General features: G+C 70.0%; 42 protein-coding genes and 6 pseudogenes (2 of these 48 cut by a window edge). 26 read left to right on the top strand and 22 right to left on the bottom strand.

Translation table 11 applies throughout. The features are described 5' to 3' along the window. The 3 genes and pseudogenes from ACFYO0_RS05865 to ACFYO0_RS05855 all read right to left on the bottom strand — a co-directional run. Positions 1 to 1,775, bottom strand: partial view of an alpha/beta fold hydrolase gene (locus ACFYO0_RS05865; RefSeq protein WP_388671280.1) — the 5' portion only. It extends 1,042 nt beyond the left edge of the window; only the first 1,775 of its 2,817 coding nucleotides appear in the window; its start codon is at positions 1,773 to 1,775; its stop codon lies beyond the left edge, outside the window. 283 nt (positions 1,776 to 2,058) lie between these two features. Then, positions 2,059 to 3,993, bottom strand: a complete 1,935-nt coding sequence (iolD, locus tag ACFYO0_RS05860) for a 3D-(3,5/4)-trihydroxycyclohexane-1,2-dione acylhydrolase (decyclizing) (RefSeq protein ID WP_388671277.1) — start codon at positions 3,991 to 3,993, stop codon at positions 2,059 to 2,061. Then, positions 3,990 to 4,450: pseudogene (locus ACFYO0_RS05855) on the bottom strand (5-deoxy-glucuronate isomerase); the annotation flags it as partial. The pseudogene ACFYO0_RS05855 and the gene iolD, both read right to left, overlap by 4 nt. A gap of 373 nt (positions 4,451 to 4,823) precedes the next feature. Between ACFYO0_RS05855 and ACFYO0_RS05850 the strand changes: the two are divergent. The 3 genes from ACFYO0_RS05850 to ACFYO0_RS05840 all read left to right on the top strand — a co-directional run bounded on the left by ACFYO0_RS05850 (position 4,824) and on the right by ACFYO0_RS05840 (position 7,904). Continuing rightward, on the top strand, positions 4,824 to 5,024 hold the full coding sequence (locus ACFYO0_RS05850) for a helix-turn-helix transcriptional regulator (RefSeq protein ID WP_388671274.1): 201 nt from the start codon (positions 4,824 to 4,826) through the stop codon (positions 5,022 to 5,024). A 375-nt stretch (positions 5,025 to 5,399) separates the two neighbouring features. Then, the gene (locus tag ACFYO0_RS05845; protein ID WP_388671271.1) at positions 5,400 to 5,624 is read left to right on the top strand and encodes a heavy-metal-associated domain-containing protein; all 225 of its coding nucleotides are present in this window, start codon (positions 5,400 to 5,402) and stop codon (positions 5,622 to 5,624) included. Between the two features lie 21 nt (positions 5,625 to 5,645). Further along, entirely contained in the window at positions 5,646 to 7,904 is a 2,259-nt protein-coding gene (locus ACFYO0_RS05840) for a heavy metal translocating P-type ATPase (RefSeq protein WP_388671268.1), read from the top strand. A 541-nt stretch (positions 7,905 to 8,445) separates the two neighbouring features. Here ACFYO0_RS05840 and ACFYO0_RS05835 read toward each other — a convergent pair. Both ACFYO0_RS05835 and ACFYO0_RS05830 read right to left on the bottom strand, forming a co-directional pair. After that, the gene (locus ACFYO0_RS05835; RefSeq protein WP_388671265.1) at positions 8,446 to 9,735 is read right to left on the bottom strand and encodes a citrate synthase; all 1,290 of its coding nucleotides are present in this window, start codon (positions 9,733 to 9,735) and stop codon (positions 8,446 to 8,448) included. A 209-nt stretch (positions 9,736 to 9,944) separates the two neighbouring features. Next, entirely contained in the window at positions 9,945 to 12,215 is a 2,271-nt protein-coding gene (locus ACFYO0_RS05830; RefSeq protein ID WP_388671262.1) for an ATP-dependent RecD-like DNA helicase, read from the bottom strand. Between the two features lie 229 nt (positions 12,216 to 12,444). On the opposite strand from ACFYO0_RS05830, the gene ACFYO0_RS05825 reads away from it, so the two are divergent. From ACFYO0_RS05825 to rbsD, 3 genes and pseudogenes are all read left to right on the top strand, one after another. Then, a complete protein-coding gene (locus ACFYO0_RS05825; protein WP_388671259.1) occupies positions 12,445 to 12,588 on the top strand; it encodes a hypothetical protein in 144 nt (47 codons plus the stop codon). 100 nt (positions 12,589 to 12,688) lie between these two features. Beyond that, a complete protein-coding gene (locus ACFYO0_RS05820) occupies positions 12,689 to 13,705 on the top strand; it encodes a ribokinase (RefSeq protein ID WP_388671256.1) in 1,017 nt (338 codons plus the stop codon). Further along, positions 13,702 to 14,093 (top strand): annotated as a pseudogene (gene rbsD / locus ACFYO0_RS05815) (D-ribose pyranase). The gene ACFYO0_RS05820 and the pseudogene rbsD overlap by 4 nt, the downstream one beginning before the upstream one ends. 200 nt (positions 14,094 to 14,293) lie before the next feature. Here the strand turns inward: rbsD and ACFYO0_RS05810 are convergent. Then, complete coding sequence (locus ACFYO0_RS05810) at positions 14,294 to 15,487, bottom strand: serine hydrolase domain-containing protein (RefSeq protein ID WP_388671253.1); 1,194 nt, start codon at positions 15,485 to 15,487, stop codon at positions 14,294 to 14,296. A gap of 124 nt (positions 15,488 to 15,611) precedes the next feature. On the opposite strand from ACFYO0_RS05810, the gene ACFYO0_RS05805 reads away from it, so the two are divergent. Further along, positions 15,612 to 16,067 (top strand): hypothetical protein, encoded by a 456-nt coding sequence (locus tag ACFYO0_RS05805; protein WP_388671250.1) that lies wholly within the window; start codon positions 15,612 to 15,614, stop codon positions 16,065 to 16,067. A gap of 45 nt (positions 16,068 to 16,112) precedes the next feature. Here ACFYO0_RS05805 and ACFYO0_RS05800 read toward each other — a convergent pair whose 3' ends face one another. The 6 genes from ACFYO0_RS05800 to ACFYO0_RS05775 all read right to left on the bottom strand — a co-directional run bounded on the left by ACFYO0_RS05800 (position 16,113) and on the right by ACFYO0_RS05775 (position 23,181). Beyond that, positions 16,113 to 17,789 (bottom strand): IS200/IS605 family accessory protein TnpB-related protein, encoded by a 1,677-nt coding sequence (locus ACFYO0_RS05800; protein WP_388672724.1) that lies wholly within the window; start codon positions 17,787 to 17,789, stop codon positions 16,113 to 16,115. A gap of 133 nt (positions 17,790 to 17,922) precedes the next feature. Then, on the bottom strand, positions 17,923 to 18,756 hold the full coding sequence (locus ACFYO0_RS05795; RefSeq protein ID WP_388671247.1) for an MBL fold metallo-hydrolase: 834 nt from the start codon (positions 18,754 to 18,756) through the stop codon (positions 17,923 to 17,925). A gap of 170 nt (positions 18,757 to 18,926) precedes the next feature. Further along, positions 18,927 to 19,919 carry a phosphotransferase family protein gene (locus ACFYO0_RS05790; protein WP_388671244.1) on the bottom strand — a complete coding sequence of 331 codons (993 nt, stop codon included), beginning with the start codon at positions 19,917 to 19,919 and terminating at the stop codon, positions 18,927 to 18,929. Between the two features lie 105 nt (positions 19,920 to 20,024). Further along, on the bottom strand, positions 20,025 to 20,822 hold the full coding sequence (locus tag ACFYO0_RS05785; protein ID WP_388672722.1) for a sugar phosphate isomerase/epimerase family protein: 798 nt from the start codon (positions 20,820 to 20,822) through the stop codon (positions 20,025 to 20,027). 59 nt (positions 20,823 to 20,881) lie between these two features. Beyond that, a complete protein-coding gene (locus tag ACFYO0_RS05780; protein WP_388671241.1) occupies positions 20,882 to 22,033 on the bottom strand; it encodes a dihydrodipicolinate synthase family protein in 1,152 nt (383 codons plus the stop codon). After that, positions 22,030 to 23,181: a Gfo/Idh/MocA family protein gene (locus ACFYO0_RS05775; protein WP_388671238.1), complete on the bottom strand. Its 1,152-nt coding sequence runs from the start codon at positions 23,179 to 23,181 to the stop codon at positions 22,030 to 22,032. Before ACFYO0_RS05775 ends, ACFYO0_RS05780 begins: the two co-directional genes overlap by 4 nt. 179 nt (positions 23,182 to 23,360) lie before the next feature. On the opposite strand from ACFYO0_RS05775, the gene ACFYO0_RS05770 reads away from it, so the two are divergent. The 7 genes from ACFYO0_RS05770 (at position 23,361) to ACFYO0_RS05740 (ending at position 32,130) form a co-directional block, all read left to right on the top strand. Beyond that, a complete protein-coding gene (locus ACFYO0_RS05770; RefSeq protein WP_388671235.1) occupies positions 23,361 to 24,410 on the top strand; it encodes a LacI family DNA-binding transcriptional regulator in 1,050 nt (349 codons plus the stop codon). A 227-nt stretch (positions 24,411 to 24,637) separates the two neighbouring features. Beyond that, positions 24,638 to 25,642 carry a GNAT family N-acetyltransferase gene (locus ACFYO0_RS05765; RefSeq protein ID WP_388671232.1) on the top strand — a complete coding sequence of 335 codons (1,005 nt, stop codon included), beginning with the start codon at positions 24,638 to 24,640 and terminating at the stop codon, positions 25,640 to 25,642. Between the two features lie 40 nt (positions 25,643 to 25,682). After that, positions 25,683 to 26,483: a sugar phosphate isomerase/epimerase family protein gene (locus ACFYO0_RS05760; protein ID WP_388671229.1), complete on the top strand. Its 801-nt coding sequence runs from the start codon at positions 25,683 to 25,685 to the stop codon at positions 26,481 to 26,483. A 202-nt stretch (positions 26,484 to 26,685) separates the two neighbouring features. Beyond that, positions 26,686 to 28,287, top strand: a complete 1,602-nt coding sequence (locus ACFYO0_RS05755) for a flavin monoamine oxidase family protein (RefSeq protein ID WP_388671226.1) — start codon at positions 26,686 to 26,688, stop codon at positions 28,285 to 28,287. Continuing rightward, the gene (locus tag ACFYO0_RS05750) at positions 28,284 to 28,931 is read left to right on the top strand and encodes a Rid family hydrolase (RefSeq protein WP_388671223.1); all 648 of its coding nucleotides are present in this window, start codon (positions 28,284 to 28,286) and stop codon (positions 28,929 to 28,931) included. The genes ACFYO0_RS05755 and ACFYO0_RS05750 overlap by 4 nt, the downstream gene beginning before the upstream one ends. Before the next feature lie 551 nt (positions 28,932 to 29,482). Then, positions 29,483 to 31,300: a glycoside hydrolase family 3 protein gene (locus ACFYO0_RS05745; protein WP_388671220.1), complete on the top strand. Its 1,818-nt coding sequence runs from the start codon at positions 29,483 to 29,485 to the stop codon at positions 31,298 to 31,300. A gap of 194 nt (positions 31,301 to 31,494) precedes the next feature. Next, the gene (locus ACFYO0_RS05740) at positions 31,495 to 32,130 is read left to right on the top strand and encodes a hypothetical protein (RefSeq protein WP_388671217.1); all 636 of its coding nucleotides are present in this window, start codon (positions 31,495 to 31,497) and stop codon (positions 32,128 to 32,130) included. 51 nt (positions 32,131 to 32,181) lie between these two features. Here ACFYO0_RS05740 and ACFYO0_RS05735 read toward each other — a convergent pair whose 3' ends face one another. The 4 genes and pseudogenes from ACFYO0_RS05735 to ACFYO0_RS05720 all read right to left on the bottom strand — a co-directional run. After that, positions 32,182 to 33,636, bottom strand: coding sequence for a S28 family serine protease (locus ACFYO0_RS05735; RefSeq protein WP_388671214.1), 1,455 nt, complete (start codon positions 33,634 to 33,636; stop codon positions 32,182 to 32,184). A gap of 208 nt (positions 33,637 to 33,844) precedes the next feature. After that, the gene (locus ACFYO0_RS05730) at positions 33,845 to 34,237 is read right to left on the bottom strand and encodes a hypothetical protein (RefSeq protein ID WP_388671211.1); all 393 of its coding nucleotides are present in this window, start codon (positions 34,235 to 34,237) and stop codon (positions 33,845 to 33,847) included. Positions 34,238 to 34,337: 100 nt separating this feature from the next. Next, complete coding sequence (locus ACFYO0_RS05725) at positions 34,338 to 38,060, bottom strand: ABC transporter ATP-binding protein (RefSeq protein ID WP_388671208.1); 3,723 nt, start codon at positions 38,058 to 38,060, stop codon at positions 34,338 to 34,340. A 241-nt stretch (positions 38,061 to 38,301) separates the two neighbouring features. Beyond that, positions 38,302 to 38,514: pseudogene (locus tag ACFYO0_RS05720) on the bottom strand (RNA-guided endonuclease TnpB family protein); the annotation flags it as partial. A 133-nt stretch (positions 38,515 to 38,647) separates the two neighbouring features. Between ACFYO0_RS05720 and ACFYO0_RS05715 the strand changes: the two are divergent. Further along, positions 38,648 to 38,854 (top strand): annotated as a pseudogene (locus ACFYO0_RS05715) (transposase); the annotation flags it as partial. A gap of 33 nt (positions 38,855 to 38,887) precedes the next feature. Here the strand turns inward: ACFYO0_RS05715 and ACFYO0_RS05710 are convergent. Further along, positions 38,888 to 39,979: an esterase-like activity of phytase family protein gene (locus tag ACFYO0_RS05710; protein ID WP_388671205.1), complete on the bottom strand. Its 1,092-nt coding sequence runs from the start codon at positions 39,977 to 39,979 to the stop codon at positions 38,888 to 38,890. 142 nt (positions 39,980 to 40,121) lie between these two features. Here ACFYO0_RS05710 and ACFYO0_RS05705 point away from each other — a divergent pair, with 142 nt between their 5' ends. Together ACFYO0_RS05705 and ACFYO0_RS05700 are read left to right on the top strand one after the other, a co-directional pair. Further along, complete coding sequence (locus ACFYO0_RS05705) at positions 40,122 to 40,730, top strand: hypothetical protein (protein ID WP_388671202.1); 609 nt, start codon at positions 40,122 to 40,124, stop codon at positions 40,728 to 40,730. Between the two features lie 76 nt (positions 40,731 to 40,806). Beyond that, positions 40,807 to 41,885: pseudogene (locus tag ACFYO0_RS05700) on the top strand (phosphotransferase family protein). Here the strand turns inward: ACFYO0_RS05700 and ACFYO0_RS05695 are convergent. Next, the gene (locus tag ACFYO0_RS05695) at positions 41,824 to 42,681 is read right to left on the bottom strand and encodes a serine hydrolase (protein ID WP_388671199.1); all 858 of its coding nucleotides are present in this window, start codon (positions 42,679 to 42,681) and stop codon (positions 41,824 to 41,826) included. The pseudogene ACFYO0_RS05700 and the gene ACFYO0_RS05695 overlap by 62 nt on opposite strands. A gap of 202 nt (positions 42,682 to 42,883) precedes the next feature. Between ACFYO0_RS05695 and ACFYO0_RS05690 the strand changes: the two are divergent. The 3 genes and pseudogenes from ACFYO0_RS05690 to ACFYO0_RS05680 form a co-directional block, all read left to right on the top strand. Beyond that, positions 42,884 to 42,964, top strand: a pseudogene (locus tag ACFYO0_RS05690) (sigma factor); the annotation flags it as partial. Between the two features lie 445 nt (positions 42,965 to 43,409). Continuing rightward, the gene (locus tag ACFYO0_RS05685) at positions 43,410 to 44,237 is read left to right on the top strand and encodes an endonuclease I family protein (RefSeq protein ID WP_388671196.1); all 828 of its coding nucleotides are present in this window, start codon (positions 43,410 to 43,412) and stop codon (positions 44,235 to 44,237) included. A gap of 199 nt (positions 44,238 to 44,436) precedes the next feature. Then, positions 44,437 to 45,930: an FG-GAP-like repeat-containing protein gene (locus ACFYO0_RS05680; RefSeq protein WP_388671193.1), complete on the top strand. Its 1,494-nt coding sequence runs from the start codon at positions 44,437 to 44,439 to the stop codon at positions 45,928 to 45,930. 52 nt (positions 45,931 to 45,982) lie between these two features. On the opposite strand, the gene ACFYO0_RS05675 is transcribed toward ACFYO0_RS05680, so the two are convergent. Further along, entirely contained in the window at positions 45,983 to 47,464 is a 1,482-nt protein-coding gene (locus tag ACFYO0_RS05675; protein WP_388671190.1) for a PucR family transcriptional regulator ligand-binding domain-containing protein, read from the bottom strand. Between the two features lie 122 nt (positions 47,465 to 47,586). Here ACFYO0_RS05675 and ACFYO0_RS05670 point away from each other — a divergent pair, with 122 nt between their 5' ends. The 5 genes from ACFYO0_RS05670 (at position 47,587) to ACFYO0_RS05650 (ending at position 54,409) form a co-directional block, all read left to right on the top strand. Continuing rightward, the gene (locus ACFYO0_RS05670) at positions 47,587 to 49,047 is read left to right on the top strand and encodes a sodium:solute symporter (protein ID WP_388671187.1); all 1,461 of its coding nucleotides are present in this window, start codon (positions 47,587 to 47,589) and stop codon (positions 49,045 to 49,047) included. A gap of 54 nt (positions 49,048 to 49,101) precedes the next feature. Then, positions 49,102 to 50,094 (top strand): agmatinase, encoded by a 993-nt coding sequence (gene speB, locus ACFYO0_RS05665; protein ID WP_388671184.1) that lies wholly within the window; start codon positions 49,102 to 49,104, stop codon positions 50,092 to 50,094. Beyond that, positions 50,091 to 51,803 carry a thiamine pyrophosphate-binding protein gene (locus ACFYO0_RS05660; protein WP_388671181.1) on the top strand — a complete coding sequence of 571 codons (1,713 nt, stop codon included), beginning with the start codon at positions 50,091 to 50,093 and terminating at the stop codon, positions 51,801 to 51,803. The genes speB and ACFYO0_RS05660 overlap by 4 nt, the downstream gene beginning before the upstream one ends. A gap of 313 nt (positions 51,804 to 52,116) precedes the next feature. Continuing rightward, positions 52,117 to 53,490 carry a phytase gene (locus tag ACFYO0_RS05655; protein WP_388671178.1) on the top strand — a complete coding sequence of 458 codons (1,374 nt, stop codon included), beginning with the start codon at positions 52,117 to 52,119 and terminating at the stop codon, positions 53,488 to 53,490. Between the two features lie 121 nt (positions 53,491 to 53,611). Beyond that, on the top strand, positions 53,612 to 54,409 hold the full coding sequence (locus ACFYO0_RS05650) for a phosphatase (protein WP_388671175.1): 798 nt from the start codon (positions 53,612 to 53,614) through the stop codon (positions 54,407 to 54,409). Positions 54,410 to 54,435: 26 nt separating this feature from the next. On the opposite strand, the gene ACFYO0_RS05645 is transcribed toward ACFYO0_RS05650, so the two are convergent. From ACFYO0_RS05645 to ACFYO0_RS05635, 3 genes are all read right to left on the bottom strand, one after another. Further along, complete coding sequence (locus tag ACFYO0_RS05645; protein WP_388671172.1) at positions 54,436 to 55,344, bottom strand: acyl-CoA thioesterase; 909 nt, start codon at positions 55,342 to 55,344, stop codon at positions 54,436 to 54,438. A 35-nt stretch (positions 55,345 to 55,379) separates the two neighbouring features. Then, positions 55,380 to 56,537, bottom strand: coding sequence for an acyl-CoA dehydrogenase family protein (locus ACFYO0_RS05640; protein ID WP_388671169.1), 1,158 nt, complete (start codon positions 56,535 to 56,537; stop codon positions 55,380 to 55,382). 177 nt (positions 56,538 to 56,714) lie between these two features. Continuing rightward, a complete protein-coding gene (locus ACFYO0_RS05635) occupies positions 56,715 to 57,317 on the bottom strand; it encodes a TetR/AcrR family transcriptional regulator (RefSeq protein WP_388671166.1) in 603 nt (200 codons plus the stop codon). A gap of 85 nt (positions 57,318 to 57,402) precedes the next feature. Here ACFYO0_RS05635 and ACFYO0_RS05630 point away from each other — a divergent pair, with 85 nt between their 5' ends. Next, positions 57,403 to 57,671, top strand: the beginning of a protein-coding gene (locus tag ACFYO0_RS05630) for a carboxyl transferase domain-containing protein (protein WP_388671163.1). The gene runs 1,348 nt beyond the window's last position; 269 of the gene's 1,617 nt are visible here — the first part of the coding sequence; the start codon lies at positions 57,403 to 57,405; the stop codon falls past the right edge of the window.

Below are 57,671 nucleotides of genomic sequence, written 5' to 3'. Positions count from 1 at the left end.
TTGCTCAAGTCCGTGATCTGGAGCGGGACATCGGCCAGTTCCGGGTCGGGGGCGGGTGCGGCGATGGGACGGCGGGCCGTCAGCAGCAGGGCAAGCGCCGTGAGCGCGCCGGCCAGCGGGAGCCACCACACCCATGCGGGCAGCGGTGCCGTCGCCTCCGAGTCGCCGAGTGGCATCGGCACCCTCAGGCCGCCGTCTCCCGCCATGGAGACCGTGTAGGTCGCCGGAGCCGTCGGTGAGGCGTAGCCGAGGTCCGTCGAGGCGAGGACCAGGCGCAGCCGGTGGCCGTCGTCCACCTCGTAGTCGATCGCCGGCAGAGTGAGCCGTACGTCCTTGCCGGCCTTCGCGTCCTGCACCCTGACCGGCTCGACCAGCTGGGCGGGCAGTACCTGCTGCGCGCCGCCGTCCGGTCCGACGTCGTACACCTTCGCGAAGAGCACGGCGTCCTCGCTGGTCGACTTCACATGGACCGTCGCCGTCGGCGAGCCGGTGATCTGGAGGTCCTCCACGAAGGGCTCGGAGTCGAATGCGGCGAACTGGCCCGGGAAGTCGAGGGACACACCGATCCCGAGCGAGGAGAGCTGGGAGAGGCCGCCGGCGCCGCCGAGGCCGGGCAGGGCGGAGACGGCGGGCGGGTTGGCGCCCGCCGGGTTCTCGAAGCTCTGCTCACGCCCGGACAGTGCGATCGGACGCGTCTTGCTCGTCAGGCCGGGATAGCTGTCCGAGGTCACGCTGGTCAGCCGTGTGGTGCCCTCCTGTGAATCGACGCCGCCGCTGCGCGTGACCTGGAACGCGGGGCCGGTGTCCACCCCCGGCTCGTCCTTCAGATAGCGGTCGAACCAGTCGCCCACGCGCGAGGACACCCGGGCCGCCTCCATGTCGCCGCCGTCGTGACCGCCCGAGATCCAGTCGACGTCCACGGGCGCGCCGTTGGCCCGGATCGCCTTGGCCATCGCGTCGGCCTGGCCGAGCGGGAACAGGGAGTCGGTCTGACCCTGGGTGATGAGCGTCGGCACGTTGATCTCGTCGCCGACGGCGGACGGGGAGCGGGCTTCCAGCAGCTCCCGCGCCTCGGCGTCCGGCTCGCCGGACTCCGCGACCCGCTGGTACATCTCGCACAGCGTGGCCTCGAAGTGGTCGCAACCGCCGCCGGTGTTCATGAAGATCCCGGCCCACAGCTTCTTGAAGACGCCGTTCGGGAACAGCGCGTCCGCGAGGTTCCAGTACGTGATCGCCGGGGCGATCGCGTCCACCCGCTGGTCGTGACCGGCCGCGAGCAGCGAGACCGCGCCGCCGTACGAGGCGCCGGTGGCGCCGACGCGCGGGTCGCCGTCCCGGTCCAGCTCGACCTCGGGGCGCTCGGCCAGCCAGTCGATCAGCTTGGAGACGTCGGCGACCTCGCCCTCGGGGTCGTTCAGGCCGATCTTGCCCGTGGACTCGCCCATTCCGCGTGCCGACCAGGTCAGCACCGCATACCCGTCGCGCGCCAGGTCCTCCGCCTGGGACCGTACGTCGTCCTTGCTGCCGCCGAAGCCGTGCGTGAGGAGGACGGCGGGGCGGCGGCCGGAGCCCGAAGTGAAGTACGAGGTGTCGATCTTCACCCCGCTGCCCATGTCCATGACTCTGTCGGCTCGGTCCACAGGTGCGGCCTCGTCCGAGGCGACGGCCGTCCACGTACCGGCGCCGGCGAGCACGACCACGGCGGCCGCGGCGGCGATCAGCCGACGCGGCCTCCGAAGCACGGCCCCGCGCAGTCGGGGCAGTCGAAGATCCATGCGTCAACGGTAAGGGCCGCCACCGACGGCGAAGGCCGCCCAAAGCCCGAATCACATGTCAATCCCCGGGATTACGGGTCCCGCCTCTCATACTGCGGGCGCGGTATCCCAACCGGTCGGAACCACGAATTCCAGCACCAACCGCGGTCCGGACGCGGCTCCTGCATCCGGCACTGCGGCCCCGCCTTTAGGTTCCTGTCAAGTTCATGAGAATTCGCGGTGGACCCGTAAAGCATGGGAGCCGTCCACGATGTGGACGGCTCCCATGGGGATCGGACACGGCTCACAGATGGCGGCGGCGAGTGGCCGCGTGCCGGTCGTACACCTCGCGTGCCTTGACCGCCGACGAGCGGGTCGCGGTCTCAGCCACGGGCACGTCCCACCAGGCCTGCGCCGGGGGCGCGCCCGTGACCGTGTCCGCCGTCTCGGTCTCCACGTGGACACATATGGGTGTGTCGGCGGCCCGCGCCTCGGCGAGAGCGGCCCGCAGATCGCGTACGGTCTTCGCGCGCAGCACTCGCATGCCCAGGCTGGCCGCGTTGGCGGCGAGGTCGACGGGCAGCGGGCGCCCCGTGAACGTGCCGTCCTCGGACCGGTGGCGGTAGGCGGTGGCGAACCGTTCGGCGCCCACGGTCTCGGAGAGGCCGCCGATGGAGGCGTATCCGTGGTTCTGCAGGATCACGATCTTGATCGCGACGCCTTCCTGGACGGCGGAGACGATCTCCGTCGGCATCATCAGATACGTGCCGTCGCCGACCAGCGCCCATACGGGACGGTCCGGCGCCGCCATGCGCACGCCGATCGACGCCGGGATCTCGTAGCCCATGCAGGAGTAGCCGTACTCGACGTGGTACTGGTCCCTCGACCGCGTCCGCCACAGCTTGTGCAGATCACCGGGGAGCGAGCCGGCCGCGTTGATCAGGATGTCGTCCCCGGTGACCAGCTCGTCGAGCAGACCGAGGACCTGCGGCTGGGTGGGCCGGGTGTCCGGCTCGTCCGCCTCATAGGCCGCGTCGACCCGGTGCTCCCAGCGCTCCTTGTCGTCCGTGTAATCGGTGACGTACGCGGGTTCGGCACGGTGGCCGTGCATCGCGAGCGACTCGGTGAGAGCCTCCAGCCCCGTGCGGGCGTCCGCGATCAGCGGCTGGCCGGACAGCTTGTGGCCGTCGAAGGGCGCGATGTTGAGGTTCAGGAAGCGGACGCCCTGGGCGGAGAAGAGGGTGCCGGATGCGGTGGTGAAGTCGGTGTAGCGGGTGCCGACGCCGATCACCAGGTCGGCGGTGCGGGCCAGTTCGCAGGCGGTCGCGGTGCCGGTGTGCCCGATGCCGCCGACGTCCGCCGGGTGGTCCCAGGCCAGCGAGCCCTTGCCCGCCTGGGTCGAAGCGACCGGGATGCGGGTGGTGTCGGCGAACTCCTTCAGCGCGTCCTCGGCCTCACTGTGGTGCACTCCGCCGCCCGCGACGACCAAGGGGCGCCGGGCGTTACGTACGGCCCTGACGGCGGCGGCAAGTTCCTCCGGGTCCGCGCCCGGACGGCGGACCGCCCAGACGCGCTCGGCGAAGAACTCCTCCGGCCAGTCGTACGCCTCGGCCTGCACGTCCTGCGGCAGCGCGAGCGTGACGGCGCCCGTCTCGACCGGGTCGGTGAGCACGCGCATCGCCTGGAGGGCGGCCGGGATGAGGGCTTCGGGACGCATGACGCGGTCGAAGTACTTCGACACCGGGCGCAGACAGTCGTTCACCGACACATCGCCGGCGTACGGGACCTCGAGCTGCTGGAGGACCGGGTCGGCGGGGCGGGTCGCGAAGATGTCGCCGGGCAGAAGCAGTACGGGGAGATGGTTGATCGTGGCGAGGGCGGCGCCCGTGACGAGGTTGGTGGCGCCCGGGCCGATGGATGTCGTGACGGCGTGGGTGCTCAGGCGGTGCGACTGACGTGCGTAGCCGACCGCCGCGTGCACCATGGCCTGTTCATTGCGGCCCTGGTGGAACGGCATGACGGGAGGTCCGGGGGGCGTCCCCCCGGAAGGCACAGTGGCGTACTCGAGAAGCGCCTGCCCCAGCCCGGCGACGTTGCCGTGCCCGAAGATGCCCCAGGTGGCGCTGATCAGCCGGCGGCGCACCCCGTCCCGTTCCGTGTACTGGGCGGCCAGGAACCGCACCAGTGCCTGCGCGACCGTCAGCCTTGTCGTCGCCGTTGACGTCTTCGGCTCTGTCATCGGAAGCCCTCTGTGCTTTCTACGTGTCCCGGGTGGAAGCAGATCCGCCCCGCCTGTCCTCACCCGGGCCGGCCGTCACGTTCAAGTAGTACCTCGCGTGACCGGGCTGGGCGATGGACGGGCCGTGCAATCCGTCGAGTACGAGGAAGGCCCCGCCGGCATCGCCGGTGCGGAACCCGTGAGGACATCGGAACCGCCCTCACGCGAGGGAAATACGCGCCGGCAGCGGAATCCGTTCGCTCGTGGGTCGGACGGGAACCTCCGGCGCGGGGCCGTAGCGGGCGGGGAGTCGGCGCTCGCACTTCGCTCCTGCCAGGGCGAAGCGGCCTCCCACGCCGGAGGCGATCTGCACCCGGGCGTCGAAAGGGGCGTACGCGAAGTCCGTCACTCCGCTGAACGCGCCCTTCCTGCCCGGGAGTTCAAGTGGTGTGGCCTCTGCTGGGGCGGTACGGGTGCCGTTGTCCACCGGACCGCCCCGCCTTCGGCGCGTCCTCGCTACTGGACTCCGGCGCACCGGATTCCAGGGCATCGGACACCGCGGACTCGTCCATCGGGTTCCCTTCGCTTCGCTTCGGCTGCTCCCAGGTCTAGCGGCGCTGCGTGATGCCTGTCAATTGGTTGTCCGGACATTCGGACTAGGTCTCAGTTGCTGCGGCGCGTCACCTGTGTCACAGATACCGCCGTTCTGTCACACGTGTCCCGGTCTCGCGGGGCTTGCGTCACACCCGCGCGACAGGCACAGGCCCGCGGTCACGCAATGTCGTTGGACGGTCACAGCAAGGTGATCGCCAGCGCAGTGCCTTCGCGGCGCGCGCGGAGAGGTGCTACTGATGACCGACCGCAGACTCTGGTCGTACAAGGACATCGCGGCGCACATTCAGGTGCAGCCGGACACCGTGCGGTCCTATCGCAAGCACGGGATGCTTCCGCCGCCGGACCATGTGGAGTCCGGCAAGCCGTATTGGTATGCGGACACCATCCGGGCGTGGGTGGCCTCCCGACCGGGGAACAAGAGGCGGCGGGCCGATTGACCCCCGGGCTTCCTCACCCCCGCCGCCCCTAGCCGCCCCACCCCTGGGGCTGCGCCCCGGGACCCCGCCAGGGGGTGGGAGGTGACAGTCGCGTCGCGGCTGCGGGTGCGTCGTGGCTGGTCGCCCAGTTCCCCGCACCCCTGAAAGCAAAGCCTGCGCCGCCCCGACGAAAGCCTGTACACCCCGCCTGCGGCGGGCTGACGCACCGGCCCGCGGCCCCGACCCACGCACGGACCCCAGGGGCGCGGGGCTGCGACAATTGCGGCTCCGCCGCGGGGGGCGAGCAGCCACCCACAAACCCGCACTTGGGAGGAATACCCCCTAGGGGTACAGTGGGGAGTGAACGGACCACCTGAGCCCCAGAGGAGCAACGACATGACCGCACAGACCGTTACCGCCACCTACCAGGTGACCGGAATGAGCTGCGCCCACTGCGAAGGCTCCGTCTCCAGCGAGATCTCCGAGATTCCCGGTGTCAGCTCGGTGAAGGCCGTCGCCTCGACCGGTGAGGTCACCGTCCTCTCCGCCGCCCCGCTCGACGAGGACGCCGTACGTGCCGCGACCGACGAGGCCGGGTTCGAACTCGCCGGCAAGGTCTGACCACACCGACGGACGCCCGACATGAGCAGCACGGCAACACCCCCCGCCACGCACGAGAACGCCGAGGTCGAGCTCACCATCGGCGGCATGACCTGCGCCTCCTGCGCGGCCCGCGTCGAGAAGAAGCTCAACCGCATGGACGGCGTCACCGCCACGGTGAACTTCGCGACGGAGCGCGCGAAGGTCTCGTACGAAGACGGCATACGCGTCGCCGACCTGATCGCCACCGTGGAGAAGACCGGCTACACGGCCGAGGAGCCGGCGCCGCCGGAGCCGGAGCCCGAGACAGAGGCACCCCGCGAAGACCCCGAACTCGCCTCCCTGCGCGAGCGCCTGACCGTCTCCGCCGTGCTCGCCCTCCCCGTGGTCCTTCTTTCCATGATCCCGGCCCTCCAGTTCGACAACTGGCAGTGGCTGTCCCTCACGCTCGCCGCGCCTGTCGTCGTATGGGGCGGACTGCCGTTCCACCGGGCGACGTTCACGAACGCCCGGCACGGCGCGGCCACCATGGACACGCTCGTCTCCGTCGGCACGCTGGCCGCCTTCGGCTGGTCCGTGTGGGCGCTGTTCTGGGGCCACGCGGGGATGCCGGGCATGCGGCACGGCTTCGACTTCACGGTGTCGCGTGCGGACGCCTCGTCGACGATCTACCTCGAAGTGGCCGCGGGAGTCGTCACGTTCATCCTCCTCGGCCGCTATCTGGAGGCCCGCTCCAAGCGGAGCGCGGGCGCCGCCCTGAGGGCCCTCATGGAGCTGGGCGCCAGGGACGTCTCCGTACTGCGGGAGGGGCTTGAGGTACGCGTCCCCGTCGCCGATCTCAAGGTCGGTGACCGCTTCGTCGTACGGCCCGGCGAGAAGGTCGCCACCGACGGCACCGTCGTCGAGGGCACCTCGGCGGTCGACGCGTCGATGCTGACCGGCGAGTCGGTGCCGGTGGACGTGGCCGTTGGCGACTCCGTGACGGGCGCGACCGTGAACGCCGGCGGCAGGCTCGTCGTCGAGGCGACCCGCATCGGCGCGGACACACAGCTGGCGCGGATGGCGAAGCTCGTCGAGGACGCGCAGAACGGGAAGGCCGAGGCGCAGCGTCTTGCCGACCGGATCTCCGCCGTCTTCGTCCCCGCCGTCCTGCTGATCGCCGTCGCAACCTTCGGCGTCTGGCTCGGCATGACGGACGAGCTGACCGCCGCCTTCACAGCCGCCGTCGCGGTGCTGATCATCGCCTGCCCGTGCGCGCTCGGCCTCGCGACCCCCACCGCCCTCATGGTCGGCACCGGCCGCGGCGCCCAGCTCGGCATCCTCATCAAGGGCCCCGAGGTCCTGGAGTCCACGCGCCGCGTCGACACGGTCGTCCTGGACAAGACCGGCACGGTCACCACCGGCCGTATGACCCTCCAGGAGGTGTACGCCGCTGCCGGCGCCGACGAGAAGCAGGTACTGCGGCTCGCCGGCGCCCTGGAGCACGCCTCCGAGCACCCGATCGCACGCGCCGTCGCGACGGGCGCGGAGGAAGGCACGGGAACCCTCCCGGCGGTGGCCGACTTCGAGAACGTCGCCGGGCTCGGCGTGCGCGGGACGGTCGAAGGGCACGAGGTGCTGGTCGGGCGGGCGCGGCTGCTCGACGAGGCCGGTGTCGCGCTGCCGGAGGAGCTGGCCGCGCTGAAGAAGCGGGCCGAGGCGGACGGGCGTACCGCCGTGGCCGTCGCCTGGGACGGGGTGGCACGCGGTGTCCTGACCGTCGCCGACGCGGTCAAGGAGACCAGCGCCGAGGCGGTCCGCGAGCTGCGTGCCCTGGGGCTGACACCCGTGCTGCTGACCGGGGACAACCGGACCGTCGCCGAGTCCGTGGCGCGCCGCGTCGGCATCGACGACGCGTTCGTCTTCGCCGAGGTGCTGCCGCAGGACAAGGTCGAGGTGATCAGGCGGCTCCAGACCGAGGGCCGGGCCGTCGCGATGGTCGGCGACGGCGTCAACGACGCGGCCGCGCTCGCCATCGCCGATCTGGGGCTTGCCATGGGCACGGGGACTGACGCGGCGATCGAGGCGGGCGATCTGACGCTCGTACGCGGGGATCTGCGGGTGGCCGCGGACGCGATCCGGCTGTCGCGGAAGACCCTTGCCACGATCAAGGGCAATCTCGTCTGGGCCTTCGGCTACAACGTGGCAGCGCTGCCGCTGGCTGCGGCGGGGCTGCTGAATCCGATGATCGCGGGCGCCGCGATGGCGTTCTCCTCGGTGTTCGTGGTGACGAACAGTCTCCGACTCCGGGCATTTCGGTGATGTCGAAGTAAGAACCCCTCTGGAGTCCGACGCGAGCCTCACATAAGCTCTTCACAAGGCTCGCGCATCTTCCTTACTCTTGGGCTCCGATAGCGATATCGGGTCGCTTGTGCATCTTCAGGACATATGCAAGAGACGCAGATCACAGTGATGTGAACGTAACCCTCGAAGGAGTTCGTGAGTCTAAGTTGGCGATGTCAGAAGCGTCTTGGGGGGCGTGACTGACATCTGGGGATGTCTTGGGGGACGTTCCCGGAGCTGCGTTGCCGGGACACGTACACGGGGAGCTTGAGCGGCCCTCCCGTACGGGTCCCGGCAGACCGCACTCGCTGCAGTACAGGCAGTACAGATGGTTCAGCAGCACACGTGGTACATCGAGTTCTGCTCGTTTAGATCACAGCGATTCAGGCGCTGTCCTCAGGCGCCCGGCCGGATCCCGTGGGGGGAATCCGAACCGGGACAAGGAAGGCGCCCCGACTCCGGCCCGTGGGGGGACCGGCAGCGGGGCGCCTTCCGTTTTGCTACGTACTGCGTACAGGCGTCAGCGAGACTCGACCGGGACGAAGTCCCGCAGAACCTCGCCCGTGTAGATCTGGCGCGGGCGGCCGATACGGGAACCCGGCTCCTTGATCATCTCGTGCCACTGAGCGATCCAGCCGGGCAGACGGCCGAGCGCGAACAGGACCGTGAACATCTCGGTCGGGAAGCCCATGGCGCGGTAGATCAGACCGGTGTAGAAGTCCACGTTCGGGTAGAGGTTGCGCGAGACGAAGTAGTCGTCGGAGAGCGCGTGCTCCTCCAGCTTGAGCGCGATGTCCAGCAGCTCGTCGGACTTGCCGAGAGCCGAGAGGACGTCGTGCGCGGCGGCCTTGATGATCTTGGCGCGGGGGTCGAAGGACTTGTACACCCGGTGGCCGAAGCCCATGAGGCGGACGCCGTCCTCCTTGTTCTTCACCTTGCGGATGAAGGAGTCGACGTCACCGCCGGAGGACTGGATGCGCTCCAGCATCTCCAGCACGGACTGGTTGGCGCCGCCGTGCAGCGGACCCCAGAGCGCGGAGATGCCGGCGGAGATCGAGGCGAACATGTTCGCCTGCGAGGAGCCGACCAGGCGGACCGTGGACGTCGAACAGTTCTGCTCGTGGTCCGCGTGCAGGATCAGCAGCTTGTCGAGCGCGGAGACGACGACCGGGTCCAGGTCGTACTCCTGCGCCGGGACCGAGAAGGTCATACGCAGGAAGTTCTCGACGTAACCGAGATCGTTGCGCGGGTAGACGAAGGGGTGCCCGATCGACTTCTTGTACGCGTACGCCGCGATCGTCGGAAGCTTGGCGAGCAGGCGGATCGTGGAGAGGTTGCGCTGCGTCTCGTCGAACGGATTGTGGCTGTCCTGGTAGAAGGTGGACAGCGCGGAGACCACCGAGGACAGCATCGCCATCGGGTGGGCGTCGCGCGGGAAGCCACGGTAGAAGTTCTTGACGTCCTCATGCAGCAGGGTGTGCTGCGTGATGTCGCCCTTGAAGGTGGCGAGCTCGTCGACCGTGGGCAGTTCGCCGTTGATCAGCAGGTAGGCCACCTCGAGGAAGGTGGAGCGCTCTGCCAGCTGCTCGATCGGGTAACCGCGGTACCGGAGGATGCCCTGCTCACCGTCGAGATAGGTGATGGCGGATTTATAGGCGGCGGTGTTGCCGTAACCACTGTCCAGCGTGACCAGACCGGTCTGAGCACGGAGCTTCCCGATGTCGAAGCCCTTGTCACCGACGGTGCTGTCTATCACCGGGTAGGTGTACTCGCCGTCGCCGTACCGCAGTACTACAGAGTTGTCGCTCACGTCATCCCTCACCGACGTTGTGCCTCTTCTTCGAGGTGCCCTGACTGCTTCTACCATCCCCCATTTGGCGCAGGAGAGTGCACTCGGGGTCGACCATGGGGCCTATTGGCGGCACTCAGTGCCGTCACCCTGCTCATCCTGCCCCCCTTCGCCCTGCTTCCGGAAGTGCTCTGTGACCCTCGCGACTCATTTGATCGATCAAATCTCGCTCACGGGTCGAGAGGCCGGGGTGAGAGCCGGAAATCCAGGGCCGTACATCGCCGTCCCGCCGACACCGTGCGCACCGCCTGGCCTATCGCCTTGCGTGAACCGACCAGCACCACAAGCTTCTTGGCGCGGGTGACCGCCGTGTAGAGCAGGTTGCGCTGGAGCATCATCCAGGCACTGGTTGTCACCGGGATCACCACCGCCGGGTACTCACTGCCCTGGGAGCGGTGGATCGTCACCGCGTACGCGTGCGCCAGCTCGTCGAGCTCGTCGAATTCGTACGGCACCTCCTCGTCCTCGTCGGTCAGCACCGTCAGCCGCTGGTCGTCCAGGTTGAGGGAGGTGACCACGCCGACCGTGCCGTTGAAGACACCGTTCGTGCCCTTCTCGTAATTGTTGCGAATCTGCGTGACCTTGTCGCCGACGCGGAAGACCCGGCCTCCGAAGCGCTTCTCGGCGAGGTCGGGCCGGGCGGGTGTGATCGCCTGCTGGAGCAGTCCGTTGAGCGTGCCGGCGCCCGCCGGGCCGCGGTGCATGGGGGCGAGGACCTGGACGTCGCGGCGCGGATCGAGGCCGAACTTCGCTGGGATGCGGCGGGCCGCCACGTCCACCGTGAGCCGGCCCGCCTCCTCCGTGTCGTCCTCGACGAAGAGGAAGAAGTCCTTCAGGTCCTGGGTGACCGGCTGCTTGCCCGCGTTGATCCGGTGGGCGTTCGTCACCACCCCCGACTGCTGGGCCTGCCGGAAGACACGGGTGAGGCGGACGGCCGGGACCGGGCTGCCGTCGGCGAGCAGGTCGCGCAGGACCTCGCCGGCGCCGACGCTCGGCAGCTGGTCGACGTCGCCCACGAGGAGCAGATGCGCCCCCGGAGGCACCGCCTTCACCAGCTTGTTGGCCAGCAGGAGGTCGAGCATCGATGCCTCGTCCACGACCACCAGGTCGGCGTCCAGCGGGCGGTCCTTGTCGTACGCCGCGTCCCCGCCGGGCTTGAGCTCCAGGAGCCGGTGCACGGTCGAGGCGTCCGCGCCCGTGAGCTCGGCCAACCGCTTGGCGGCCCGGCCCGTGGGCGCGGCCAGCACGACCTTGGCCTTCTTGGCGCGGGCCAGCTCCACGATCGAACGGACCGTGAAGGACTTGCCGCAACCGGGGCCTCCGGTGAGCACGGCGACCTTCTCGGTGAGCGCGAGACGGACGGCATCCTCCTGCTCGGGGGCCAGCTCCGCTCCCGTACGGTCCTTGAGCCAGGCCAGGGCCTTGTCCCAGGCCACGTTCCGGAAAGACGGCATCCGGTCCCCATCGGTGCGCAGGAGACGCAACAGCTGGGCGGACAGGGAGAGCTCGGCCCGGTGGAAGGGGACCAGGTAGACGGCCGTCACGGGGTCGCCGCCGTCGTGGCCGGGGACCTTTTCCCTTACGACTCCGGGGTCGCCGTCGTCCTCCTGGGGCGCCGCCAGTTCCCCGAGGCACTCGATGACAAGGCCGGTGTCCACCTGGAGCAGCTTCACCGCGTCCGCGATCAACTGCTCCTCCGGGAGGAAGCAGTGGCCCTGATCGGTGGACTGCGACAGGGCGTACTGGAGACCGGCCTTGACGCGCTCCGGGCTGTCGTGCGGGATGCCCACGGACTGGGCGATCTTGTCGGCGGTGAGGAAGCCGATGCCCCAGACGTCGGACGCGAGCCGGTACGGCTGGTTCTTGACCACCGAGATCGAGGCGTCGCCGTACTTCTTGTAGATGCGGACCGCGATCGACGTCGACACCTCGACGGTCTGGAGGAAGAGCATGACCTCCTTGATCGCCTTCTGCTCCTCCCAGGCGTCAGCGATCTTCTTGGTCCGCTTGGGGCCGAGGCCGGGGACCTCGATGAGGCGCTTCGGCTCCTCCTCGATGATCTGGAGGGTGTCGAGCCCGAAGTGCTGGGTGATGCGGTCCGCGAAGACCGGACCGATGCCCTTGACCAGGCCGGAGCCCAGATAGCGGCGGATGCCCTGGACGGTGGCCGGCAGCACCGTCGTGTAGTTCTCCACGGTGAACTGCTTGCCGTACTGGGGATGGGACCCCCAGCGCCCCTCCATCCGCAGGGACTCCCCCACCTGGGCACCGAGCAGCGCTCCCACGACCGTCAGCAGATCGCCGCCGCCCCGGCCGGTGTCCACCCGGGCGACCGTGTAGCCGTTCTCCTCGTTGGCGTACGTGATCCGCTCCAGCACGCCCTCGAGAACCGCCAGGTTCCGCGCCCCGGTGCCCGCCTGGTTCCCCGCCAGATTCGACATGATCCGACGCTACCGCCCGCCGCTGACAGTACGGAAAGGCCTGTGGACAACCACTACCGAGCCAGCGCATCCGACTCCCGGCTCATAGGGAACCTTTCAGCAGGTGGCTGCGTATCCACCCCACCATCATCCGAATGAGTGATCCATCTTCGAATTCGTGCGCACCATGATCGGACTTCCGCACCGTCGTCGGCGGGCCAACTGGATTCAAGGACAAGGGGGAGGCCTGATGTCCAGGAAGCGAAACCGCCACAGCAAGACGAAGAAGGCGAAGCAGGAAGTGATGCAGACCGGTGAAGTCGGCCGAGGGATGAAGCTCCGGCTGTACCTCACGCGTGAAGAGCAGCAGGAGCCTGTGAAGGTGGTCACCTGAGCGTGGCCGAATTCGGCGACTGACGTAGGCGGCCGGACGGGCTCTTCTCAGGGCTACTCAGCGTCTTGCCGTATCAACCGGCTTGTACAGGGAGAAGTTCATGTACGACTACGACCTCCTGATCGTAGGGTCGGCCAATGCCGACCTGGTGATCGGCGTCGAGCGGCGCCCCGGTGCCGGGGAGACGGTGCTCGGCTCCGACCTGGCCGTCCACCCGGGCGGCAAGGGCGCCAACCAGGCGGTCGCCGCCGCCCGCCTCGGGGCGCGTACGGCGCTGCTGGCCCGGGTCGGCGACGACGCGCACGGCCGTCTGCTGCTCGACTCGCAGCGGGACGCCGGCGTCGAGACGGCCAGCGTTCTCGTGGGCGGGGCGCCCACCGGGGTCGCGCTGATCACGGTGGACCCGTCCGGCGACAACAGCATCGTGGTGTCGCCGGGCGCGAACGCACGCCTGACGCCCGCGAACGTACGAGCCGCCGCTGCCCTCCTCACAGCCTCCCGGGTGGTGTCCGCCCAGCTGGAGATCCCGCTGGAGACGGTCGTGGAGGTGGTACGGAGCCTGGGGCCAGGCACCCGCTTCGTACTCAACCCGTCGCCGCCGCGGGAACTGCCGGAGGAGGTGCTCGCGGCCTGCGATCCGCTGATCGTGAACGAGCACGAGGCGCGGGTCGTGCTGGGTGCTGATGCGGGCTCGACGCCCGCGCAGTGGGCCGAGGCGCTCCTCGCCCTCGGCCCGCGTTCGGTGGTCGTCACCCTCGGCGAGGACGGCGCGCTGGTCGCGGACGCCACCGGCACGACTCACGTCCCCTCCGTGAAGGTCCACGCCGTGGACACGACGGGTGCGGGCGACGCCTTCACGGCGGCCCTGGCCTGGCGACTGGGGCTCGGGGAGTCCCTGGCGGAAGCCGCGAGGTATGCGACGCGTGTCGGTGCCCTGGCGGTCACCAGGGAGGGCGCCCAGGCTTCGTTCCCCACCGCGTCGGAGGTAGCCGCCCTGTGCTGTGCCATCCCGGGGGACGCGGCATCCGACAGCGGCTCCGGCGCGGGCCGGACCCCCGGCCGGAAAGGCGGGTCGGGTACCGCGCCCGGAGCGTCCCCGCGAGGCGAGTCGCAGTGAAGAGAGCTGGAATCCTGAACCGTCATCTGGCGGGGCCCTGGCCGAGTTGGGCCACGGCGACGGCGTACTGATCTGCGACGCCGGCATGCCCATCCCGGCCGGTCCCCGCGTCGTGGACCTGGCCTTCCGCGCCGGCGTCCCGTCCTTCGCGGAGGTCCTGGAGGGCCTGCGGGACGAACTGGTCGTGGAGGGCGCCACGGCGGCAAAGGAAATACGGGAAGCGAACAAGGAGGCGTCCGCCCTGCTGACCGACCGCTTCCCGGCCGCCCTGACCCATGTCTCGCACGACGAACTCAAGGTCCTGTCTGCGGACGCGCGCCTGATCGTACGGACCGGCGAGGCCCGCCCGTACGCCAACGTGCTGCTGCACTGCGGAGTCTTCTTCTGAGAAGCACCCGGGCCCGGAAGGCTTCGAGGGGCCCGGTCCGTCGACCAGGCCCCTCGCTCTACCCCTCCCCCAACATCAGAACCCCCGCGGATCCCCCCAGATCCCCCCTCCAGAAGCTCTGATGCCAAGTACGACCCGCAGGGTGGGCGGAGGGTTGCACGGCCTCCGAAGATTTTTTGCGGGACCTCAATGGCGAGACCTCAGTGGCCCTCCGCCCGTACGCGGTCGGCGATGCCCAGCGTCAGCTTCTCCGCCCTGTCCTGGAGGTCCCACTTCCCGTCCTGGTAGGCGTGGTTGCTCACCCAGAACACCAGAACGCCGTCGCGCGGCCAGCACGCGAGATAGGCCAGGGACCAGTCGTTGCCGCCGTTGTGCCAGGCGAGCGGGCCTTCGGGGGTGCCGGTGGCGACCCAGCCGTATCCGTAGTACGACGGGCCGGGCCCGAGCAGCTCGCCGGAATCGGGGATCCGCACGTGGGGCGCGAACAGCCTCTGCCTGGCCCGCGCCGGAAGGATCTCGTCACCCGAGAGGGCGCGGTGCCAGCGGAACATGTCGCCCGAGGTGGAGAGCATGCCGCCGTTGCCGCGCAGGTTCCAGTACGGCCCGTCGGCGGCCCAGGGATGGTCGATGGGCCTGCCCTTGCTCCGCCCCTCGCTGTCGTACTCCACCGCGACCAGGTTCCGCGGCCACCGGGGCAGCACGTATCCGGTCCGGTGCATTCCGGCCGGTGCGAACAGGTGACGGGCCAGGAACGGCTCGTAGCCCTCCCCGGACGCCTCCTCGATGATCGCGGCGAGCAGGCTGTATCCGGTGTTGGAGTAGTGGAACTCCGCGCCCGGGACGGACCGCAGCTTCGACGCCAGGGCCTGCCGCACCGACTCGTCGCGCGAGACGCGTTCGTAGTCGTCGCCGAGCCCTTCGACCAGGCCCGATGTGTGCGTGAGCAGGTGCTCGATCGTGATGCCGCGCTTGTCCCCGGGCACCGGCCGCCCCAGGTACCGGCCGATCGGATCACTCACCCGCAGCCGCCCCATCACCTCCAGCTTCAGGATCGCGGCCGCGGTGAACTGCTTGGTGATCGACATGACGTCGTACACGGTGCGGCAGCTCGCGGGGGTACCGGAGGCGCGGTCCGCCGTCCCGAACCCTCCGCAGTACGCGAGTTCGCCGCCGCGTGCGGCGATCACGGTGCCGCCGGACCCGGCGGGCAAGGTGCGGCGGAGGAAGCCGGCGACCGACTCCCCGTCGCGCGCCGTCGGGGACGCGGCGCCGGACGGTGCCGCGCGCCCGGCGGCCGGCCGTTCGGCACATCCGCCCAGCATCACCAGAACCGCGAGGACCGTGGCGCCGACGCCCGTACGGCGACAGTGAGGCAGACGCAGACCCTTGCCCATATGACCTCCAACGTCAGGAATCTGCGCCGAGGTTGACCGCCGCTCTCGCCGTTCCTCAAGCTGTCAGGGTGTTCGAGCTTGTGCGAACTCGTGTACGTCCAGCTCAACAGGGGGGACCACCACCATGACCACAGCACCGCCCACACCGCCGGACACCGACCCGGCCGCCTTCATGGCGGCGCTACGACGCCTCAAGGCATGGTCGGGCCTGAGCTACCGCCAACTGGAACGCCGCGCGACGGAGGCGGGCCACACGCTGCCCTACTCCACGGCGGCGACCATGCTCGGCAGGGAACGGCTGCCCCGCGAGGAGCTGGTCGTCGCGTTCGTCACGGCCTGCGGACTGTGGGACGACGAGGCGGAGGCGTGGGCGGACGCGCGCACCACCATCGCCTGCGGGCACCTGAACGCCCCACCGGCGCGCAACGGCGGGACCAAGCGCTCGTGGCGGCCACGCTGGGCGTTCGTCGGTGCGGCGGCGCTCGTCACGGCACTGCTCGGCGGGGCGGTGGCTTCGGGTGCCTTCACCGACGACCAGGAGCAGGAGACGCGGGAGACGCAGACGTCTCTCGGCCTGTAGTCACGTGCCCGATGGCCGTGGCTGTTCCGGCGGGACCGACCGTTCCTAAGGACTGAGGGGGAGTGCGTCCTGGTGCCAGGACTGCTGCTCAGCCGCGTGTCCCGAACGGTGTTGGGCACGCTGGTCGCCCGCGTTCGCTCCGCGTCCGGGCGGCACGCATCTGGTGCGTGGTCCGGGGATGCGGGGGCGGGCTTCCTCACGCCTTCGGGTGTCCGGTCGGGCCTGGACGGTCCGATGCCCCACACGATCGCTCTGGTCGGGTGGGGGCGGTGTCGTCCGTCGCCGGATCGGGTGCCCCAGGGCGCGCCTTCCGATTGCCACGGCGGCAGCGTCGTGGCGAGTGGTCTTGCGGTTTGTGCTGGTGAGGGGCTGCTGCCAGTGCTGAGTGCCCCACTTCGAGGTGTAGGCCGGGTCGACCGCGACGACAGCGATGTTCTGCTCGGCGGCCATGGAGACCAGCCGGGCCTTGAGTTTTGCGGTGGGGAAGCGGGAGATGAGGCGACGGAAACGCTTGTTGCGGCCGTGCTTTTCCCGGGACGTGCCGTCGGTGAAGTCGAGGTCCTCCAGCGCGATCGCCGCGGCCCCGCAGTGCCGGGTGTAGTGCAGCAGCCTTGTCAGGGCGTGCCGAATCTGCGCGTCGCGGTGCGCGGCTGTGCCGGACAGGTCATAGAAGAAGCGTTGGGGCTCGCCCACCGGGTTGCCGTGCACATCCAGCCGCCAGGCGGCGAGGTGGTCGTCGTTCATGTCCACCCCCACCACACCCGAGGCGAGCGCCGCCTTGAGCGGCAGCACCGGGGTGGCGGCGCGCTGCCAGGCGGCCGTCACGTACCAGCGGCCGCGCAGTACATCGTGGTGGATGCGGTAGGCCACCGCCCGGTTCGCCGTGATCCGGTCGCGCCACTCCTCGCCCCGGTGTTTGAACTCCACGGTGGCGTCCAGCACATAGCGGCCGTGCGGGGCATTGGCCAGATGCCCGAGCGCGGCCGGGAGTTTGATGGAGACCTGCCCGGTGTCGGTGATACGGATGGTCTCGTTGCCGCAGCGTTTGCCGGACTCCCCGTCCGCGGCCAGGAACATCCGCGCCGCCCGCCACCGCTGCCGCCACCCCGGCTCGTCCAGCCCCGCTGCGTCGAGGTGGTGGCGCAGGTGGGTGAGGCGCTTGCCGCCGCGCACCACGTGCACCTTTCCCGCGGCCCAGTCCGCCTCCAGCGCCGCCAGCCGGTCGCACAGAGCGTGCAGTCGACGGGACTTGGCATGCCACTCCAACCGGGAGGCATAGCCGCGTACCAGCCCCTCCCGATTGTTGGCCTTGGCCCCGAGCGGGCGGGCCAGTCGCGCTTCGATCGACGCGATCTGCCCGCGCAGCCACGCCATGTCAGCGGCCTGCCCGCGCCGAGCCAGCGCCCACTGATCGTGCGTGGCCTTGGTGATACTTCCCGCCCACCGAGCCGACGAGGCCCCGGTCAACTCCCGCTTGCGCACCGCCCACCCGGCCGCATCGTGATCCAGTCCCTGCCGGGAGCGGGCCGCCAGATCACTGGCAGCCAGCGAACCGAGGTACACCCCCACCTCGGCCAGCACCACCGCGCCCGCCTCGGACAACCGCAGCCGGGCCCGGATCGCCACCCCAGACGGGCCGGGCGCCACGAACGATGCCGCCACCTTGCGCAGCCCGCCCACCCCGTCACCCCCGCCCGGCACCCCGAAGATCCCCGCCGCCACGCTCAACGAACACCACCCGCAAAGGTCACGCATTCGACGCAGAAAAGCCCGTTCCTATCCCGGCCGTTCGTGGGGGTGCCGCACCCGGGACGCTGATGCTCACTCATACACGCCAGAACTCACCCGTACTCAGTCAAGACGCAGCAGTTCCCAACCCCTCGGCGGCCGCCATCCACTGGTCCAGGTCGGCCTGCGTGAACTCCGGCCATGCGGGAATCTCGGGAAGCCGGCGGAGAAGGTCGTACGCCTCCGCGATCTGCGGGCCGCGAAGCACCGGTGAATGGCAGCCGGCGACAACCTCGGCGTCCAGCCGCTGGAAGCCGTTCACCACCGCCCGGAACTTCTGGCCGTCGAGCAGCGCGACCCAGGGCGAGACCAGGCGTCCGCCGAAGAACTGGCCGTCGCGAAATTCATCGGCGGACAGGTCGGCGATTTCGGGGACTGGAGTGGGCACGTTCGTCGCGAAGGTGTCCACCGCCCACAGGACATTGGTCTTCGGGTCGAAGAGGGCGCGGGTTGTGGGGTTGTCGTACAACGGCGGTCGCTTGGCCACCAGCGTTCGGTCACCCACATCCACCGTATCGCCGTCGATCATGAAGCGGCACCGGTTGATGGGCGTCTCCCACTCCTCGGCCATGCGCCCGATCGAGAACCACGTCGTCAGCAGTGTCGCGTTCGGGCATTCAGCGAGAACCGCCAGAAGGTTGCCGGCGTGGTCACGGTCGTCGTGAGTGAGGAAGATCCACCGAACGTCCAGCGGATCCACCACGGACCACGCGGCCTCCAGCCACTGGGACCGCACCGCCGGTGCCCCGGTGTCCACAAGCACCGGTTCGGATCCCCGGATCACCATCGAATTCATCGGGAAGTGGCCGACCGGCGGGGCTTCCAGCGCCCACGGGATGACGAACGTCTCCTCGGCGATCCGGTACGGCTGCAGAAGGCTGAAAGTTTCCATGGTCGTCATCGCTGCTCTCCCTAGAACGGAGTCCGGCCGCAGCGCCCGTCATTCCAGTCCAGCCCCAGGGCGGACTCTCGTCAAACGCAGACAAACGCGACAAAATTCTGTGCTGGTCACCGTCGACGTCGTCGCCGGGGTGCCGCCCGTCGGCCGCACCGTCCCTTCTGGGGGTCCGTTCAGTAACGGTCGAACAAAGCCTGGACGTAATCCTCCAGCCGGCTGGTCAGCACGGTGGGAGTCAGATCGGTTCGGTTCAGTTCGCGCCAAGGGACAGCCACCTTCTCGGCATCCGGAGCGAAGGCCAAGGCGTCCAGCAGTCGCCAGTAGAGGTGGGCGGCGGGGTCCTCCGACAGCGTCCCTCCCGCGGCGACGTAGCGGTCGGCGAAGCGCATGCCCGCAGGCACGCCGTGCAGCAGCGCCAGTGCCGTGGAGCAGTGGGCCACGTCCAGATCGGCCGGCCCCCAAGAGGTCTCCACCCAGTCGACGACGCCGCTGATCCGCAGATCATCGCCGCCGCCGTTGCCGCTGCCCGTGAAGAGGACGTTGCCGGGATGGAAGTCCCGGTGCAGAAAGCAGGCCCGGAACTCCGGCGGCTCGCGACGGATGACGTCCACGGCCCGTTGCCACAGCTCGGGCCGCTCGGTGTCCCCGGGCGGGCGCACACGCTCGGGAGAGGTCCACGCCTGATAGGACCGGGGCCGTTCCTCCGCGGTCACCGGCAGCCGGTGGATACGCAGCAACTGACGGGCCAGCAGCTCGGAACGCCGGTCCGCCCCCTCCTCACCCAGGCGCACGGCCCCCGGCAGCAGGGACATCAGCAAGGAGGGGTGATCGCAGTGCTGCGCCGTCGCGTCCACGGCCACCAGCGTGGCCGCGGGCACGTCCGTATTGCCGAGCAGACGCAGAACGTCCGCCTCGCGGCTCAGCAGCCCCTCCGCGTGCCGCGCGAAGAAGGGCTTGACGAAGGACCGCAGAACCAGCGAACGCCGACCGCCCGGCCCGCAAACGTCCAGGCGCCGCATCTCCGAAGTCCACCCGCCACGCAACGGCACCACACCATCGATGCGCTCTACCGCTGACAGCTCCTTCTCCACCCAGGCCCGCGTCGAACCCCAGCCCCGGCCGTCAGGCTCCGCACCGATGCGATCGACCCCCTCGCCCGCAACCATGGAGGCAGGTTATCCACCGCAAGGAGCAGCCATCGGCAGTGGACGTCACGTGGGGCGCCCCTTCCCTCGCAGGGCGCCCCAAGCACGTCAGTCCACGCACACCCCTTACGTGGCGTGCTCCACGAACCGTGCCGCCGTCTCCGCCAGCACCTCGCGACCGTCCCTTGCCCACAGGCCGGTGTTGAAGAGCTCGACCTCGATGGGGCCGGTGTAGCCCGCCTCCTCGACGTAGCCCTTCCACTCGCGCATGTCGATCGCGCCGTCGCCGATCTGACCGCGGCCGGTGAGGACGCCCTCCGGGAGCGGGGTCGTCCAGTCGGCCAGCTGGAAGGTGTGGATACGGCCGGTGGCGCCCGCTCGGGCGATCTGGGCGGGGGCCTGGTCGTCCCACCAGATGTGGTACGTGTCGACCGTCACGCCGACCTGGTTCGCCGGGAAGCGTTCCGCCAGGTCGAGGGCCTGGGTGAGGGTCGACACCACGCAGCGGTCCGAGGCGTACATCGGGTGCAACGGCTCGATGGCCAGCCGTACGCCACGCTCCTGGGCGTACGGGCCCAGTGCGGCCAGCGCGTCGGCGATGCGCTCCCTCGCCCCGTGCAGGTCCTTCGAGCCGGGCGGGAGGCCGCCCGAGACCAGGACCAGGGTGTCCGTGCCGAGGGTGGCCGCCTCGTCGATGGCCGCCCTGTTGTCGTCCAGCGCCTTCGCCCGCTCGCCCGGTTCGATCGCCGTGAAGAAGCCGCCCCGGCAGAGGGTCGTGACCGTCAGGCCCGCGTCACGGATGAGCTTGGCCGTGGCCTCCACGCCGTACGACTGAACCGGCTCTCGCCACAGGCCCACGCCCGATACGCCCAACTCCAGGCAGGCGTCGACCAGTTCGGGCAACGACAGCTGTTTCACCGTCATCTGGTTGATCGAGAAACGGGAAAGGCTCTCAGCCGTCACTGGTGCACTCACGGATTCGCTCACTGTTCCACTCCGTACAGCGACAGCAGGTTCTTCATCCGCGCCGCAGCCTGCGCCGGGTCCGGGAACAGGCCCAGCCCGTCGGCCAGTTCGTACGCGCGGGCGAAGTGCGGGAGCGAGCGGGCGGACTGGAGGCCGCCGACCATCGTGAAGTGCGACTGGTGGCCGGCGAGCCAGGCAAGGAAGACCACGCCCGTCTTGTAGAAGCGGGTCGGGGTCTGGAAGAGGTGGCGGGACAACTCGACCGTGGGGTCGAGGAGTTCGTGGAAACCCTTCACATCACCCGTGTCGAGGACCCGTACCGCTTCCGCCGCGAGCGGGCCCAGTGGGTCGAAGATGCCGAGCAGCGCGTGGCTGAAGCCCTGGTCGTCGCCGGCGATCAGCTCCGGGTAGTTGAAGTCGTCGCCCGTGTAGCAGCGGACTCCCTTCGGCAGACGGCGGCGCAGGTCGATCTCCCGCTGGGCGTCCAGGAGGGAGACCTTGATGCCGTCGACCTTGTCGGGGTGCGCGGCGATGACCTCGAGGAAGGTGTCGGTCGCCGCGTCCAGGTCGGTCGAGCCCCAGTAGCCCTCCAGCGCCGGGTCGAACATCGGGCCCAGCCAGTGCAGGATCACCGGCTCGGACGCCTGGCGCAGCAGATGGCCGTACACGGCGAGATAGTCCTCGGGGCCGCGGGCCACCGCGGCCAGCGCCCGCGACGCCATGAGGATCGCCTGCGCGCCCGTCCCCTCCACGAGCGCGAGCTGCTCCTCGTACGCCGCCTGGACCTCCGCCAAGGAACCCGAGGCCAGCTGGTCCGTGCCCACCCCGCACGCGATCAGTCCGCCGACGGCCTTCGCCTCGGCGGCCGAGCGGCGGATCAGCTCCGCCGCCCCGGCCCAGTCGAGCCCCATCCCCCGCTGAGCCGTGTCCATCGCCTCCGCGACGCCGAGCCCGTGCGACCACAGGTGCCGGCGGAAGGCGAGCGTGGCGTCCCAGTCGACGGCCGCCGGCGAGTCGGGGGACACGTCTGCGTACGGGTCGGCCACGACGTGTGCGGCGGAGAAGACCGTACGGGAGCTGAGCGGGGCGCCCTTGGTGAGGGCGAGCGGTTCCGTGCGCGGAGTGTAGGACCTCAACACCCCGTCCGCATCGGGCAGTTGGATCGTCACAGCGAGATCTCCGGTACGTCGAAGCGGCGGCCCTCGGCCGAGGACTTCAGCCCCAGCTCGGCGAGCTGGACACCGCGGGCGCCCGCGAGCAGGTCCCAGTGGTACGGCGCGTCGGCGTACACATGCTTGAGGAACAGCTCCCACTGCGCCTTGAAGCCGTTGTCGAACTCGGCGTTGTCGGGCACCTCCTGCCACTGGTCGCGGAAGACCTCGGTGGCGGGGATGTCCGGGTTCCACACCGGCTTCGGCGTCGAACTGCGGTGCTGGGCACGGCAGTTGCGCAGGCCCGCGACCGCAGAGCCCTCGGTCCCGTCCACCTGGAACTCCACGAGTTCGTCGCGGTTGACGCGTACGGTCCAGGAGGAGTTGATCTGCGCGATGGCGCCGTTCTCCAGCTCGAAGATGCCGTACGCGGCGTCGTCGGCCGTCGCGGCGTACGGCTTGCCCTGCTCGTCCCAGCGCTGCGGGATGTGGGTCGCGGTCAGCGCCTGTACGGACTTGACGCGGCCGAACAGCTCGTGGAGTACGTACTCCCAGTGCGGGAACATGTCGACGACGATGCCGCCGCCGTCCTCGGCGCGGTAGTTCCAGGACGGGCGCTGGGCGGGCTGCCAGTCGCCCTCGAAGACCCAGTAGCCGAACTCCCCGCGGATGGACAGGATCCGCCCGAAGAAGCCGCCCTCGATGAGGCGCTTCAGCTTGAGCAGGCCGGGCAGGAACAGCTTGTCCTGGACGACGCCGTGCTTGATGCCCTTGTCCGCGGCCAGCCGGGCCAGCTCCAGGGCACCCTCGAGGCCGGTTGCGGTCGGCTTCTCGGTGTAGATGTGCTTTCCGGCCTCGATCGCCTTCTTGAGGGCGTCCTCGCGGGCGGACGTGACCTGCGCGTCGAAGTAGATGTCGATGGTCGGGTCGTCGAGTACGGCGTCGAGGCCGGTGGACCAGTGTTCGAGGCCGTGCTGGTCCGCGAGCGCCTTCAGCGCGTGCTCGCGGCGGCCGACGAGCACCGGCTCGGGCCACAGCACGGTGCCGTCGCCGAGATCGAGGCCGCCCTGTTCGCGCAGGGCGAGGATGGAGCGGACCAGATGCTGGCGGTAGCCCATGCGTCCCGTCACGCCGTTCATCGCGATGCGCACCGTCTTGCGTGTCACGTCATTCCCTTCGTACGCGTCCTGCGCCGCGTACGCCCCACAGCGAACAGGTGAGCGTTGCAGCAAGCGCTTTCTATGTGTGAAGAAGCTAGCCTCTGTGCAGCGGATCGGACAACCCCGCGCGGTGATGAGATATGCGACGAAGATGCCTGAGCAGATGCCTGACCGGAGGACGATAGATGACCGTGACCCTGGCGGACGTAGCGGCTCGCGCGCAGGTCTCGCCCGCCACCGTGTCCCGCGTGCTGAACGGCAACTACCCCGTGGCGGCGACGACTCGCGAGCGGGTGCTGCGGGCCGTGGACGAGCTGGACTACGTACTGAACGGCCCGGCGAGCGCGTTGGCCGCCGCTACCTCCGACCTGGTCGGGATCCTGGTCAACGACATCGCCGACCCCTTCTTCGGGATCATGGCGGCGGCGATCCAGTCCGAGATCGGCGGGCCGGGCGGGCGCGCGGGCGGGGAGCGGCTGGGCGTCGTCTGCAACACGGGCGGCTCCCCGGAGCGTGAGCTCACCTACCTCACGCTCCTTCAGCGCCAACGCGCTGCCGCGGTCGTACTGACCGGGGGTGCCGTCGAGAACACCGAACATGCGGCGGCCGTCGCGACGAAGCTGCGGAAGCTGGCGGATGCGGGGACGCGGGTTGTCCTGTGCGGGCGTCCGCCTGCGCCTTCCGACACCGAGGCGGTGGCACTCACGTTCGACAACCGCGGGGGCGGGCGGGAGCTCACCGAGCACCTGATCGGGCTCGGGCATCGGCGCATGGGGTATATCGCGGGGCCTCAGGAGCGGACGACTACGCGGCACCGTCTTGAAGGTCACCGGGCCGCGCTGGCCGCGCACGGCATTCCCGACGAGCCCGCGTGGACTGTCCACGGCCGCTACGACCGGCGGGCGGGTTACGAGGCGACCCTCGAACTCCTGCGCCGTGAGCCGTCGTTGACGGCCGTTGTCGCCGCGAACGACACGGTTGCGCTGGGCGCGTGTGCCGCTCTGCGCGACTCCGGGCTTCGTATCCCCGACGACGTCTCCGTTGTGGGCTTCGACGACCTTCCCTTCAGCGTGGACGCGGTGCCCGCGCTGACGACGGTGCGGTTGCCGCTCTCGGAGGCGGGGGCCCAGGCCGGGCGGATCGCCATGGGGCGGGAGGAGGCGCCTGAGGAGGGGATTGCGACGGTGCGGGGGGAGTTGATGGTGCGAGGGTCCACCGGGGTGCCCAAGGGTTGACGGGTTCGCCTCTGCGTCCGTTGTGGCTGTCGCGCCTCGTTCAGGGACGCGGGGCCGCTGTGACATCAGCGGCTCCGCCGCGTGGCGCGACAAGCCACAACGGACCGGCAGTCGCCTGAGAACCGGACCCACCACCCCCGTGGGCGATCCATGGACGGGGAGCCGGAGGCGGCCTACTCTCGGAGAAGCGATATCTCTGACTGAGTCAACCATCTTGAGGTCAGGCCATGACCATCCAGGACATCCGCTCGTTCAACCGCTTCTATACGAACGTCATCGGGGCGCTGGACTACAGCCGTCAGCTGTACGCCCCGTACACGCTGACCGAGGCCCGTGTGCTGTACGAACTCGCGCACTCTCCCCGTACGGACGCCGCAGACTTGCGTGGCGAACTGTCCTTGGACGCCGGGTACTTGAGCCGGATCCTGGCGAAGTTCGAGCAGGACGGGCTGATCGAGCGTGTGCCGTCCGAGAAGGACACCCGGCGGCGGCACGTCACGCTCACCCCGCACGGGTGTGAGGCGGCCGATCTGCTCGACGAGCGGTCGCAGGAGGCGGTCGGGTCGCTGTTGGCGACCGTTCCGGCGGGCGAGCGGCCCCGGCTCGTAGAGGCGATGCGCACGATTCGGGACGTGCTGTCCGGCGGCCGGCCTCCCCCACTCTCGGCTTCTCCCCCACTCTCGACTTCGCTCGAGCGGGGGGACCCCCATGAGCGGGGGGACCCCCATCGCGGCGAGGACGTCGTCCTGCGGGAGCCCGGCCCCGGCGACCTCGGCTGGATCGTGCAGCGCAACGCCGCGCTGTACGCCGCCGAGCACGGATGGAACACGGACTACGAGGGCCTGGTCGCCCGGATCGTCGCCGACTTCGCGGAGGATCACGACCCGCACCTGGAGCGGGTGTGGATCGCGGAGCTGGACGGCCGCGCGGTGGGCTGCGTGATGTGCGTACGGGACGAGGCGCCGGGCGCCGCACGCCTGCGGCTCCTCCTCGTCGAACCGGACGCCCGCGGCCTCGGCATCGGCGACCGGCTCGTGCGAGCCTGCATCGAGTTCGCGCGGGGTGTCGGCTACCGCGACATGGTCCTGTGGACGAACGACGTACTGACCTCTGCCCGCAAGATCTACCAGCGCCACGGCTTCGTCCTCCTCGCCGAGAAACCGCACCGCTCCTTCGGCGTGGATCTGGTCGGCCAGGACTGGCGCCTGGACCTGCACGGCGCACAGGACTGACTCTGCCCAGCATGCGGGGGCGGCAGGTAGGGTCCGCAGCATGAAGTTGGCCTTCTCCACTCTCGGCGTTCCCGGACTGCCCATCCCCGACGTGGTGCGGCTCGCGGCCGCGCACGGCTACCACGGTGTCGAGCTGCGCGCGCACCCCGAGGAGCCGGTCCACCCCGGTATCGAACTGAGCCGGCGGGCCGACGTCGCCGCCGAGTTCAAGGCGGCCGGCGTCGAGATCCTGGGCCTTGCGGGGTACGCGCGCGTGGCCGCACCGGGTGACGACGCACCCGTACTCCAGGAGATCCGCGAACTCCTGGAGCTGGCCCGCGACCTGGGCGCCCCCTACATCCGTGTCTTCCCCGGCGGCGGTACCGACCAGAGCCCGGAGGAAGCGGACGCGACGGCCGCGCGGCGGCTGGGCACGGCCGCGGAGTACGCCGCCGATCTGGGCGTACGCATCCTCCTGGAGACCCACGACTCGCACCGCACGGGCGCGGACGCGATCCGTGTCCTCGGCCTCGTCGGCCATCCCCGCGTCGGCGCCCTCTGGGACGTCATGCACACCTGGCTCGGCGGCGAACAGCCCGGCTCGACGTATGTTGCCCTCTCCCCCTACCTCGGCTACGTCCAGGTCAAGGACATCGCCTCGGCCGACGACACCACCCCCCTGCCACTCGGATCGGGCGTCCTCCCCCTCACCGAGTGCGTGGAACTCCTCTCCCGCGAGGGCTGGGACGGCTGGCTGTGCTGGGAGTACGAGAAGCGCTGGTACGAGTCGGCCGCGCCGCTGGAGGGCTTGCTGAGGGCGGGCCGGGAGCACCTTTCACGGTTGCTCAACGAGTCGGCGTGAGCCTGGGCAACCAGGGCTCCGACCGCACCCCGCTCCTCTGATCGTCTCCGTATACGTCATTGGCATGCCCCTGTAATACCTCTGACGGAGGCTCGTAGGGCACTCCGGCCTCACCCGCAACTCACCTCCCACCGGGCCGGGTTGACCCAACGATGCGGCCCCGGCCCGGCACGGCCGTGGGCTGTGGGCGAGGAGAAATTGGATGGTTGCAGAGGCATCTCGCCGTGGCTTTCTGAGATCGGTCGGGGTCGCGGGCGGCGCCGGAATGCTGTACTCGGCGATGGGGGCCCTGGGGCTCGCGCCGGTCCCCGAAGCCAGGGCCGAGCAGTACCGGGCGCCCCGGAGCGGCGACTTCGCGCTCACCGGACGGAGCCGCAAGAAGGTCCTGGTACTCGGCGGCGGCATAGCCGGCCTGGCGACGGCGTACGAGCTGGGCAAGGCGGGCTACGACTGCCGGATCCTGGAGGCGAAGGACCGCCCGGGCGGACGCAACTGGACGGTCCGCGGCGGCACTGCGCTGACCGACCTGGACGGGCGCACGCAAAAAAGCTCGTTCTCCAGGGGCCAGTACATGAACGCGGGTCCGGCCCGGCTGCCGCAGACCCACGTCACACTCGAGTACTGCCGCGAACTCGGCGTCCCCCTCGAGGTGTTCACCAACCAGAACGCCAACGCGTACATCTACCACGAGAAGAGCACCGCCCTCGCGGGCAAGCCGGTCCGCTGGCGCACGGCGAAGGCCGATGTCTACGGCTATGTCTCCGAGTTGCTCGCCAAGGCCACCGACCAGGGCGCTCTGGACAGGGAACTCACCGCCGCCGACAAGGAAGGGCTCATCGCCTTCCTGCAGAACTTCGGCGCCATCAAGGGCAAGGCGGACGGCTTCGCGTACACCGGCAGCGACCGTCGTGGCTACTCGGTCGAACCGGGCGCCGGCTTCGAGGAGGGCACGGTACTCGGCCCGGTGCCGTCCCTGTCGGACGTGGTCGCGAGCGGCGTCGGGCAGCGCTTCTCCTTCGAGTTCGGCTACGACCAGGCCATGCTGATGTTCCAGCCGGTGGGCGGGATGGACGCGATCCCGTACGCGCTCGCCAAGGCCATCGGCCAGGACCGGGTCACCTACGGCGCCAAGGTGACGGAGGTCAAGAACCTTTCGGACGGCGCCGAGGTCACCTACGAGGACGCCGAGAGCCGAATCCGCACCCGGCGCGCCGACTTCGTCGTGGCGGCGGTCCCGCCCATGGTCATGGCCCGGATCAAGCACAACCTGGGAGCGGACGTCACCGCGGCACTGAAGTACCCCGTCGCGACCCCCGTCGGCAAGATCGGGCTCGAGTACCGCAGCCGCTGGTGGGAGACGGACGAGCACATCTACGGCGGCATCACACCGACCGACACGGACCTGGCCACCATCTGGTACCCGTCGTACGGCTATCAGGGCCGCCGCGGCACGCTCATCGGCTACTACAACTTCGGTGACAACGCTGTCGCGTACAGCGCTCTGCCCCACGCCGAGCGGCTGAAGCGGGCGGTGAGCCGGGGCGTGAAGATCCACGGTGACAAGTACCGCACCGAACTCGACCACTCCTTCAGCGTCGCCTGGCACCGCACGCCCCACATCGAAGCGGGCTGGGTCGGCTGGCCCTCACAGACCGGCCCCGAGTACAGGCTGCTCAACCAGCCCGCGGGACACGTCTACTTCGCCGGTGACTGGCTCAGCCATGTCATCGCCTGGCAGCACGGAGCGTTCACCTCGGCACGCAAGGTCGTGACCGGGATCCACGAGAGGGTGATGGCCGGATGAAGCGGCGTACGAAGGTTTTCGTCGGTACGGCCCTGACCGGGGCGCTGCTGACCGGCTCCGCGACACTGGCGGGCGCCAAGGGCTGGTGGTCGCCGGGCCCGCAGGAGGTACGGGTCATGCTGCCCGAGGGGCAGTCCAACCCGGCCATCGCGAACGGCGTGGCGACGGGCGGGGAAGTCGCCGTCTACCAGAGCAGCGGTCTCGGCCCGTCCGCGCTGAACCCGGCCGCGCCGGAGGGCACGCCCGAGCGCTACACCGACCCCGCCCTCACGGAAGGGTCGCAGGGCGTCACGATCACCGAGGCACAGGCACTCGTCGTCCTGAGGAACATCAAGACCAACCTCGAGACCGCGGGCGTGAAACCGGCCGACGTCATCACGATGAAGGCCTACCTGATGAAGCCGCCGGGCGACCGGATCGCCGACTACGCGGGCTGGAACCGCGCATACCGGCAGTACTTCGCCAACATCGACCTGAAGTCGCTCCAGGTCGTGCCGGTACCCATGGGCACCTCTGCCCCCAAGCCGCCACTGCTCGCCAACAAGGCCCGCCCGGCGCGGGCGACGATGGAGGTCGCCTCGCTGGCGGTGCCGGGGTGGCTCGTGGAGGTCGAGGTGACGGCGACGTACGACAAGAAGCGCTGATCGGCGAGTTCGGCGAGTTCACAGGTCCGCTGCGGTGCCCCCGGCCCAAAACAGCGCCGCAGCAACCCCATCGGACACGGTGGCGCACCGTCGTACCAATTTCCGGGAATCGTCCCCATCCGGGGAACCCATCCGCGCCACCGCCCGTCCAAGGCGCAGGCTGCCGGATGAGTCTCCGCTGCGCGGTGTCGGCCCTCGCTGCTGGCTGCGATCGCTGACCCACCCTCTCCAACCGCCTGCGGCCGGCAGCATGCCGTCATCGGCGCGCCCCCTCCAACAGCGCCGATGACGGCCCCTCTCGGGGCCACTTTCTCCCAAGCGGTCCGCTGGGCAGTGATGAACCTGCGGGCCGGTGGGAGCTGGTCGCGCCCCGTGGCGGAGCCGCATATGTCACAGCCCCGCGCCCTGACGGCGGGAGACCCGCACCGGACCTTTTTCGTGCCGCGCGCTCTTGACTGGCAGAAAGTTCCCGGATATCCGTGACTTCTCGGAAGTTTCCTTCATACTCGCCCCTCCACGGGCCCCCCGGGCCCTCTCCGGAAGGAGCGCACGTGTACGAACGCACGAGGAAGTCCGGCACCTCCAGACGTACGCTGCTCGCCGCCACGGCGGGCACGGCGGCGGCCGTCGCGATCGGCCAGACCCCCGCCCGGGCGAACGGCCACGACAGGCGGCTGCGCGCCCTCATCTCCCGTATGACCCTCGAAGAGAAGGTCGGCCAGCTCTTCGTGATGCGGGTGTACGGGCACTCGGCGACCGCGCCCGACCAGGCCGACATCGACGCGAACCTGAAGGAGATCGGCGTACGGACGGCCGCCGAGCTGATCGCCGAGTACCACGTGGGCGGGATCATCTACTTCGCCTGGGCGCACAACACCCGTGACCCGCACCAGATCGCGGACCTCAGCAATGGGATCCAGCGGGCCTCGCTCGGACAGCCCCGCGGTCTGCCCGTTCTCATTTCCACCGACCAGGAGCACGGCATCGTCGCCCGTGTGGGCAAGCCCGCGACGCTGCTGCCGGGCGCGATGGCGCTCGGCGCGGGCCGCTCGCGGTCCGATGCCCGCAGGGCCGGGCAGATCGGCGGCGCTGAGCTGCGCGCGATGGGCATCCGGCAGGACTACGCGCCGGTCGCCGACGTGAACGTGAACCCGGCCAACCCGGTCATCGGCGTACGCTCCTTCGGCGCCGATCCGCAGGCCGTGGCCGCCCTGGTCGCCGCCCAGGTGAAGGGCTACCAGAGCTCCCGAGTGGCCGCCACGGCCAAGCACTTCCCGGGGCACGGCGACACCGAGACCGACAGCCACTACGGCTTCCCTGTCATCGAGCACACCGAGGCGCAGTGGGCCGAGCTCGACGCGCCGCCGTTCCAGGCCGCGATCGCCGCCGGTATCGACTCGATCATGACCGCGCACATCATGGTTCCCGCGCTCGATCCCTCCGGCGACCCGGCCACGCTCTCCCGCCCGATCCTCACCGGCATCCTGCGCGAACGGCTCGGCTACGACGGAGTGGTGGTGACGGACTCGCTTGGCATGGAGGGCGTCCGCACGAAGTACGGCGACGACCGTGTGCCGGTGCTCGCGCTCAAGGCCGGTGTCGACCAGCTGCTCAACCCGCCGAAGCTGGACGTCGCCTGGAACGCGGTCCTGGCGGCCGTACGCGGCGGCGAGCTGACCGAGGCCCGCCTCGACGAGTCGATCCTGCGCGTCCTCCGGCTGAAGTCGAAGCTGGGGCTGCTGAAGGACCCGTACGTGTCCGCGCGCGGCGTCGACCGCGTCGTCGGTATCCCGGCGCACCTGAGGGCGGCCGACCGGATCGCCGACGGTACGACGACGCTGCTGGTCAACTCGGGCGGTCTGTTGCCGCTTTCGCGCCGTACGCATCAGAAGGTGCTCGTCGTCGGCGCCGATCCCGCCTCGCCGTCCGGGACCACCGGGCCCCCGACGACGGTACTAGCGGGTGCGCTCGAGGAGCTGGGCTTCGCCGCCACCGCGCTCTCCACCGGTACGGCTCCCTCCGCGGCGACCATCGCGCAGGCCGTGGCGGCGGCGCGGGACGCGGATGCGGTGGTCGTCGGCACGTACAACGTCACGGCGACCAGCTCGCAGAAGACACTCGTCGGAGAGCTGCTCGCGACCGGCCGCCCGGTGGTCGCGGTCGCCGTTCGCAACCCGTACGACGTGGCCCAACTACCCGAGGTACAGGCCTACTTGGCGACGTACTCCTGGACCGACGTCGAGCTGCGCGCCGCGGCCCGGGTGATCGCGGGCCGTATCGAACCGGCGGGCAGGCTGCCGGTGCCGGTGCAGCGGGCGGACGATCCGGCGCAGGTGCTGTATCCGATCGGGCACGGGCTGAGTTACTAGCTCCTGGTCGGACAACAGGCCGAGTTACCAGGCCCTTGTCGGACATCGGACGACGTACGGCTGTACAGTCCGCCGTACGCCACGTACGCCGCACACCCGGCGCACCGCCCCCAAAAGACGCAAAGCACCCTGCACGTCTGGCGTGGGCCCGTTGTGGCGGGTCACGCTGGGCGGGGGTATCGGGGGGGAGCGTCATGCACAAGGCACGGTGTGGGTGGGTGGTGTGCGCGCTGCTGATGCTGGTGGCGGCGCTCACCGGGTGCGAGCGGCTTTCGGGATCCGCGGATTCCGGGGAGGGCCGGCTCGGCGAGAGCGGGCAGGTGACGCCGACGAGGACCGTTGGGTTCGGGGCGGAGTTTCTGGGGGTCGACGAGTGCAGTTCGTTCGGGCGCACATCGTTCACCGAGGTGCCGTGCAGCAGTGAGCGGGCGGCGGCGCGGGTCGTCGCGCGCCACGACGGCAAGGTGAGCGAGGGCCCCGCGTGCCCCGCCACCACGGACTTCGTGCTGCACATCAGCGAACAGAAGCCGTCCGCGGACGAGGACGGCGACGGCGCGGTCCCGCAGGGGTACGCCTGTATGCGCAACCTGGAGAAGCCACACCCCGGCGACCCTGGTGGCGGCGGAGGCCCGCGCACGATCGTCGGCGACTGCGTCTACAGCGCGGGCGAGGGCGAGGTCCGCGAGACGGCGTGCGACGGCAAGGGCGAGAAGTCGCCGGAGTACAAGGTGACTTCGGCGGTCGAGAAGCGTGGCGAGTGTCCTGCGTCGACGGCCCTGTACGTCCGGCTCGGCGGGCCGAAGCCGGTGGGCTGCGCCCGCCCGCTGTGATCAACGGACGGGCGCAGCAAGGAAGTTGGAGCAGGCAGGGCAGTTACGGCTCTACGGCCGCAGCTGGCGCTCCGCGCTGTGCTTGTCCAGCTTCCTGTCGTACTTGGCCAGCGGCTTGGCCTTCGACGGGTCCTCCTGGACCGTGGCGGAGGCGACGCCCGCCCACTTCAGGATGCGGGCCGTGGCGAGGGCCTTCTCGTCGGCGACGAGGCCCGCGACATTGGCGCCGTGGTTCGCCCCGGGGGCCGTGAAGATGTACGAGTCACGGGCGCCCTTGCCCAGGTGGAACGGCTCGGCGCCCCACGGGTCGTTCTCGCCGTACACGAACAGCATCTGCTTGGCGTTGTGCTTGACCCAGGTGTCGACGTCGCGCATCGCCCACGGCTGGAACTTCATGGAGATGTCGCGCGGCACGAAGTTCCGCGGCGGCTGGTAGCCGTAGCGGATCAGCCCCGACTCGATGTGCGGGAACTCGATGGTGGGCGCCCCGAGCTGCGTACCCGCCTGGTAGTAGTACGGCGTGTACTGCTCCAGGCCCTGGTCGGCGTAGGCGGAGAAGCCGACGATCGTGTCGATCGTGCTCCAGATCTCGTCGTCGGTGGCGTTCGCGGCGTCCGCCGGGATCGTGCCGCAGTCGCCGAGCAGGCTGTACTGCCAGAAGCCCCACACGTAGTCGAGTACGACGGCCTCGTACGCCTTGTCGAGGCTGCCGACGGTGTTGAAGGTGAGGCCCTCGGCAGCCGCGTACTCCTCGTAGCGCTTCTCCAGCGGCTCACGGCGTACGAGCGCCTCGCGCTGTACGGCGTTCAGCTTGTCGCGGCACTCCTTGGTGCCGACGCCCGCGAAGAACCGGTCATACGCCGAATCCTCCTTGTTCACCACGTCGTTGGGGGCGACGTACGCGACGACGCCGTCCATGTCACGCGGGTAGAAGCGCTCGTAGTACGTGGCGGTCATGCCGCCCTTCGAGCCGCCCGTGGAGAGCCACTTCTTGTCGTAGACCTTCTTCAGCGCCTTGAAGATACGGTGCTGGTCGCTGGCCGCCTGCCAGATGTCGAGCTTGGACCAGTCGGCCGGGTCGGGGCGGGACGGAGTGAAGAAGCGATACTCCATCGAGATCTGGTTGCCGTCCACGATCTGGGTCGGCTCGCTGCGGCGCGGCGTCGTCGAGACGTTGTAGCCGCTGGTGAAGAACACCGACGGGCGGGCCGTGTCCTTGTGCAGCACCGTGATGCGCTGCTGGAACGTGCCCTTGGACGGGCGCCGGTGGTCGACCGGCTGGGTGTAGTTGAGGACGAAGTAGCGGTAGCCGGCGTAGGGCTTCTCCTCGATCAGGCTCATGCCCGGTATCGCGAGGAGGCGGTCCTTGATGTCGGCCGTGTCGTCCGTCATGGCACTGGTGCGGGTGCCGGTGGCCTCCGGCTGCGCGGCGGTGGCCGCGCCGGCCGTGCTCATCGTGCCTATGAGCACCACGAGCGACAGCAGCCATCTGAGCGTCTTGCGCATGCACTCTCCCCTGGAAAACACAGATGTCCGCCGGAACCTAGCGGAGCAACTCCGTTGACACCAGGGGATGTTGGAGGCATTCCGGACAGTTCTGAGCTGCGGGTTCGTTGTGGCTGGTCGCGCCCCGCGGCGAAGCCGCATATGTCACAGCCCCGCGCCCCTGAAAGGTGCCGGCCGGGGGCCGGCGGCCTCCTTCAGGGCCGCGGGTTCACAGGCGGATCCAGCCTGAGCTCACCGAGGCTGAGCCGACGGAGCCCTTCACCAGTACGCGGCGGTGGCCGACGTGCACGGTCACCGGTCCGGCATGGTGTCTGAAAAGCCCTCTGTCGACGGCCGGCCGGGCACGCCACGCCCGTACGCTCACAGACACGTACGTGGGGGCACCCTGCCTCTTGCGGAGAGTCACCGCGCAGACGTACCCGCGCTTCTTGTAGATCTGGACGGATCCGGTGGAGAGGGGCAGCGTACGGACCTTGCGGCCGGAGCAGAGCGCCGCCGCCTCCGCGGTGCCCGTGCCCGGGCCCGCGAGGGACAGCAGTCCGGAAGCGGTCAATACAGCCACACCGAGCGCCATATGACGGCGTATCGCGCTCTTGTCCACTGTTGTTCCTCCCGCAGCAATCGGCGTACTTCGTCTACGGACGCATGACGTAGGCCGTCTGGTTGCGTGGCGGGAGAAAGGCGGAAGAAAGACTACGACGCTACGACAGCGGGGCTGCGGCGGGCTCCCCGAGGAACATCCGCCACAACTCGGCGTACCGTCCGCCCCGTTCGAGGAGTTCCTCGTGTGTGCCGTCCTCCGCCACCCGGCCGTGGTCCATGACCACGACCCGGTCCGCGCGGGCCGCCGTCGTCAGACGGTGGGCGACCACGAGCGTGGTGCGGCGGCCCGCGATGCGGTCGGTGGCCTGGTTGACCTGGGTCTCGGTGGCCAGGTCGAGGGCGGCGGTGGCCTCGTCGAGCAGGAGGATGTCCGGGTCGACGAGTTCGGCGCGGGCGAGGGCGATCAACTGGCGTTGCCCGGCGGAGAGGTTGCGGCCTCGCTCGGCGACCTCGTGGAGGTAGCCGCCGTCGAGCGTGGCGATCATGTCGTGCGCGCCGACCGCGCGGGCGGCGGCCTCCACCTCGGCGTCGGTGGCGTCCGGGCGACCGTACGCGATGGCGTCCCGGACCGTGCCCTGGAAGAGGTACGCCTCCTGGGGGACGACGCCCAGACGGTGCCGGTACGAGGTGAGGTCCAGCGCACGCAGATCCGTGCCGTCGACGGTCACCCGCCCGCCCGTCGGGTCGTAGAACCGGGCGACCAGCTTGACCAGCGTCGACTTGCCCGCGCCCGTCTCGCCGACGAAGGCCACGGTCTGCCCGGCGGGGATGCGCAGGGAGACCCCGCTGAGCGCCTCTTCGTTGTCGTTGTACGCGAAGTCGACGTCCTCGAAGGCGACGTCGCCCCGCAGGGACGGCACCTCGCGTGCCGCGTCGGCGGCCTTGGTGGAGGTCGGCTCCTGGAGGAGTTCCTGGACGCGGCCCAGCGAGACGGTCGCCTGCTGGTAGCCGTCGAAGACCTGCGAGAGCTGCTGCACGGGCGCGAAGAACAGGTCGATGTAGAGCAGATACGCGACCAGCGCACCAGTGCTGAGCGTCCCCGCGTCGATCCGCCCCGCGCCCACGATGATCACCGCGGCCGCCGCGACCGACGACAGGAACTGCACGAAGGGGAAGTACACCGAGATCAGCCACTGCCCCCGGATCCGCGCCTTGCGATAGCTGTCGCTGCCTGCCGCGAACCGCTCCCGGCCGCCCCGCTCACGCCGGAACGCCTGCACGATCCGCAGCCCCGCGACCGACTCCTGAAGGTCCGCGTTCACGACGGACACGCGCTCACGGGCGAGTTCGTATGCCTTCACACTCGCCCGGCGGAAGAAGACCGTGCCGATGATCAGCGGCGGCAGCGTGGCGAAGACGACGAGCGCGAGCTGGATGTCGATCACGAACAGCGCGACCATGATGCCGAAGAAGGTGACGACCGAGACGAAGGCGGTGACGAGTCCCGTCTGCAGGAACGTCGACAGGGCGTCCACGTCGGTCGTCATCCGGGTCATGATCCGGCCCGTCAACTCCCGTTCGTAGTAGTCGAGTCCGAGCCGCTGGAGCTGCGCGAAGATCTTCAGCCGGAGCGCGTACAGGACCCTTTCGCCCGTACGTCCCGTCATGCGGATCTCACCGGTCTGCGCCGCCCACTGGACGATCACGGTGAGCAGGGCCAGCAGGGACGCCGTCCACACCGCGCCCTCGGCGACCTTGGTGACACCGTCGTCGATTCCGTTCCGGATCATGAGGGGCAGCAGCAGGCCCATGCCCGCGTCGACGGCGACGAGGCCGAGGCTGACGAGGAGGGGGAGCCCGAAGCCTCTCAGCAGTCGTCTCAGGCCGTACGACTCCTCCGGGGTGACCGCCCGCGCCTCGTCGATGCCGGGCTTGTCGTCCGCCGGGGGCAACGCCTCGACCTGGGCGAGGAGTTCCGGAGTCGCCGGCATCCCGTCCATGGCCGCGTCCCGGGGCTCACGGTCGCCGGTCCACAGCTTGGGCGTGATCCCGCGCTCGGCATCGAACTCGGCGTCCAGCTCGTCCCGTACGGACGTGTCCTCGACGGGGCAGGCGGGCTGGGTGTGCCCTGGCGAGACGCCGCCCAGCTCGTCCGGGTCGGTGAGCAGCCGCCGGTACAGGGGCGAGCGCTGCTGGAGCTCGTCGTGCGTACCGATGTCGGCGAGGCGTCCGCCGTCGAGGACGGCGATGCGGTCGGCGAGGTTGAGCGTGGAGCGGCGGTGGGCGATGAGGAGGGTCGTACGGCCCTCCATGACGTGCTTGAGCGCCTCGTGGATCTCGTGCTCGACGCGGGCGTCCACGGCCGAGGTCGCGTCGTCGAGGACCAGCAGGCGTGGGTCGGTGAGGATCGCGCGGGCGAGGGCGACGCGCTGGCGCTGCCCGCCGGAGAGGGTCAGGCCCTGCTCGCCGACCTTGGTGCCGTACCCGTCGGGCAGCTCGTCGATGAACCGGTCCGCCTGCGCGGCCCGCGCGGCGGCCTCGATCTCCTCCTGAGTGGCGTCGGGGCGGCCGTACGCGATGTTGGCGCGCACGGTGTCCGAGAAGAGGAAGGAGTCCTCGGGGACGAGCCCGATCGCGGCGCGCAGTGATTCGAGGGTCAGCTCGCGCACATCGTGGCCGCCGACGAGGACGGCGCCGCGCGTGACGTCGTAGAAGCGCGGAAGGAGCAGGGAGACGGTCGACTTACCGGACCCCGAGGAGCCGACGACCGCGAGGGTCTCACCCGGCCGGATCTCGAAGCTGAGCCCGTCCAGAACGGGTTGCGAGGCGTCGGCGTACCCGAAGCTCACATCGTCGAACTCGACGGTCGCGGGGGCGTCGGCCGGCAGCGGCTTCGTGCCGTCCTCGATGGACGGCTCGGTGTCGATCAGCTCAAGGACGCGCTCCGCGCCGGCGCGGGCCTGCTGACCGACGGTGAGCACCATGGCCAGCATGCGGACGGGTCCGACGAGCTGGGCGAGATAGGTCGAGAAGGCGACGAACGTACCGAGCGTGATGTGCCCGCGTATGGCGAGCCAGCCGCCCAGCGCGAGCATCGCGACCTGCCCGAGCGCGGGCACGGCCTGCAGTGCCGGGGTGTAGCGGGCGTTCAGCCGGATGGTCCGCAGCCGCCCCGCGAAGAGCCGCCGCCCGACCTCCCTCAGCTTCCCGGTCTCCTGGTCCTCCTGCCCGAACCCCTTCACCACGCGTACGCCGCTGACGGCGCCGTCGACGACTCCCGCGACGGCGGCGGCCTGGCCCTGCGCGTACCAGGTGGCGGGGTGCAGCCGGGTGCTGCTGTGCTTGGCGATGAACCACAGGGCGGGGGCGACGGCCAGCGCTACAAGGGTGAGCGGCAAGGACAACGAGGCCATGATCCCGAGGGAGATCAGGAAGAGCAGCACGTTCCCGATGGTCATCGGGAGCATGAACAGCAGGCTCTGGATCAGCTGGAGGTCACTGGTCGCCCGGCCCACGACCTGCCCGGTCGACAGCTCGTCCTGCCGCCGTCCGTCGAGCCGGGTGATCGCCTTGTACATCTCGGTCCGCAGATCGTGCTGGACGTCGAGGGCGAGTCGGCCGCCGTAGTAGCGCCGGATGTACGTGAGGACGTACACGAGGAGGGCCGCACCGATGAGGGCGCCTGCCCACGGGGCCATGTCCCGGCTCTTGTCCCCGATGACGTCATCGATGATCACCTTGGTGACGAGCGGGACCAGCGCCATGACCGCCATACCGGCGAGCGAGGAACCGAGCGCGAGCACGACGTCCTTCGGATACCGCCATGCGTATCCGGCGAGCCGCCGCGCCCAGCTGCTCGTCTCCCCCTGTTGCGCTACCACGCCGGTGCCTCCCGAGATCCTTGTCCGCCGGAAGGCACCAACGCGATCGGAACCGGATTTCATCCCTCCGCAATAGTCAGAGGCGTACGCGCAGGGATTGAAGTGCTCTCCTCCCTTCGCAAGCTCGGGAAGGAGATTCCCACCTACCTTGCGGCGGCGGGCTTGACGCGGCGAGCGCGCCTGACGACTGCCCTCCCGGCAGCCGGGATCGCCAGGTGGCCGATCCGGTACAGGTGCAGGGGAAATCGAGGTCCTGGCGGGCCTGGCGGATCGCGGCGTCCGCGTGCGCAAGGGTCCGCTGGTCCTTGGGCACCATCTGCCACCACCCGTGCAGCAGGTTCCACAGCGTGCGGGCTGCGTGCGCCTGGGCATCGGCCGTCGACACCTCGGCAGGCGACAGCGCAAGCCGGGCACGGTGCCCGAACTGCCGCTTGACCAAGATGCCCTGACTCATAGGACGCACCCCGTTCGACAGTTCGTCCGACACTCGCAAAAACGAGCGAAGCCCTCAAAGGTCACCCAACTGGCCCCGGTGATGCGGCAACCCGTCACCGACCACCCAACGTGATACCCCCTGCCGGTGCTGTCCGCCCAAGGTCCGGCTCTCCGAGCTGGACAGCTCCCTCAAGGGCGTCTGGGCCCGGCTGCTGCGCAAGGAGTACGACACGCACGTACGCCGGTACCTGTGGGGCGGCCGCTTCTGATCCCGCTCGTACTTCGCCGGATCGTGCGGCGGGGCGCCGCCGACCATGGTCAAGCAGTACATCGAGCGGCAGCAGCGCCCCGTGGGCTGAGGTCAACAGTGCGGAGCCCTGCGCACATGCCGGTCAGAGCAGGGTTGGGATGCGCTTCACCTCCCCCGCGAACGGGGGAGCACTGCGCAAGGTCAGGAGGTAGAAGCGGGTGATCTGCACCGTGTTCTGGTTGTCGTCGCTGGCCAGGAGGACCTTGAGGCGGCCGTGGCGATGGCCGGTGACGGTCATGGCCTCGATGTTGTCGAGTATGGGGTTGGGCTGGGGCTGCTTGGCGGTGGCGCCGAGGGCGGGGCAGTTCACGAGGTCGGCGAGGAGGGTTTTCTTGATCAGGCGTACGTCGTTCTGGCCGGTCAGGTTCTCGACACCGCTCGTGTCCGTGGCGCGGCGCAGGTCGGCGGAGTAGAGGCGGACCGTGTTGCCGACACCCGAGGTGAAGCCGCGTTCCAGGACGAGGAGGCGGCCGTCCGGGGTCGCGGTGGTCTCGACGACGCCGAGTCCGGTGTCCGCGCGGTAGCCGTACTGGGCCGCGAGGCGGAAGTCCTGAGAGCCGTGCCGGTGCCAGGTCTGGAAGCGGACGATGCCGGGGGTGTCACCGGACAGGGAGCCCTCCATGCCGGCCAGCAGGGTATGGCCGCCGTTGAAGAGGGTCAGGGCCTCGAAGGTCTGGTTGGTGGCGGCACGCCCGGCGGGGGCGACGCGCAGATACTCCGGCACGGGGAGGCGCCCCAGGATCGCCCCGTCCCGCCCATACCGACGGACCGCCGGCTCCCCCTCGGACGACACGAGCCGCGTACCGTCCCGCTCGACGACCAGCCCCTCGGAGTCGAGCGCGCCCTGGTTCTCGTCCGCGAGCGCGACGACGGAGCGGGGCTGGAGCGACGTCGGGTCCAGGGTGAAGAGGGACGACCGGTCGGAGAGGGCGGCGAGCTTGCCGTCCCGGTCGACGGCGAGCGCGGAGAAGTTACCGACGTAGGTGCCCTCGTAGGTCGTCTTGTCGAGGGCGTCGGAAAACCCGTCGATGGACACGGAGGGGGAACAGGCGTTCCGGGGAGCGGCGGCGGCTCCGGCGGCCGGGGCGCCGGCCGCGGCGGGTCCGGCTGCGGTGAGGCAGGTGGCCGCGGTCAGGCCGGCGGTAAGGGTCGCGAGTACGGATCTCAAGCGCATGGGATCACCGTAGGGCGGGGTGGTAGAGGGGCAGGCAGAAAAAGCGTGAACAGTTCTCCCTGCTGCGTTCAAACGTCGCTCATTTGAGTGGTCAAAGGGCAATGCGTCCCTAGGTGTTCACGCTTTTTGCACCCTGGGGATCATGAGCCCCCTCTACGGATACGAGCGAAACCCGCACAGCACAGGCCACGTGATCACCACGGTCCAAAAGCTGATGCGCACCGACGGCCTGAACGTGTCCCTCACCGCCATGGCCCGCAGCTGCGGCACGTCACGCAACTTCCTCTACGCCAACTGGAAGTCCGCTTCCGCACTGCACCTACGCGCGCTCACGGCCGAACTCTTCGAGGCATTCAGCGAGGCAGCCTGCACTCGCCCCAGCGACGGCACCGTCCCGGGGATCATCGACCACCTGACACACGTCGTACGTACCGTCCGCCGCCATCCCACCACGGCAGCCGTCGCCCGCTCCTCCCCCACAGCACTCACGGCCGCACACACAGCGACCGATGGCCCGCTGGTACACCTCGTGACGAGGCGCCTCAGCGACGTGCTCCACCCCCTCGTCCCACATGGCGGAATCTGGGCCGACCGCGCACTGAACTCCAGAGCCTGGAAGATCCTCTGGATCGCCCGCCCTGCAGCCCTCTGCCCCCAGGCAGTGGGTGACGAGGACTGGGAGGCCACCCTGGACTCCGCATTCGCCGACCTGCTAGGGGATCTGCTCTCCCCCTGGCCCTCCACTGAATGACAACCTCGCACAACCACAATCGGGCCCAACTCCCGTAAGGTGCGCGGGCTGTGGCGATGGAGAGGCGGTCCGGAATATGGCACCGGGGACAGTGACACGGCATCAGCTCGCAGGCGCGGCGCGGGCGGCGCTGGGAGCGGGACGGCGGTTGGATGCGGTCGAACGGGTCGCGGGCGGCAGCAAGAAGGGCGTGTACCGCCTGACGATGGACGACGCGACAACGGCGATCGCCTACGTGTGGGACGCCGCCGAGAACTACTGGCCGTCGGCCGACGGCGACGACGACCTCACCGATCCGTTCTCGCCCGGCCTCGGTCTCGACCTGTTCGAGGCCGCCCACACACGGCTGGCCGCGCTCGGCGTCCGCGTCCCAGCGATACGCCTCCTCGACCGCGACGGCGCGCACTACCCGGCCGGCCTGGCGATCGTCGAGGACGTCCCCGGCGAAAACCTGGAGGAACGCGCGACCCACGCGCGGCCGCCCCGGTCATGTCCCGCCTCGCAGTAGCGCTGGAGGCCATGCGGCACCACCGGGCACCGACGTACGGCAAGGTGGCCGTGGTCGACGCCGGCGGGACCTCGCGCGGAACGTCATGCGAGGCGGTCGTCCTCGATCGCGCGCTACGGGACCTCACCGAGGCGGCCTCCCGCGACCCCAGGATCGCGACCGCCCGCGACCAACTGGAGGAGCGGCTGCACGTGCTGGCCGAGCAGGTGCGGCCGCGCACGGAGTACTCGGTCGTGCACGGCGAACTGGGCCCGGACCACGTACAGGTGGACGCGGACGGCAACCCCGTACTGATCGACATCGAGGGCTTGATGTACTTCGACGTCGAGTGGGAGCACGTCTTCCTGCGCATCCGCCTGAACGACGAGTACGGCCCCCAGGCGGTGCCCGGCCTGGACGAGAACCGCCTCGCCCTCTACACACTCGCGCAACGCCTCTCCCTCACGGCGGGCCCACTACGACTCCTCGACGGCGACTTCCCCGACCGCACCTTCATGAAGAACATCGCCGAACACAACCTGGAGGAGGCGCTGACACTCGTCCAGCGGGGAGGGTGCGGGTGGGGCGGAGGCCGGCTCGGCCGGCTCAGCCGGACGTCGGCACGAGGTCCTTGTGGATCGCCCGCGCCACGCCCTGAATCGTGTTGACGCCGTAGGTCATCGTGCTGTTGCCGTGGGTGAGGACGGAGATCGTGTAGTCGCGGCCGCCGCCCTTGAACGCACCGACACTGTGGACGCGCCAGCCGTGCGTGGACCGCGACAGCCAGCCGTTCTTGACGTGCACGGACACGGAGGAGGGCGCCCCCGCCGGCGTACCCCATCTCTGCGAGGAGATGACCCTCCCCATCAACTTCAATATGTACGCACGGGAGTTGTCGCTCAGGACGGAGTTCCTCGCGGTGATGAGGGCGAGCAGCTTCTGCTCGTCGCGGACGGTGATCTGGGTGAGTCCCCAGTAGCCGTTCGCGCCGGGCTTGGTCTGGGTCATCCCGGCGGCGGCGAGAAAGCCCTTCACCTTGGTCACGCCCAGCTGTCTCCACAGCGTGCTGGTCGCGGAGTTGTCCGACCTGGTGATCATGGCGGTGGCGAGATCGGTCTCGCGCTGAGTGAGATACCGGTTGTGCTTCCTGGCATCCCACAGCAGCGTGGCTAGCACCGTCACCTTCACGACGCTGGCCGAGTCGTACGCCGTGGTCGACCGCAGCGTGCAAGTCGTCCTGGTCGTACGGTCGTAGAGGCCGACGGCGATCGTGCCGTTGCGGTTGGCGAGGGCGGTGGTGATGTCCCGCTGCAGCTTGGCGGCCAGGCCCGCCCTGGCGGACGTACAACTGACCTGCGGCGTCGCCGCGACGGCGGGCGCCGCGCCCGCCACGAACGGCACGAGCACTCCGGCACCGAGCCCCACGCACAGCACACGGGCACGCCGGGACATCCGGTGAGTCATGAAGGCTTCCCATCCCCTTGAAGAACACGAGCGCGCTGCGGCGCACTGCCTCTTGTGACTCATTTGAGTGGCCGAAAGTTGCACACACGTTTCCCGCACGGAAGTTCTGAGCGGTGAGGGACCCAACGCTCGGCGGGCACGCCATGATGAGCCCGTGGACTTCGAGCCGTACCGGGGTGAGTCGGTGGCGTACTGCTACCGGATGCCGGGCTCGTTCCACGAGGCCGAGGACCTGGTGCAGGAGACGATGCTGCGCGCCTGGAAGCTCCGCGAGCGTGACGACAGCACGCGCGCGTCCGTACGGACCTGGCTGTACCGGATCGCGACCAACGCGTGCCTGACCACGTCGGAGGGGCGTGTGCGGCGGCCGTTGCCGTCCGGGCTTGGCGCGCCGAGCGAGGATCCCGGGGGCGCCGCTCACCCCGGTGCGCGGCGTCCCCGCGCGATACCGGACCCGGCCCGCCGCACCCAGGTGACCGGCACCGCATCGCCCTACCGCCTGACTCCGTCAGCCGTCAACTGGGGCAAACCCTCAGCCAGTTGGGGAAAACCCGCGCACCACGCAGCTATACGGGAACGTCACACAAACGCCCCTTCCCGGTTACACGGCGGACCCCCCTCCCGTGCCACGCTCCCGCTTGACCGTACGGTCAACTCGCGTAGAACGCCCGGCGCTCGAGTCAGGCTCCGGGCGGGCTCGCGTGCCGTCCCCGGGAAAGGGCACCCCCATGTCCGTTACGCAGACAGGCAGTCGGACCGGCAGACGAATACGTGGCTGGAAGCCGCTCGCGCTGACCGCCGCCGCGGTGCTCGTCGGCATCACCCTGCCGACCGCCGCCGCGAGCCCCGCCGTGGCCACCACCACCGCGTACGACGACACGTACTACGAGGGCGCGATCGGCAAGACGGGCCCGGCGCTGAAGGACGCGCTGCACACGATCATCAGCGACCAGACCAGGATCTCGTACTCCTCGGTCTGGAACGCCCTCAAGGCCACGGACCAGGACCCGAACAACAGCAACAACGTGATCCTGCTCTACAGCGGCACCTCCCGCAGCAAGTCCCTCAACGGCGGCGACACCGGCGACTGGAACCGCGAGCACGTCTGGGCCCAGTCCCACGGCGACTTCGGCACCTCGGCGGGCCCCGGCACCGACCTGCACCACCTGCGCCCCGAGGACGTGCGGATCAACAGCATCCGCGGCAACAAGGACTTCGACAACGGCGGCAGCGCGGTCAGCGGCGCGGCCGGCAACTACACCGACTCGAACTCGTTCGAGCCGCGCGACGCCGTCAAGGGCGATGTGGCGCGCATGATCCTCTACATGGCCGTGCGTTACGAGGGCGACGACAGCTGGGCGGACCTGGAGCCCAACGACTCGGTCACCAACGGCAGTTCCCCGTACCACGGCCGCCTCTCGGTCCTGAAGCAGTGGAACACCGAGGACCCGCCGAGCGCCTTCGAGGAGAACCGCAACGAGATCATCTACGACACCTACCAGCACAACCGCAACCCGTTCATCGACCACCCGGAGTGGGTCGAGGCGATCTGGTAGCGCGGCGTACGTCGCGTGGTCCTGGTTTGGACTCCCCGTCTCCGGAAGGGGGAGTCCAAACCAGCCGCCGAACGAGTCACCAACGCACGGTTACAGATACATGACATTCGGCCGTACAACTGGTGATGCCCGGCCCGAGTCGCACTCCATGAACGCGCACACCGACGCGCCGCATCGGACCGACTCGAAAGGCACGTGCATGTCCCACGCACGACGAAGAAACGCCACCACCGCGCGCCTGACCGCACCGCTGGCCGCCGCGGCGCTGCTCGCCGGAGGGGTCGGCACCTGGACCCTCACCGCGGCCTCCGCCGGCGCCGCAGAAACGGCGGAGGTGGACGTACAGGACGACTTCAACGGGGACGGCTACGCCGACCTGGTCGTCGGCGCCCCGAACGCCACGGTGTCCGGCGCGGCCAAGGCCGGCTACGTGGCCGTCATGTACGGCTCGTCCAGCGGACTCTCCACCTCCCACAGGAAGCTCGTCAGCCGCTCCACCAGCGGGGTCCCCGGCTCTGCCACCATCAACCAGCGTTTCGGGTCCACCTTCACCAAGGGTGACCTGGACGGAGACGGCTTCGGCGACCTCGTGATCGCGGGCGGCTCCCCGGGCTCCGTCATCCTGTGGGGCTCCGCCTCGGGCCTCACCGGCGGCACGAACATCGCCGGGTACGGGGCCGCCCCGCAGGCCGGCGACTTCGACGGGGACGGTGAGACCGACCTCGCCCTGTTCTCCCAGCAGTCCGTCCGCGGCGACGACCCCTCGGGTGCCCCGGCCACCCTGTGGAAGGGCCCGGTCTCACGCTCCGGAGAGCCCGCCGCCACCCTGAACATTCTCAACGAGTCCGAATGGTGGGGCTGGGACGTGGACGGCGCGTCCTGCGCCACCAACGGCGGCTGCCAGAACGGGCCCGACTCGATCACCGGCCCCGTCTACTCCGGCCAGGTCGGCGACGTGAACGGCGACGGCAAGGACGACATCGTCCAGTGGGTCTACACCGGCGACGGCACCTGGGGCAACCGGCTGCTGTACGGCGGCAGTTCGGGCTTCACCCTTGGCCGGGCCCTCGGCGATACCACTGGCGGTTCGGCGGGCACGGGTGTGGGGGACGTGAACGGCGACGGCTACGACGACGTGGTGGTCGGCGCCGACGGCTGGAGCGCAAAGGTGCGGGTCGCATACGGCTCGGCCTCCGGCCTGTCCGACTCGAACATGCAGGCCTTCGATCAGAGCCTGCCCGGTTTCCACGGCGCCCAGGAGTCCGGCGACAAGGTCGGCTCCGCGGTCTCGGTGGCCGACGTCACCGGCGACGGCTACGCGGACATCGCGCTCGGCATCTCCGGCGAGGACTTCAGCGGCCTCACCAACGCCGGTTCGTTCGCCTTGGTGCCCGGCTCGGCCTCCGGTGTCACGGGTGCGGGAACCCAGGTGTTCCACCAGAACACCCCCGGTGTGCCCGGAGTGGCCGAGACGAGCGACAGGTTCGGCGCGACCACCGCGCTCCTGGACGTCAACGGCAACGGCCGCCGCGACCTCGCCGTGGCCTCCACGGCCGAGAACAGCAGCAACGGCGCCGTCTGGCTCCTGCGCGGTACGAGCACCGGTCTCACCACCACGTCCGCCATCGCCTTCGGCGGCAAGGACCTGTCCGCGCCGTACACGGACGCACTGTTCGGCTCGGCCCTGCGCTGAGCGGCTGAGGAAACGAGAGGCCCAGGACAGGCGCCCGCGCCTGTCATGGGCCTCACTCGTGCCTGAGCGCGAACCACAGCTCCATCCGTACGTCCGGATCGTCGAGGTCCATGCCCAGCAGGGCCGCACACCGCGCGACCCGCTGCCGCACCGTGTTCCGGTGCACGGACAGGGCGACCGCCGTGCGGTCCCAACTGCCGTGCAGGGAAAGCCAGGTACGGAGGGTCTCGGGGAGGGCCATGTTCGTGGTGATCGGGGCGAGGAGCGTACGGGCGTGAGCCTCGGCCTCGGCCGGCGGAATCAGAGCGGCCAGACCGGGGCGTTCACTGTGGCGGACCAGGGGCGTACGAGTGGCCCGCGCGCGAGCCAGCGCGCGGGCGGCCTGCGCATCGCCGGTCACCCATTCCCGCGGGCGTACGGCCGAGCTCGCCCCGCACGTCCAGCCGGGCTGCGGGGCCGGCTCACGGTCGGCGGGCACGAGGACGCGTACGACGTCCCCGTCAACGTCCACGAGCGCCGAGCCGAGTGCCGCCCCCAGCGCGGACGCGGCGACGGCATCCGGCGCGGGGCCGTCCGGACACGCGTGCACCACGACCCACCGCTTCCCGCCCAGGAGAGGCGCCACGTCCTCGGGCGCGGCGCCCAGCAGCAGGCGTACGAGAGCTGAGGAGCGGGCCGCGCCGGTACCGCTCTGGTGCTCGCCGGTGAGGAGGGACAGGAGTACGGCGGCGACGGAGGCGATGGTGTGGTCGCCGGGTTCACGCCGGGGTGCCGCCACTGCGAGCACGAACCTCTGCTCCGTACCGAGGGCGTACGCGGCGAGGTGGGTGCCGTCCACGGTGTCGGTGGCGGAGGAAGGGGCGGGCGTGGGCGTGGCTCCGGGGCCCTCGACCGGCCGCACGATCGCCGCCAGCTCCACGAGTGCACCGCTCACTCCCGGCCCCAACTCGCGCCCCGCAACCGCGACTTCCGCCCTGTCGGTCCCGTACAGCACCGCCCGGCCGCCCACCCGCCGAGCCAGTTGCCGCAGGACGGACGGCACCGGGTCCTGCCGGGAGGCCGCCGCGGCCAGGCTCTGCTGGGCCTCGGTCACGCGGCGCAGCTCCGCGTGCCGGGCCTGGGCCATGAGCTGCCAGACCGCCCGGGCCACGGCCGAGAAGGTGGTCTGCGGCGGGACCTCGACCAGCGGCAGCTCGTACGCCTCGCAGGCTGCGACCAGCGCCCGCGGCACCGTGTCGTGCACCGGCGCCACCCCGAAGCCGAGGGCTGCGCCGCCCGCCGCGACGATCCGGGACACGTAGTCGTCGAAGTACGTCCCCGAGCCCGCCGCCTCCGGGATGTGCACTCCGGCCGTCAGCAGCAGCTCGCCGCCCAGCAGGTACGGGTACGGGTCCGCCATCTCCGAGGTGTGCGCCCAGTGGATGACGATGTCCGGATCGGTCGGCCCGGCGATCTGGCGGAGGGCGAGGTCCTCGCGGGCCAGGAGGGCCGCCAGTGGGACCGGTGGGGTGGGAGGGACGGCGGGGTCCGGCATGGTGGACGTTTCCTCCACTGGAAGCGGATCCGATGGATGAAACGTACACTTCGCAGTCACTTTCCGGCCACCTAGTGTCGGTGCTCGTCACCCGCAGGCGACACCGAGTGAAGGAGGGCCCCGTGGCCGTCGACTACGCAGTGATCGTCGTCTATCTGGCAGGCATGCTGGCCATGGGGTGGTGGGGCATGCGCCGCGCCAAGTCGAAGAGCGAGTTCCTGGTGGCGGGCCGCCGCCTCGGCCCCACCATGTACTCCGGCACCATGGCCGCGATCGTCCTCGGCGGCGCGTCCACCATCGGCGGCGTCGGCCTCGGGTACCAGTACGGGCTCTCCGGCGCCTGGATGGTCTTCACCATCGGCCTCGGGCTCCTCGCCCTGTCCGTCTTCTTCTCCGCCCGCATCGCCCGGCTGAAGGTCTACACCGTCTCCGAGATGCTCGACCTGCGCTACGGCGGACGGGCCGGCGTCATCTCGGGCGTCGTCATGTGGGCGTACACGCTGATGCTCGCGGTCACGTCCACCATCGCGTACGCCACGATCTTCGACGTCCTCTTCGACATGAACCGCACGGTCGCGATCGTCCTCGGCGGCTCGATCGTCGTCGCGTACTCGACGCTCGGCGGCATGTGGTCCATCACGTTGACGGACATGGTGCAGTTCGTGGTCAAGACGATCGGCGTACTGCTCCTGCTGCTCCCCATCGCGGTCGTCAAGGCGGGCGGCTTCGGCGCGATGAGGGACGAGCTGCCGACGTCGTACTTCGATCCACTGGGCATCGGTGGCGAGACGATCTTCACGTACGTACTCATCTATACGTTCGGCATGCTGATCGGGCAGGACATCTGGCAGCGCGTGTTCACCGCGCGCAGTGACCGGACCGCCAAATGGGGCGGCACGGTCGCGGGCACTTACTGTCTGGCATACGCGCTCGCCGGCGCCGTCATCGGTACGGCGGCCAAGGTCCTCTACCCGAAGCTCGGCAGCGCGGACGACGCCTTCGCGACCGTCGTGAAGGACGAACTCCCCATCGGCGTACGGGGCTTGGTGCTCGCCGCGGCCCTGGCGGCCGTGATGTCGACGTCCTCGGGCGCTCTCATCGCCTGCGCGACCGTCGCGAACAACGACATCTGGTCGCGGTTGCGAGGGGCCGTCCGACCGTCCGAGGAGCAGCACGACGAGGTCAGGGGCAACAGGGCCTTCATCCTCATCATGGGCGCCGCTGTGATCTGTACCGCCATCGCGCTCAACAACGTCATCGAGGCCCTGACCGTCGCCTACAACCTCCTCGTCGGCGGCCTCCTCGTCCCCATCCTCGGCGGCCTGCTGTGGAAGCGCGGCACCGCCCAGGGCGCGCTCGCCTCCGTCGTGGTCGGCGGCCTCGCGGTCATCGCGCTGATGGCGACGTACGGAATCCTCGCCAACGAGCCCATCTACTACGGGCTGCTGTCCTCGCTGGCCACGTACGTGATCGTCTCGCTGGCCACACCCGCCACCGACGCCGCCGTGCTCGCCGCCTGGCGCGAGCGACTGGCGGGCCGGGCTCCCGAACCCGTGTCCGAAGCCGTTCCGGCTCCCCACTAGAGTCGGCCGTGCAGTACATACGCGACGAAGCGTAAGAAAGAAGGCAGAACCACCATGAGCAGCAACGAGACGCCCCGCGGCCCCGTCGACTCGTCCCGCATTCCGCGGTACGCGGGTCCCGCGACCTTCGCCCGGCTGCCACGCCTCGACGAGGTCGGCCGCACCGATGTCGCGGTCGTGGGCGTGCCGTTCGACGCGGGCGTCTCGTTTCGGCCGGGTGCCCGTTTCGGCGGGAACGCGATCAGGGAGGCTTCGCGGCTGCTGCGGCCGTACAACCCGGCGCAGGACGCGTCTCCGTTCGCATTGGCTCAGGTCGCGGACGCGGGCGACATCGCGGCCAATCCGTTCGACATCAACGAGGCGGTGGAGACGGTGGAGGCGGCGGCGGACGAACTGCTCGGCACCGGCGCCCGGTTGATGACCCTCGGCGGCGACCACACCATCGCGCTCCCCCTCCTGCGGTCGGTCGCGAAGCGGCACGGCCCGGTGGCCCTCCTCCACTTCGACGCGCACCTCGACACCTGGGACACGTACTTCGGCGCGCAGTACACGCACGGCACGCCGTTCCGCCGGGCCGTCGAGGAGGGGATCCTCGACACCTCGGCGCTGTCGCACGTGGGCATCCGCGGTCCGCTCTACGGCAGGAAGGACCTGGACGACGACGAGAAGATGGGCTTCGGCATCGTGACGTCGGCGGACGTGATGCGACGCGGCGTCGACGAGGTGGCGGACCAGCTGCGGCAGCGCATCGGCGACCGTCCGCTCTACATCTCCATCGACATCGACGTCCTGGACCCGGCGCACGCGCCCGGTACGGGTACGCCGGAGGCGGGCGGCATGACGTCGCGTGAACTCCTGGAGATTCTGCGGGGGCTGGCCGGGTGCCACCTCGTCTCGGCGGACGTCGTGGAGGTCGCGCCCGCGTACGATCACGCCGAGATCACGTCGGTCGCCGCGTCCCACACGGCGTACGAACTGACGACGATCATGTCCCGCCAGATCGCGCAGGCTCGCGAGGAGTCCCGTAAGGAGTCCGAGGCCAAGTGACGCACGACCACGACCTGGTACTCCGCCCGACAAAGGCGCAGACCTCGGCTGCCCTCAACCCTCCCCTCGGCCGCATCGGCGGAGACCTGGTCGTGGAAACCTTGTCCGGCCTGGGCGCCACGACGGTCTTCGGTCTCCCCGGCCAGCACGCGCTGGGCCTGTTCGACGCGCTGCGCCGCTCCTCGCTCCGGTACATCGGCCTGCGCGTCGAGAACAACGCGGGCTTCGCGGCAGACGCGTACGGCCGCATCACCGGCGAGGCGGCCCCCCTCCTGCTCTCGACGGGCCCCGGCGCGCTGACGTCCCTGGCCGCACTCCAGGAGGCGGCCGCGGCGAGCGCGCCCGTGCTGGCGATCAGCAGCCAGATCCCGACGGCGGGCCTGGGCGGCGGCCGTCACGGCTACCTCCATGAACTCCCGGACCAGGCAGCCTCGTTCAGGGGCGTCGTCAAGTCGGTCCATACGGTCCGTACGCAGTCACAGATCCCGTCGGCGATCGCGGCGGCGTGGCAGTCGGCGCTGACGGCTCCGCACGGGCCGGTGTGGGTGGAGATCCCGCAGGACGTACTGCTGGCCGAGACGCAGTTGCCGGAGGTGACGGCGGCCGACGCGACGCCCGAGGAGTTGGTCCCGCGCCCCGAACTCACGGCGGTGGCAGCCCACTTGCTGTCGGGGGCGGCCCGGCCGGCGATCATCGCGGGAGGCGGGGTGGTACGGGCGGACGCTTCGGGCAAGCTGCGAGCGCTGGCGGAGCGGCTCCAGGCCCCCGTGGTCACCACCTTCGGCGGCAAGGGCGCGTTCCCCTGGGAGCACCCGCTGTCCTTGCAGTCCTGGCTGGAGGACCGGCACACCACGGACTTCCTGGAGGACGCGGACGTACTTCTCGTCGTCGGCTCGGGCCTCGGCGAAATGTCCTCGAACTACCGAACGTTCAAGCCGCGGGGCAGACTGATCCAGATCGAGGCGGACCTGGGCAAGCTGGAGTCCAACTACCCGGCGCTCGGCATCCACGCCGACGCGAGGCTCGCGCTCTCCGCCCTGCTGGAGACGGTGGACGAGCGCAGGGACGACCCGACGGCCCCCGAACGGGTACGTATGCTCCTGGAGCGGGTCCGCTCACGCATCGCCTCCCAGGAACTCACCCTGGAACAGGACGTGTTGGCGTCGATACGCCGAGCCCTTCCCCCGCGCTCCCCCTCCTTCTGGGACATGACGATCCTGGCGTACTGGGCCTGGTCGGCCTTCGACCCCCGCCACCCGAACACCATGCACTCGGCCCAGGGCGCGGGCGGCCTCGGCTACGCCTTCCCGGCCGCCCTGGGCGCCGCGGCAGCGGACCCCACCCACCCGGTCCTCGCGGTCTCCGGCGACGGCGGCGCCCTGTACTCCATCGCCGAACTCGCCACCGCGAAGCAACACGGCTTCGACGTCACCTGGCTGATCATCGACGACGGCGGCTACGGCATCCTCCGCGAGTACATGACGGACACCTTCGGCGAGACGACGGCGACGGCCACAACCACGAAGACGGCCACGGAACTGGCCCGCCCGGACTATGTGGCCCTGGCGGAGTCGTTCGGGGTACCGGGGGCCCGTACGACTCCGGAAACCCTCGAAGCAGACCTGTCCAAGGCCCTGTCCACACCCGGCCCGTCAGTGATCGTCCTGCCGGCGGTGCTACGAATGTTCGCGCCTACGCATCTGGGCTGACGGACCCATTGCTCGACCACGCCGCCGGCATGCTCGCCGACCAGAAGGTCACCACCGCACAGCTCCGTTTCCTGGTGGCCCGAATGACCGAGGCGCTGCGCGATGTTCACCGCATCGCGGAGAGCGGGGGCGCCCGATTTCCCGCGCCTCCCCTCCCGTCCCGCCCCCGAAAGCACGCCGAAAGGCCGTGATCGTTTCGCTGGGATGTCATGGCTGTGCATGTGGCCGGTGGCGGAAGTTCACCGGCGGGGCTTAGCTTCCGAACGCCCTCACCCACAGTGTGATTGACCTGTTCCTGACAGAGGAGCCCTGCATGGAAGCCTCCAGACTGCCCCGGTCCCACCGGGCCGGCCGCGCCCGTGTCCCCGCCGTACTCGCCGCCCTGCTGCTCGCCGGCTCCGCCCCGGTCGCGTTGGCCGACTCGGGGGCGCAGCCGGTCGCGGTCACCGCGGCCGTGGAGACGCCGGCGGTGTACGACGACGAGGCCGGCGGTGACGCCGACGCGGATGACCCGGCGGTGTGGGTGGACCCCGCCGCCCCCGCACGCAGCATCGTTCTGGGAACGCTCAAGAACGCCGGCCTCGACGTGTACGGCCTGAACGGGCAGCGGCTGCAGCACATCGCCGCCCCGGCCGCGCCGGGGCCGGACGCCGAGTCGGGGCGCTTCAACAACGTCGACGTCGTGTACGGCTTCGACCTCGGCGGGAAGAAGACCGACCTGGCGCTCGTGAGCGACCGGGGCCGGGACCGGATACGGATCTACGCCATCGACCCGAAGGCCGTGGCCGAGGGCCGCCCCCCGCTGACCGACGTCACCGCCGCCACGGTGTCCCCGGTGTTCTCCGCCTCGGAGACGGCCGTGGACGAGCAGCGCACGGCCTACGGCCTGGCCGCATACGTGGAGGACGGCGACGCGTACGTCGTGGTCAGCCGCCGCTCCGAGACCCGGCTGAAGATCCTGAAGCTGTCCGCGGGCAACGGCAAGGTCGGCTACGGCACCGAGGACACCATCGACATCCCCGGCTCGTTCACCCTGCCCGACGGCACGCGGTGGACGCCGTGCGCCGACCCGGGTGACCGTGCCCAGTTCGAGGGCATGGCCGTCGACCAGGAGACGCACACGCTGTACGCGGCTCAGGAGGACGTCGGCCTCTGGCGGATACCCCTGGACGACGCGGAGTTCGAGAAGCCCGTCCTTCTCGACAAGGTCCGCGAGTACGGCGTCCCGTGGACGTACGACACGGCGGAGGAGGAGTGCGTGATCGACACGGCGAACGACCCGGGCTACGGCGGCACCCACCTGTCCGCCGACGCCGAGGGCATCACCCTGTACCACGCGGCCGACGGCAAGGGCTACGTCCTCGCCTCCAGCCAGGGCGACAACACCTTCGCCGTCTACCGCCGCGAGGGCGGCAACGCCTACGTGGGCCAGTACGAGATCACCGACGGCCCGGCGGCCGACAGCGTGCAGGAGTCGGACGGCGCCACCGTGGTCAACGTCCCGCTCGGCGGGGCGTTCCCCAAGGGCCTGCTGGTCACGCACGACGGGCAGGCGACCCCGGAGGACGGCGACCGGGACGCCACGAACTTCAAGTTCGTCCGCTGGGACGCGCTGGCCTCGGCCTTCCCCACCCCGTTGACCGTCGACACGGAGTCCTTCGACCCGCGTGAGCCCGACAACGACTGACCGACGGGAGAGTCACCCGCGGCCCGTCACAGGGCCGCGGGTGATGAACACCACGTGACCCGCCGTCCCAGGCGGCGGAACACCAGTTCGCCACGCGGGGCGCACCGGCAGAATAGGGACCATGCCGATACCCGGGACCCCCAGCCGCGCCGAACTCGTCGACCACCTCGTACGGACGCGTATCGCGGGCGATGTCGCCACCCCCCGCGAGAACAACCTCTCCCACTACCGCAAACTGGCGAACGGCGACCGCAACTTCTGGCTCGGACTTGAGCTCGGTGACCGCTGGACCGACGAGCAGGACGTACTCGCGGTGATGGCGGAGCGTTGCGGGGTGAATGACGACCCGGAGTATCGCCACGGGCAGGACACCATCGATCCGGAGCTGACGATCGACGCCCTGGACCGGATGGCGTCACGGCTGCGGAAGGCGGCGGCCGGGAAGCAGCGGGTGCTGTTCGCGACGGGGCATCCGGGCGGACTCCTGGACGTGCACCGCGCGACCGCCGCCGGGTTGCGGGCCGCCGGGTGCGAGATCGTGGTGATTCCGGAGGGGCTGCAGACGGACGAGGGGTATGTCTTCCAGTTCGCGGACGTGGCGGTCCTGGAGCAGGGTGCCACGCTCTGGCACACCCACTCCGGCGAGCCGATGCGCGCCATCCTGACGGGGCTCACGCGCGAGGGCCGGCCGCTGCCCGACCTGGTCGTCGCCGACCACGGCTGGGCGGGTTTCGCCGGCCAGCAGGGCATCGACTCCATGGGGTACGCGGACTCCAACGACCCCGCCCTCTTCCTCGCCGAGTCCGAGGGCACGCTCCAGGTGACGATTCCCCTGGACGATCACGTCACGAGCCCGCGGCACTATGACCCGATGACGGCGTATCTGCTGGACGCGGCGGGCCTCACGGCCACGGCCTGAGCCTCGGCTCACCCCCGGTGCAACCATCACCGGGGGATCCGTACCACACCCTCCTGGATCACCGTGATCGCCAACTGCCCTTCCCGCGTGTAGATCCGGGCCTGCCCCAGCCCCCGCCCGCCCGACGCCGACGGCGACTCCTGGTCGTACAGGAGCCACTCGTCCGCCCGGAACGGACGGTGGAACCACATCGCGTGGTCCAGTGAGGCCCCGACCACGTCCCCCACGGCCCAGCCACCCCGCCCGTGGGCGAGGAGCACGGAGTCGAGGAGCGTCATGTCGGAGACGTACGTGGCCAGGCAGACGTGCAGCAGAGGATCGTCGGTGAAGTCGTCGAGTTTGCCGTTGGTGCGGAACCACACCTGGGAGCGCGGCTCGCGTGGCTCCCCCACGCTGGCGACCGGCGGGGCGTCCACGTACCGGAGGTCGACCGCTGCGCGGGCCTCCAAAAGCCGCTCCAGAACGCCCGGTTCCCAGAAGGAGTCCGCGTACGTCGGCAGGGTCTCCGCCGCGGTCGGCAGGGTCTCGGGGTCGGGCGAGTCCGGCATGGGGGCCTGGTGCTCCAGGCCCTCCTCGTACGTCTGGAAGGACGCGGAGAGGTGGAAGATCGGCTGCCCGTGCTGGACCGCGACGACGCGGCGCGTCGTGAAGGAACGGCCGTCGCGGATCCGGTCCACGGTGTAGACGATGGGCGCGCCGGGGTCTCCGGGGCGCAGGAAGTACGAGTGCAGGGAGTGGGCGAGCCGGTCCTCGGGAACCGTACGCCCGGCGGCGACCAGGGCCTGCGCCGCGACCTGTCCGCCGAAGACGCGCGGGACGACGGAGGGCTGGGAACGGCCGCGGAAGATGTCCTGCTCGATCCGCTCCAGGTCGAGCAGATCGAGCAGGGAGTCGAGTGCCTCGCGTGGCCGGCCTGCCTCGCTTGCCTCGCTCATGATGTCGGTTGTGCCGTGCGACAACTGCGCACGGCCTACAGACCCATGTCCTTCGCGATGATCATCTTCATGACCTCGCTGGTGCCGCCGTAGATCCGGTTGACGCGGTTGTCGGCGTACAGACGGGCTATCGGGTACTCGTTCATGAAGCCGTAGCCGCCGTGCAGCTGGAGGCAGCGGTCGATGACACGGTGCGCGACCTCGGTGCAGAACAGCTTGGCGCTCGCGGCCTCGGCCGGGGACAGCTCGTCCGCGTCCAGGGCCTCCAGCGTGCGGTCGGCGACGGCCTGCGCGGCGTCGACCTCGGCCTGGCAGGCAGCCAGCTCGAACTTGGTGTTCTGGAAGGAGGCGACCGTCTTGCCGAAGACCGTACGGTCCTGGACGTACTCCTTGGCGAACCGGACCGCCGCCGCGGCCTGCGCGTACGCGCCGAAGGCGATGCCCCAGCGCTCGGAGGCGAGGTTGGTGCCGAGGTAGGCGAAGCCCTTGTTCTCCTCGCCGAGCAGGTCGTCGACCGGCACCTTCACGTCGACGAACGCCAGCTCGGCGGTGTCGGAGGTCTTCAGCCCGAGCTTGTCCAGCTTGCGGCCTACGGAGTAGCCCTCGGACTTGGTGTCGACGGCGAACAGGGAGATGCCGAAGCGGCGGTCGTCCTCGCGCGGAGCGGAGGTGCGGGCGCAGACGATGACGCGGTCGGCGTGCACACCGCCGGTGATGAAGGTCTTGGCACCGTTGAGCACATAGTGCGTACCGTCGTCGGAGAGCTTCGCGGTGGTCTTCATGCCCGCGAGGTCGGAGCCGGTACCCGGCTCGGTCATCGCGAGGGCCCACATCTCCTCACCGGAGACGAACTTCGGCAGCCACCGCTTCTTCTGCTCGTCGGTGCCGAGCATCTTGATGTACGGCAGACCGAGCAGCACATGCACACCGGAGCCGCCGAAGGAGACACCCGCGCGGGCGGTCTCCTCGTACATCACGGCCTCGAACTTGTACGAGTCGATGCCCGCGCCGCCGAACTCCTCGGGGACGCGGATCCCGAAGACGCCCAGCTCGGCGAGCTTGTAGTAGAAGTCGCGCGGCGCCTGGCCCGCGGCGAACCACTCGTCGTACACGGGGACGACCTCGGCCTCGATGAAGGCTCGCAGGGTCTCCCTGAACGCCTCGTGATCCTCGGTGAAGACGGTACGGCGCATCGTGTACGGCTCCTTGGCTCGCGCTGCTCGGTCCCAAGCGCTGATGGCATGTCTAAGCGCTTGCTCACTCACCACGTTACCCGTCGGTTATGACAGCCGTCCAGAGACGTAGGTCACGCTGAGGGCAGGTCACACGGGCACCGCGTTCCGCCGGATCTCAGTCACTGCAGAACCGGCTCACCCCGGAGCCGAGACGGCCGCCGCCTCGAACGCCCCACGCGCCATCCGGTGCAGCAACGCCGCCGTCCCCGCCCGGCCGGGCAGCGAGCCCGGACGCCCCAGATGCGGCGTCGAGTTCAGCAGCCCGAACACCGCGTGGACGGCGGCCCGGGCGGCCGGCTCGGCGAGGTCCGGGTACACCTCGCGTACGACCTCCACCCACAGCTCTACGTACTTCCGTTGGAGCTGCCGTACGAGCTTGCGGTCGCTGTCCCGGAGGCGGTCCAGCTCGCGGTCGTGCAAGGTGATCAGAGGGCGGTCGTCGAGCGCGAAGTCGATGTGCCCTTCGACGAGCGAGTCGAGGACCGCCTCGGGGTTCCCGGCGGCCTCGGCGGCCCGCCGCTTGCCACCGGTCAGCAGTTGCTCGCTGATCCCCACGAGCAGCTCGGCGAGCATCGCGTCCTTGCCCGCGAAGTGCCGGTACAGGCCCGGTCCGCTGATGCCGACCGCCGCCCCTATCTCGTCGACACCGACGCCGTGGAAGCCTCGCTCGGCGAAGAGCCGGGCGGCTTCCTTGAGGATCTGTTCGCGGCGGGTGAGGGCGTCGGTTCTGATGGCCATGGAGGCAATTCTAGACAGCGAGGTTAGCGGTCGTTAACCTGGAGGACACGGTTAACGCTCATTAACAAAGTGAGGGGACTCCACGATGCAGGAGGCACCGGAGCTGACCAGCGCGGCTGACCCTGCGTCGGCGGCCTGGCGGGCCAACGAGGCGGCACACCGCGCGCTCGTGGACGAGCTGCGGCAGAAGCTGGCCATGGCCCGGCTCGGCGGCGGAGAGCGGGCGCGCGCCCGGCACACCGCGCGCGGAAAGCTGCTGCCGCGCGACCGCGTGGACACCCTGCTGGACCCGGGCTCACCCTTCCTGGAACTGGCCCCGCTCGCCGCCGACGGGCTGTACGACGACCAGGCTCC

It is taken from the genome of Streptomyces sp. NPDC006365 (assembly GCF_042870755.1).
In the GTDB taxonomy this organism is placed as follows: domain Bacteria; phylum Actinomycetota; class Actinomycetes; order Streptomycetales; family Streptomycetaceae; genus Streptomyces; species Streptomyces xiangluensis.
The sequence above is the reverse complement of the archived record's forward strand: the minus strand, read 5'-3'. Positions and strand labels throughout refer to the sequence as shown.

Coding starts and splice junctions, on each gene's coding strand:
- ACFYO0_RS05785 (WP_388672722.1), bottom strand. CDS start 20,822: ATGACGGTGAAACAGCTGTCGTTGCCCGAACTGGTCGACGCCTGCCTG.
- ACFYO0_RS05795 (WP_388671247.1), bottom strand. CDS start 18,756: ATGACGACCATGGAAACTTTCAGCCTTCTGCAGCCGTACCGGATCGCC.
- ACFYO0_RS05650 (WP_388671175.1), top strand. CDS start 53,612: ATGCCGATACCCGGGACCCCCAGCCGCGCCGAACTCGTCGACCACCTC.
- speB (WP_388671184.1), top strand. CDS start 49,102: ATGAGCAGCAACGAGACGCCCCGCGGCCCCGTCGACTCGTCCCGCATT.
- ACFYO0_RS05845 (WP_388671271.1), top strand. CDS start 5,400: ATGACCGCACAGACCGTTACCGCCACCTACCAGGTGACCGGAATGAGC.
- ACFYO0_RS05750 (WP_388671223.1), top strand. CDS start 28,284: ATGAAGCGGCGTACGAAGGTTTTCGTCGGTACGGCCCTGACCGGGGCG.
- ACFYO0_RS05810 (WP_388671253.1), bottom strand. CDS start 15,487: ATGGGCAAGGGTCTGCGTCTGCCTCACTGTCGCCGTACGGGCGTCGGC.
- ACFYO0_RS05760 (WP_388671229.1), top strand. CDS start 25,683: ATGAAGTTGGCCTTCTCCACTCTCGGCGTTCCCGGACTGCCCATCCCC.
- ACFYO0_RS05695 (WP_388671199.1), bottom strand. CDS start 42,681: ATGACTCACCGGATGTCCCGGCGTGCCCGTGTGCTGTGCGTGGGGCTC.
- ACFYO0_RS05805 (WP_388671250.1), top strand. CDS start 15,612: ATGACCACAGCACCGCCCACACCGCCGGACACCGACCCGGCCGCCTTC.
- ACFYO0_RS05655 (WP_388671178.1), top strand. CDS start 52,117: ATGGAAGCCTCCAGACTGCCCCGGTCCCACCGGGCCGGCCGCGCCCGT.
- ACFYO0_RS05790 (WP_388671244.1), bottom strand. CDS start 19,919: ATGGTTGCGGGCGAGGGGGTCGATCGCATCGGTGCGGAGCCTGACGGC.
- ACFYO0_RS05710 (WP_388671205.1), bottom strand. CDS start 39,979: ATGCGCTTGAGATCCGTACTCGCGACCCTTACCGCCGGCCTGACCGCG.
- ACFYO0_RS05705 (WP_388671202.1), top strand. CDS start 40,122: ATGAGCCCCCTCTACGGATACGAGCGAAACCCGCACAGCACAGGCCAC.
- ACFYO0_RS05820 (WP_388671256.1), top strand. CDS start 12,689: ATGTACGACTACGACCTCCTGATCGTAGGGTCGGCCAATGCCGACCTG.
- ACFYO0_RS05755 (WP_388671226.1), top strand. CDS start 26,686: ATGGTTGCAGAGGCATCTCGCCGTGGCTTTCTGAGATCGGTCGGGGTC.
- ACFYO0_RS05770 (WP_388671235.1), top strand. CDS start 23,361: ATGACCGTGACCCTGGCGGACGTAGCGGCTCGCGCGCAGGTCTCGCCC.
- ACFYO0_RS05685 (WP_388671196.1), top strand. CDS start 43,410: ATGTCCGTTACGCAGACAGGCAGTCGGACCGGCAGACGAATACGTGGC.
- ACFYO0_RS05850 (WP_388671274.1), top strand. CDS start 4,824: ATGACCGACCGCAGACTCTGGTCGTACAAGGACATCGCGGCGCACATT.
- ACFYO0_RS05640 (WP_388671169.1), bottom strand. CDS start 56,537: ATGCGCCGTACCGTCTTCACCGAGGATCACGAGGCGTTCAGGGAGACC.
- iolD (WP_388671277.1), bottom strand. CDS start 3,993: ATGACAGAGCCGAAGACGTCAACGGCGACGACAAGGCTGACGGTCGCG.
- ACFYO0_RS05825 (WP_388671259.1), top strand. CDS start 12,445: ATGTCCAGGAAGCGAAACCGCCACAGCAAGACGAAGAAGGCGAAGCAG.
- ACFYO0_RS05740 (WP_388671217.1), top strand. CDS start 31,495: ATGCACAAGGCACGGTGTGGGTGGGTGGTGTGCGCGCTGCTGATGCTG.
- ACFYO0_RS05645 (WP_388671172.1), bottom strand. CDS start 55,344: ATGAGCGAGGCAAGCGAGGCAGGCCGGCCACGCGAGGCACTCGACTCC.
- ACFYO0_RS05635 (WP_388671166.1), bottom strand. CDS start 57,317: ATGGCCATCAGAACCGACGCCCTCACCCGCCGCGAACAGATCCTCAAG.
- ACFYO0_RS05680 (WP_388671193.1), top strand. CDS start 44,437: ATGTCCCACGCACGACGAAGAAACGCCACCACCGCGCGCCTGACCGCA.
- ACFYO0_RS05765 (WP_388671232.1), top strand. CDS start 24,638: ATGACCATCCAGGACATCCGCTCGTTCAACCGCTTCTATACGAACGTC.
- ACFYO0_RS05830 (WP_388671262.1), bottom strand. CDS start 12,215: ATGTCGAATCTGGCGGGGAACCAGGCGGGCACCGGGGCGCGGAACCTG.
- ACFYO0_RS05840 (WP_388671268.1), top strand. CDS start 5,646: ATGAGCAGCACGGCAACACCCCCCGCCACGCACGAGAACGCCGAGGTC.
- ACFYO0_RS05675 (WP_388671190.1), bottom strand. CDS start 47,464: ATGCCGGACCCCGCCGTCCCTCCCACCCCACCGGTCCCACTGGCGGCC.
- ACFYO0_RS05735 (WP_388671214.1), bottom strand. CDS start 33,636: ATGCGCAAGACGCTCAGATGGCTGCTGTCGCTCGTGGTGCTCATAGGC.